Genomic DNA, 54,310 nt, shown 5'->3' with positions numbered 1-54,310 from the left:
ACGGTCATTCCGGCGCCGGTCCGGCCGGCTATGGCACGTTCGAATCGGACGATGTGGTCGATGTGATCGGCACGCTGCGCCAGCGCGGCGAAGTCGCGGGTCCGCTGTACCTGTTCGGCGTCTCTTACGGGGCGGCCACGGCGTTGTTCACTGCCGGCAAGCTGGGCGACCAGGTCACCGGTGTGGTGGCGATGGAGTCCTTTGCCAATGCCGGCGACGCGATCCGCAGCATGATTCCGCACCTGATGTCGCTGCAGCCGAGTGGCTGGAAGGCGCAGGCGGTGGCCGCGTACGGGCGCTGGCGCTACGGGGGGCAGGACATCGACCAGGTGATCGCCGCCGCCAGTCAGCGGCTGGACCTGGACCTGGACCGCGTCGATGTGGCCCGCGCACTGTCCGGCACGCAGGCCTGCGTCCTGCTGCTGCATGGCCAGGATGACCAGCATGTCCGGGTGGAGCAGGGGCGTCGGCTGGCATCATCCAGTCCGCGCGTGCACTACATCGAGATGCGCGGCGAGGACCACATCACGCTGCCGCTGCGCGTGGATCTGCTGGGCGGTGTGGTGGACGACTGGCTGGCGCACGACGACCCCGCCGGCGGTGCGTGCCCGGCGCCCGCACTGCCGGGCGCGGCGGATCGCCTGGTGATGCAGGCGGTGCGGGTGCAGGCGATGTCGCGCGGATGAGCGTCGCGCGCCGGGTTGCGGGGAGACGGCCAAAAAAAAACAGCAGCCGAGGGCTGCCGTTCTTGTCGATGCAATGGTGCGCCCGGAGAGATTCGAACTCCCGACCGCCTGGTTCGTAGCCAGGTACTCTATCCAACTGAGCTACGGGCGCATTTGCATTGTCTGATTGTAGTGCTGCACGCGATGCAGTGGTGCGCCCGGAGAGATTCGAACTCCCGACCGCCTGGTTCGTAGCCAGGTACTCTATCCAACTGAGCTACGGGCGCATGTGCATCGCGTTTTGTACTGCTGCTGCCAACGGCGGCGTTGTCAGCCTGTTGATGGTGCGCCCGGAGAGATTCGAACTCCCGACCGCCTGGTTCGTAGCCAGGTACTCTATCCAACTGAGCTACGGGCGCGTCAACAGGAGCGGAATTATGCGGATCGACGTCGCATTCGTCAACGCTTTTGTGAAGGTCTTCATTCAAATGAATGAAAAAGTGTGTCGGCAACGGCCTCCGGCGCCTTCATCCAGGCGAAGTGGTCGGCGCGTGCGCCCAGCGTGGCGGCGGACAGCACGGTCAGCGTCGATCGTACCTGCGGCAGCTTGGCCAGCAGGCCCTGCATCGACGTTGCCGGTGCCAGCCAGTCGTCGGCCATGATCACCGCCGTCGCCTGGCCGCGGACCTCGCGCATGGCGAGGTCGAGGTCCTGCGCGATGCCCTCGCCGCAGTAGTGGTTGCTCAGGCCCACGCGTGCCCAGTCGCGGATCAGGCCGCGCGCTTCGGTGCCGCCAAATCCCACGCGGCGTCCGTGCAGCACGCCCTGGCGCTGGGCCAGCCACGGCAGGAAGCGGTAGATCAGTGGCAAGGTCCAGCCGCGCGGCGCGGGGAAGGTGCGCCAGTATGGCGTGCCGCTGGCGACCAGCCAGAACCGGGCGACGACGTCCGGGTTGAGTCCGGCGAACGCGCAGGCAAGCTGGCCGCCGAGGCTGTGGCCGCCAATGATCAACGGCGCGCTGCCCTGGGCCTGCACCTGCGCCAGGCTGGCCGGCAGGTCGCGCTGGAGGATCTCGCGGTAGCCCCAGTCCTGCGTGCGCGATGGACGCAGGCTGCTGCTGCCGTTGCCGCGCCACTCATGCAGGTGCACGGCAAGGCCGCGCGCGGCGAGCGCCTCGGCCAGCGGCAGGTAGTGGCGTGCCGCCACGCCCAGTGCCGGCAGCCACAGCAGGCGCGCCTGCGGCGTGGCCGGGCGGCGCACCAGCAGGTCGGTACGATGGCCATCGTCGGACTGCACGGGCAGGGTCAGCGCATCGATCATGCAGGACGCGCCGCGCCGAAGTGATCGATCACCAGCACCTCGCTGCGGCCGGGGTAGTACCCGCTCTGCAGGCCGCGGGCCACGTAGTCGATGGCGGCCTCGCAGGCGTTCGGCACTGACAGCCCCTGGCACAACTGCGCGGCGATCGCCGACGCCAGCGTGCAGCCGGTGCCGTGGGCATCGACCGGCAGGCGCGCGTGGATGAAGTCATCGCGGGTGACGCCATCGAAGTAGCGGTCGATCACGCGTGCGCCCTCGTCAAGATGACCGCCCTTGAGCAGAACGGCGCCCGCGCCGAGCGCCAGCAGCGCACCGGCGGCATCTTCGGCATCGTCGGCGGTGACAATGCGACGCCCGAGCAGCAGTTCGGCCTCCGGGATGTTGGGCGTCAGCAGCGTGGCCAATGGGATCAGGCGGGTGCGCATGGCGTGCAGCGCGCTCTCCTCCAGCAGCCTGGCGCCGCTGGTGGCCACCATCACCGGGTCGAGCACCACGTGCGGCGGGCGGTGTGTTTCCAGTGCGTCGGCAACCCGCCCGATCACCTCGGCGTTGGCCAGCATGCCCAGCTTCACCGCGTGGATTTCGAAATCGGCGAAGCAGGCATCGATCTGCGCCTGCAGGAACTCCAGCGGGGGCACGTGGACGGCAGTGACGCCGCGGGTGTTCTGCGCGGTCAGCGCGGCGATCACCGACAGGCCGTGCACGCGATGGGCGGCAAAGGCCTTCAGGTCGGCCTGGATGCCTGCGCCGCCCCCGGAATCGGAACCGGCGATGGTCAGGGCGGAAACGGGAGTGGATGGGCTCATGCGCTGATTGTGCAGTGTTTGCGGCAGCGGTGCTGGCGCGCGCTCAGGGCCGTTGCAGGCGTCGCCATTGTGCGTGCAGCACGTAACCCAGGCCGGTGCCGCCGGTCAGCAGTGCCGGGGCGAGCAGAGCGTCGTAACCAACCCGCAGGAACAGCCAGGCGCCGAGGATGCCGCCGGCGAGGAAACCGCTGACGATCAGTCCGCTGAGGGTCAGGCGACGGATCGGCAGTGGCAGGCCGCGCAGCAGATGTCCCAGCCCGATCCCGAGGTCGGTGAACATGCCGCTGAGATGGGTGGTGCGCACCACGGCGCCGCTGAAGGTCGTGGCCATCGCGTTCTGCAGGCCACAGGCCATCGCGGCGGCGAGCGCACCCCAGATCTGCTGCTGCTTGAACAGCGGAATGGCGATCAGCAGCAGCAGCGATTCCAGCGTCAGCACCACCCCGTAGCGGCGGCCGAGCTGCAGGGCGCTGTCCTGCACGATCATGCCGCTGAGCATGGCCCCCAGGCAGAACGCAATGAGCAGGCCCCACAGGTGCCCGACCACACGCCAGTCGCCCTGTGCCAGGGCCATGCCGAGCTGGCTGGTGGTGCCGGTCATGTGGCTGACCGCCTGGTGCTCGAACCCGAGGAAGCCGACCACGTTGACCATGCCGGCCACACAGGACAGCGCGATCGCGCCGACCCATACCCACGTGGGCAGCCGGATGCTCATCGGCCGTGGACGGCGTTGATCACGGGATGCTCAGCGGCCCGCAGGGGGGCCGTTGAACTGCACATCGGAGAACTGGCCGCTGGCCGGATCGAACACCGCGCCCCAGAACTGCGCACCGCCATCGCAGACGCGGATCGCCTCGCGCGCCGGATCGATGTCGCTGCCGTCGGGCAGGTGGAAAGCGTTGAGGTAGATCAGCTGGCGCCCATCGCGTTCGATGCCGACGTACTGGCGATCGAAATCGCCGGCCCTGGGCACCTGCGCCTCCAGCGAAGGCAAGGCGGCTTCAAGCTGCTCGACCTGCTGCCGGCTCGGCGCCCAGTAGCCGGTGACCCGCCCCGGCTCGCGGCCGGGGCTGGTGCGCGAGCAGGTATCCAGCACCTGGGCGGCGATCACCGGGCGGGTGACCACCCAGGACTGGCCGGCCTTGACTGCGGTCGGGATGGTGCTGCCGGGGCGCGTGTTGGACGGCGTGCACGCTGCCGCCAGCGCAGCAAGCGCCAGCGGCAGGGCGGCACGGGACAGGAAAGGGTTCACAACACCTCCGAGGCGTAGTCGGCCAGGCGCGAACGCTCGCCACGGCGCAGCGTGACATGGGCGCTGTGCGGCCAGTTCTTGAAACGGTCCACCGCGTAGGTCAGGCCCGAGGTGGTTTCGGTCAGGTACGGGGTGTCGATCTGTTCGACGTTGCCCAGGCAGACGATCTTGGTGCCGGGGCCGGCACGGGTGATCAGCGTCTTCATCTGCTTGGGGGTGAGGTTCTGCGCCTCATCCAGGATCAGGTAGCGCGACAGGAAGGTGCGTCCGCGCATGAAGTTCAGCGAGCGGATCTTGATCCGGCTGGCGATCAGGTCGTTGGTCGCCGCACGCCCCCAGGCGCCGCCTTCCTGGGTGTGGGTGAGCACCTCCAGGTTGTCGGTCAGCGCGCCCATCCACGGCGTCATCTTTTCCTCCTCGGTACCGGGCAGGAAGCCGATGTCTTCGCCGACGCTGACCGTGGCGCGGGTCATGATGATCTCGCGGTAACGCTGCTGGTCCATCGTCTGCGCCAGGCCGGCGGCGAGCGCGAGCAGGGTCTTGCCGGTGCCGGCGGTGCCCAGCAGGGTGACAAAATCGATCTCCGGATCCATCAACGCGTTGAGCGCGAAGTTCTGTTCGCGGTTGCGCGCGCTGATGCCCCAGACCGCATGGCTGCCGTGGCGGAAATCATTGACCAGCGACAGGGTGACCTTGTCGCCATCGACCTTGGCCACGCGCAGCTCGACCTCGTCGTCGCCGGGCAGGTAGGCGTACTGGTTGGGATGCCAGCTCTCATCGTCACTGGCGAGGATTTCGTAACTGGTGCGGCCCTTGTCGCTCCAGCTGCGGAGGTTGTCGGTGTGCTTCTTCCAGAAATCCTCCGGCAGCTCGGTGGCGCCGGTGTAGAGCAGGCTGAAGTCGTCCAGCGCACGGTCGTTCTCGTAGTCCTCCGACACGATGCCGGCGATGGCCGCCTTGATCCGCAGGTTGATGTCCTTGGACACGAACACCACCGGGATCTCCGGGATCTGCTCCTTCAGGGCCAGAATCGCACCGAGGATGGCGTTGTCCGGGATCACCGCGCCGAAGCTCTTGCCCGCCTCGAAATGGCTGGTCTGGAAGCGCAGCAGGCCCACGCTCTGCTTGCCGCGCAGCTGCAGGCCGTTCGGGCGCTGCAGCGGGATGCCGTCGGCGAGGTTGTCCAGGCCCGACGCCTGCACCAGCTCATTGAGGAAGCGGCTCACCTGGCGCGCATTGCGGCTCGCCTCGGTGGTGCCCTTCTTGCCGTTGTCCAGCTCTTCGATCACCTGCATCGGCAGGTAGACATCATGCTCCTCGAACTTGAACAGCGCGGTTGGATCGTGCATCAGCACGTTGGTATCCAGTACGTAGATGCGCTTGCCTCGGGTCATCGTCATTTCCTGGTGGCAGAACAGGGACAAGCCATCACGGCCTGCAGGGCAGGGTGATGGCCATTGGGGGGTGCCGGGTTGGTCACTGGGTTTTCGCGGCCTTCAGGGCTTCAAGGACGGATGCGGCGTGGCCGGCGACTTTCACCTTGCGCCACGACTGCACGATACGACTGTCGGGTGAGATGAGGAAGGTGCTGCGTTCGATGCCACGCACCTGCTTGCCGTACATGTTCTTCAGCCGGATCACGTCGAATGCGGTGCACAGCGCTTCGTCGGCATCGCTGATCAGCGGAAACGCGAATCCCTGCTTGGCGCAGAAGGTGTCGTGGGATCTGACCGAGTCGCGGGAGACGCCGAACACGCGCGCATCCAGGCGCGTGAAGTCCGGCAGCAGGGCATTGAAATCGATGCCCTCGGTGGTGCAGCCCGGCGTGCTGTCCTTGGGGTAGAAGTACAACACCAGCCACTGGCCGGCGAGTGCGGCGAGGGTGGTGTGTTCGCCGCCGGACAGGGCCAGCGGAAGCGCGAGGGTGGTGCTGTCCAGGGTGTCGCCGTCGTTCATGAGGTCCTTTCCGGATCCTGGGGTGCGTCTACTACAACTGCATGAAACACCGCGCGCTCGTGACGAACGCGCGAAGCCGTCAGAACTTCATCGGGTCCATGATCGCGTCCAGGTTGAGGTGGTCGCAGAACTCGAGGAAATCGTCGCGCAGTGCGGCGATGTGCATGTTGGCGGGCACGCCGATGGTGACCTGTGCGGAGAACATTTCCGCACCGGTCTGCATGGCGCGGTAACGCGTGCTCTGCAGGTTCTCGATGGTGATGCCCTGGCGGTCGAAGAAATCGGCCAGCTGGAACAGGATGCCAGGCTTGTCGGCGGCAATCACTTCCACGATGTAGGGCAGCAGGTTGGACTGCGCCTGCTTGGCACCGGTGCGGTACCAGACCAGCTTCAGGCCTTCCTCGCGCTCCAGGCGGGTGAGCATCGCTTCGAGCTTGGCGACCGAGTCCCACGAGCCGGTGGCCAGGGCGGTGACCGAGACATCACGGCCCACGGTGGCCAGGCGCGCGTCGACCAGGTTGCAGCCACTATCGGAGATCCGCCGGGTCACGGGCAGCAGGGGGGACTCCGGATGCGTCGTATAGGCGTTGATCAGGAGATGGTTTTCGGTCGGCGCAGGCCGCGGCGTGGTGTCGGTCAAGGTGGTTCCGGTAATGCAGGGTGAGTCTGAACGGCACCGGCGACGGCCCGTTCACCTGGGTCCAGCATACTTGCCCGCGCTTTCGACCCGCAAGTAACATGCAAAGTACATCCGGCCGGCGTTTAGCCCGGTCCGCCTCCCTCTCTCTTCAGAGCATCGTTTCCTTGTCCCTTTCCGGTCTCATCACCGCGCTGGCGACGCCTTTCCAGGCTGACGGCGCATTGGATCCCGACGGTTGGCAGCGTCTGCTGCACCTGCAACTGGAGGGTGGTGTCCGCGGTGTGGTCGTGGCCGGCTCGACCGGCGAAGCGGCCACCCTGTCCGACGACGAATACGACCTGCTGCTGCGCAGCGCGGTCAAGGCCGTGGGCGGCCGCATCCCGGTGCTGGCCGGGACCGGGTTGTCGGGAACCGCCAAAACCATCGAGCAGACCCGCCGTGCAGCCGCCAACGGCGCCACCCATGCGCTGGTGGTGACGCCGCCGTACGTGCGCCCGACCCAGGCCGGCCTGATCGCGCATTACCGTGCGGTCGCCGACCAGGGCGGCCTGCCGGTGGTGCTCTACAACGTGCCGGGGCGGACCGGTTGCGACATGTTGCCGGAGACCGTGGCCGAACTTGCCCGGCATCCGAACATCGTCGGCATCAAGGAAGCGGTGGGCGACACCGGCCGCGTCAACGCGCTGCTGGCGCTGCGTTCGCCCGACTTCGCCATTCTCAGTGGCGATGACGGTACTGCCGCGCGTTCGATCCTGTCCGGCGTCGATGGCCTGATTTCGGTGGGTTCCAACGTCCTGCCCGGTGCATACCGCCGCATGTGCGACCTTGCCGCCGCCGGCGAGCGCGAGGCGACCGAGTCGTGGGATGCACGACTGGAGCCGTTCCATGAATTCTGCGGTGTGGAATCCAATCCGATCCCGGTGAAGGACCTGCTGCGCCGGATCGGCATCGGCGACGGACTGCGTCTGCCCCTGCTGCCCTTGTCCGAAGCCCACCATGCCGCCGCCGGACATCTGGCCAGCGACATCGGCGCGCTCGAAGCACTATCCAGCCACTGATCGACAGTGGCCTGACCCAGGAGATTCATATGCGTCAATCCGTTTCCGCCATTCGCGTGCTGTCCTTCGCGATTCTGGCCACCGCTACCCTCGTGGGCACCACCGGCTGCTTCAAGCGCGGCGCAAAGGGCGACTACGCGCTGGCGCCCGAAGTGCGTCCGCTGGAAATCCCGCCGGATCTGACCGTGCCCAGCATCACCGGCGGCGCGCAGGTGCCGGCATTGGCCTCGCAGGCGGTCAAGCCGGCCCCGGCGGCGTCCGCGCAGGCGCCGGCCAACAATGCCGGCTTCACCGTGGCTGGCAGCAAGGAAGACGTGTTCGCCAGGCTCGGCACCGCCCTGGAGTCGGTTGACGGCGTGAAGATCGCCAGCAAGGCCCAGCTGCTGGGCTCCTATGACGTGGCCTACGAAGGCAGCGACTTCCTGGTGCGCGTGGTGGCCGTGGATGCCGGCGCGTACATCTCGGCCGTTGACCCGCGGGGCCTGCCGGCTACCGGCGCTGCCCCGGTCAAGCTGCTGGGTGAGCTGAAGGCCAAGCTGGCACCGTAAGGTGCCGGCCGGTGAGGCCGGGCGCTGCCCGGCTGCACCCGGCGGTGGTCGAAAACAAAAAAGGCGCCGTGGGCGCCTTTTTTCGTTACCGCTCCAGCAACTTGAGCTTGTCCGGCTTGCCGTCCCACTCGCCGGCATCGGCGGGTGGGTCCTTGCGCACGGTCAGCACCGGCCAGGCCTTGGCCAGCTCTGCATTGAGCTCCACGAACACTTCCTGCCCGGCGGGCACGTCGTCTTCGGGGAAAATGGCGTTGACCGGGCATTCCGGCTCGCAGAGGGTGCAGTCGATGCACTCGTCCGGGTCGATCACCAGGAAGTTGGGACCCTCATGGAAGCAATCCACGGGGCACACTTCCACGCAATCGGTGTGTTTGCACTTGATGCAGTTTTCGGTGACGACAAAAGGCATGGCTGGATCTGAATCCGACAGTGAGCCGGACAATTCTAGAACAGGTTGGCCGCTGGCGCGGGATTCGATCTCACTTGGGCGTGCAACCGCCCGCGCACGCGGCGCCGCTCACCAGCGGAACGGGGTGTCGGGGAGGCCGGCGATGCCGGTGTCCACGGCGAACACGCTGCCGGCGTGCGGGGCGGCGGCGAGTTCGTCGGGGCCGTAGTCCAGGCGTGAGCTGGTGACCATCAGGCGGGTCAGGTCGGGCCCGCCGAATGCCACGCAGGTCGGGTTCTTCACCGGCATCGGCAGGATCCGGTCGATGCGGCCATCGGCGCCATAGCGCACCACCCGCGAGGCGCGCCACTGCGCGTTCCAGAGACCGCCCTCCGCGTCGATGATGGCGCCATCGGGTTCCCAGTGCGGCGATTCCAGCGATGCGAAGCGGCGCGGATGGCGACAGCGGGCGCTGTCTGCGTCGTAGTCGCAGCACCACAGCTCCGGCCGCACCGAATCGCAGTAGTACAGGGTGCCGCCGTCGGCGCTGAAGCAGATCGCGTTGGGAATCACGACGCCGGGCAGGCCGAGATCGCGCAGGCCGTGGCGCGCGCTGTACTGGTAGAAGCGACCCAGCGGCGCTTGCGCCGGATCTTCGTTCATGGTGCCGAAGACCAGGTTGCCGGCGCGGTCGGTGCGGCCATCATTGCTGCGGGTGCTGGCCACCTCGGGCTGCACATCGGCCAGCCAGTGCAGGGTGGGCTCGCCATTGGCGGTGTCCAGGTCCATCCGCTGCAGGGACCCGGCCAGAGCGAGCAGCAACTGGCCATCCGCGCCCTCGGCCAGGCAGCCGGGACGGTCCGGCAGCGCCCACTGGCGACGGGCGTCGGTAGCGGGGTGGTACTGCCACAGGCGTCGTTCGCTGATGTCCACCCAGAACAGGCATTGGCGACGGGGCGACCACAGGGCGCCTTCGCCGTGGGTGCAGCGGCTGTCGACCAGCAGGGTGGGGATGTGGGGGTGGCGGGGAGCGGTATCCGTCATCGGCTCGGGGGTGGGGAGCAGGGGCCCTGCATTCTGCCATTGCAGGCAGGTGCTGCCTGGGCCGGGGGCATGCGGCGGTGCACGATTGCACCGCCGCCGGCGACCCGGCCAAGATGATGGCTGCCGGTGGACAGCAGGGGGCGGGAACAGTGTGACGGCGCAGCGTAGCGGGCGGCGGGAGGCCCGCGAGAACCGCATCACCCTGTCCGCGCCGGGCTGATCCACGTCCTTCCTTTTCCTTCCGGATGCGCCCATGTCCACTGCGTCAGCCACCCTCGCCACGCGCGGGGAGAACACCGCCTTCATTGTTCTGATCAGTTGCGTGGCCACCATCGGTGGCTTCCTGTTCGGTTTCGACAGCGGCGTGATCAACGGTACCGTCGACGGCCTCAAGCAGACCTTCCACTCCAGTGAAGCCGGGATCGGCTTCGAGGTGGCCTCGATGCTGCTGGGCTGTGCGATCGGCGCGTTCTTCGCCGGGCGGCTCGGCGACCGCCTGGGTCGGCGCGGGGTGCTGATCATCGCCGCGGCACTGTTCCTGTTCTCGGCGCTGGGGGCGGGTGCGGCACACAGCTCGCTGGTATTCATCATCGCGCGGGTGATGGGCGGCTTCGCGGTCGGCGCGGCGAGCGTGATGTCGCCGGCCTACATCGCCGAGGTGGCCTCGGCGCGGTACCGGGGCCGGCTGGCCACGGTGCAGCAGATGGCCATCATCGGTGGCCTGTTCTGCGCGTTCCTGAGCAACTACCTGCTGGCGCGGGCGGCGGGCGCCTCCACCGAGGCGCTGTGGCTGGGCCAGGCGGCCTGGCGCTGGATGTTCTGGATGCAGGTGCTGCCCTCGCTGCTGTTCCTGGCCCTGCTGATGGTGATTCCGGAGAGCCCGCGCTTCCTGGTGGTCAAGGGCCGCCGGGAAGCGGCGCTGGCGGTGCTGACCCGGCTCTACGGAGCGCAGGAGGCGCGGCTCAAGATCACCGAGATCGAAGGCTCGCTTGCCCAGGACCAGCACCGCCCGCGCTTCTCCGACCTGCTCGGCAAAACCACGGGCCGGCTGCGCCCCATTGTCTGGGTCGGGATCGGCTTGGCCGTGTTCCAGCAGCTGGTCGGCATCAACGTGGTGTTCTATTACGGCGCGGTGCTGTGGCAGGCGGTCGGCTTCTCGGAGAACGACGCGTTGCTCATCAATGTGCTGTCCGGCGGGCTCAGCATCGGCGCCTGCCTGCTCACCGTGGTGCTGATCGACCGCATCGGCCGCCGTCCGCTGTTGTGGATCGGCTCGGTGGGCATGGCGGTGTCGCTGGCGCTGATGGTGGTGGCCTTCTCCAGCGGGACGCTGATGGACGGCCGGCTGCAGCTGTCCGATGCGATGGGCAGGCTGGCGCTGGTGGCGGCCAATGCCTACGTGGTGTTCTTCAACATGTCCTGGGGCCCGGTGATGTGGGTGATGCTGGGCGAGATGTTCCCCAACCAGATCCGGGGGTCGGGCCTGGCCGTGGCCGGGGCGGCGCAGTGGACCTCGAACTTCGCCATCACCGTGACGTTCCCGATGCTGCTGGCCGGCATCGGCCTGGCCGGCGCCTACGGCATCTATACCGCCGCAGCGGTGGTGTCGATCTTCTTCGTGCTGCGCTATGTCAAGGAGACCAAGGGCAGGGAGCTGGAGCAGATGGAAGGCTGACGGGGCGGCCGGACGCCGGGCCGCCCCGTGCGGCCCAACGCAAAAACCCCGCCGGAGCGGGGTTTTTGGCTTTTCTGCGCGACGACTGGTGCTCCCTAGGGGACTCGAACCCCTGTTTTAGCCTTGAGAGGGCCACGTCCTAACCTCTAGACGAAGGGAGCAGGCTTTGTCGCGAACTGCGCAGCGCGCTAGTATATTGACCTAGATGCCATTGGGCAATCCCGAAACTTCAACCGGAAGCGCCAACATCAATTCCTCTGCTACATCACCGTTCAGCCTGCGCGTGATCCCGCGCGACCAGCACAACATCTCCCGCAAGGACATCAGCCCCAACGCCCTGCGCGTCCTGTACCGGCTGCGCGATTCCGGGTTCGGCGCCTACCTGGTGGGTGGTGCCGTGCGCGACCTGCTGGTGAACGGAAGCCCCAAGGATTTCGACGTCGCCACCGACGCCACGCCCGAGCAGGTCAAGCAGTTGTTCCGCAACTGCCGGCTGATCGGCCGCCGCTTCCGCCTGGCGCACGTGGTGTTCGGCCGCGAGATCATCGAAGTGGCCACCTTCCGCGCCAACATCGATGACGGCAGCGGCGACCGCGAGATGGAAAACGGCATGCTGGTGCGCGACAACGTGTACGGCAGCATCGAAGACGACGCCATCCGCCGCGACTTCACCTGCAACGCGCTGTACTACGCCATCGAAGACTTCTCGGTGCGCGATTACACCGGCGGCTTTGAAGACGTGCAGGCACGCCTGATGAAGCTGATCGGCGATCCCGAGCAGCGCTACCAGGAAGACCCGGTGCGCATGCTGCGCGCGGTGCGCCTGGCGGCCAAGCTCGGGTTCCAGATCGAAGACGCCACTGCCGAGCCGCTGCCGCGCCTGGCCAATCTGCTGTCCGAAGCCGCGCCGGCGCGCCTGTTCGAGGAAGTGCTGAAGCTGTTCCTGTCCGGGCACGGCGTGGCCAGCTTCGAAGGGCTGGAACGCTACGGCCTGCTGCAGGTGATGTTCCCGGAGAGCGCGGCCGCGTTGCGCAGCAACCGCAGCGGTGCGCTGCGCCGGATGGTGATCGAAGGCCTGCACAACACCGATCTGCGCGTGGCCAATGACGAGCCGGTGTCGCCGTCGTTCCTGTTCGCGCTGCTGCTGTGGCCGGCGTTCTGCCGCGCGCTGGCCACCCTGCAGAAGCAGGGCGTGGCACTGGAAGAAGCGCAGCGTCGCGCCGCCGACCGCGTGACCCTGCACCAGCTCACCACCATTGCGCTGCCGCGCCGGTTCTCGCTGCCGATGCAGGAGATCTGGCTGCTGCAGGGGCGTTTCAGCTCGCGCCAGCGCAAGCGCGTGTTCCGCACCTTGACCCACCCGCGCTTCCGCGCCGCGTTCGACTTCCTGGTCCTGCGCCAGGTAGCCTCCAGCGAGCACCAGGCCGATGTGGAGTTCTGGCGCGAGGCCCAGCAGCAGTCCGGCCACGAACTGGACTCCACGCTCGACGCGGCCCATGCCGATGCCGAGCTGGACGGGGAAGACGGTGCGCCGCGCAAGCGTCGCCGTCGCCGTCGCCGGCCCGCCGGCGGGCCTGCCGCCAGCGAGTAAGCCGTGACCCTGGCCTGTATCGGGTTGGGCGCCAACCTCGGGGACGCCGCGCAGACCCTGCGCGATGCGTTCCAGGCGCTGGCGGCGCTGCCGCACACCACGCTGCGGGCGCGCTCGCAGTTGTATGGCACGCCGGCGTGGGGCAACGTGGACCAGCCGCCCTTCGTCAATGCCGCTGCCGTGCTGGACACCGCGCTGGCCGCCCCGGTCCTGCTGGAGGCGCTGCTGGCGATCGAGCGCGACTTCGGCCGGGTCCGCGAGCCGGGCCTGCACTGGGGGCCGCGCACGCTGGACCTGGATGTGCTGCTGTACGGTGAGGAGGTCATCGACCTGCCGCAGTTGAAGGTGCCGCATCCCCATCTGCACGAACGTGCGTTCGCGTTGCTGCCGCTGGCTGAAATCGCCGGTGAGGCGCTGATTCCAGGACGTGGCCGCGTGCGGAATGCTGCAATGCAGGTGGAGGCCTGCGGGATCGCTCCAATAGGAGGATAATGCGGGGCTTATCGCCACCGGTTATCAGCTCATGAGTACCCACGCAGACAGCAAGCCCTGGACCGTCCCCGCGCTGGCGGAGGCCAAGCGCAACGGGCAGAAGCTGGTGATGTTGACCGCTTACGATGCTGGCTTCGCGCGCAGTTTCGATGCCAACGGGGTCGATCTGATCCTGATCGGCGACTCGCTGGGCATGGTGGTGCAGGGGCACGATTCGACCCTGCCGGTCACCACCGACGACATGGTCTACCACACCCGCGCCGTGGCCCGGGTGGTGCAGCGCGCGCTGGTGATCGCCGACCTGCCGTTCAGCGCGGACGCGAGCCCGGAACGTGCCTTCGAGGCCTCGGTGCGCCTGCTGCAGGCCGGTGCCGAGATGGTCAAGATCGAGGGCGCCGGCTTCAAGCTGGACGTGATCCGTTATCTGGTCGAGCGCGAGATTCCGGTCTGCTCGCACCTGGGCCTGACCCCGCAGTCGGTGCTGCGTCTGGGCGGTTACCGCGTGCAGGGGCGTGGCGATGCTGCCCGCCAGCTGGTCGAGGATGCCAAGGCCGTTGTCGAGGCGGGCGCCACCCTCATGGTGCTGGAGTGCCTGCCCACGCCGGTGGCCGCTGCGGTCACCGCGGCCGTGACGGTGCCGACCATCGGCATTGGCGCCGGCCCGGCGTGCGACGGCCAGGTGCTGGTCCTGCATGATTTCCTCGGCCTGGACAGCGGCCATCGCCGGCCCAAGTTCGTCAAGGATTTCCTGGCCGAGGGCGGTTCCATCGCCGGCGCCGTCCGTGCCTTTGCCGACGCCGTGCGCGACGGCTCCTTCCCCGACGCAGAACACGCCTACGCCTCATGATCGACACCGTCACCGAACTGTCCCGCCTGCGCGCCGTCGTCAACGGCTGGAAGCGTGAGGGCCTGCGCGTCGCGCTGGTGCCCACGATGGGCAACCTGCACGCGGGCCACTACTCGCTGGTGACGCTGGCGCGGCAGTACGCCGACCGCGTGGTTTCCAGCGTCTTCGTCAACCCGACCCAGTTCGGCCCGAACGAGGACTTCACCCGCTACCCGCGCACGCCCGAGGCCGACACATCCGGCCTGGAGCAGGCCGGCTGCGACGTGCTGTGGCTGCCCACGGTCGAATCGATGTATCCGTTCGGCGTGGCGTTGGCCGCCAGCGTCAACGTGCCCGGCATCAGCGGGCTGCTGGAAGGCGCGCACCGCCCGGGCCATTTCGACGGCGTCTGCACCGTGGTCTCGCGGCTGTTCAACCAGGTCCAGCCGGACGTGGCCGCGTTCGGCAAGAAGGACTATCAGCAGCTGGCGGTGATCCGCCAGATGGTGGAGGACCTGGCCTTCCCGATCCAGATCGTCGGTGGCGACATCGTGCGCGAGGCCGACGGCCTGGCCATGAGCTCGCGCAACCAGTACCTCAACGCTGAGCATCGCCAGGTGTCCACCACCATCCACCAGGTGCTGCTGGCCATGCGCGAAGGCTTCATCGGCGGCAAGGCACGCACCCTGATCGAGGCGGAGGCCACCGCCGCGCTGCAGGCCGCCGGCTTCCAGGTCGACTACGCCGTGGTGCGCCTGCCGGACCTGTCCGAACCGGCCGATGCCGACGATGGCACGCGGGTGGCCCTGATCGCCGCCCGCATCGGCACCACCCGGTTGATCGACAACCTGGAGTTCTGAGCCGCCGGGCGGCGGCCCGCCGGCCGCCACCCGCCGCTGCCGTCATCTGCCTGAACCGCCGGCAGCGGGCAGGGCGCACCCCCTGCCGCCTGCCGCCCGGGTGCTAGAATTTCCCTTTCCTTTACCGTTGTCGCGTGCCATGCACCTCTCCCTGCTCAAGACCAAGATCCATCGCGCCACCGTCACTCACTCCGAGCTGAACTACGAAGGTTCCATCGCCATCGATGACAACCTGCTGCAGGCCACCGGCATCCGCGAGTTTGAACAGGTGCATATCTGGGACGTCACCAACGGTGCGCGTTTCTCCACCTATGCGATCCGTGCCGAGGCCGGCAGCGGCGTGGTCTCGCTCAACGGCGGCGCGGCGCGCCACGTGCAGGTGGGCGACATCATCATCATTGCCGCCTTCGCCAGCATGAGCGAAGAAGAAGCTGACAGCTTCAAGCCGAAGTTGGTATATGTGGACGGCAAGAACCAGATCTCCCACACCAACGACACCATTCCGACCCAGGCCGCATGACACAGCACAACGGATTCGACCCGCTTCATTCCCATGCCCAGCGCCTGCGCGGCGCCAGCATCCCGTCGCTGCTTGCTGCCGAACCGGAGCGGGCACGAACGTTGGGGCTGCGGGTGGGTCCGTTGTACGTCAATTTCGCGCGGCAGAAGGTCGACCGCGCGGCGTTGGATGCGTTGCTGGACCTGGCGGCCGGATGCGATGTCGCCGGTGGCCTCCAGCGCCTGTTCCGCGGTGAAACGGTCAACGTGACCGAAGGCCGCGCGGCGCTGCATACCGCGCTGCGCGGCGACCTCAGTGGCGCACCCGTGGCGGGCGAGGCCTTCGCCACCGCCGCGCAGGTGCGGGCGCGGATGGGCGAACTGATCACGGCGCTGGAGCAGACCAACGTCACCGATATCGTCAGCGTCGGCATCGGCGGGTCGGACCTTGGTCCGCGCCTGGTCGCCGATGCGCTGCGTCCGGTGAGTGGCGCACGCTTCCGCGTGCATTTCGTATCGAACGTGGACGGCGCGGCCATGCAGCGCACGCTGGCCACGCTGGACCCGGCCACCACGGCCGGCATCCTGATTTCCAAGACCTTCGGCACCCAGGAAACCCTGCTCAACGGGCAGATCCTGCACGACTGGCTGGGCGGCAGCGATCGTCTGTACGCCGTCAGTGCCAATCCCGAACGCGCCGCCAAGGCGTTCTCGATCGCCGCCGGCCGCGTGCTGCCGATGTGGGACTGGGTGGGGGGGCGCTATTCGCTGTGGTCGGCGGTCGGCTTCCCGATCGCGCTGGCCATCGGCTTCAAGGGCTTCGAGCAGCTGCTCGACGGCGCGGCGCAGATGGACGCGCACGCGCTGAACGCACCGCTGGACCAGAACCTGCCGGTGCTGCATGCGCTGACCGATATCTGGAACCGTAATCTGCTTGGCCATGCCACCCATGCGGTGATGACCTACGACCAGCGGCTTGCGCTGCTGCCGGCCTACCTGCAGCAGCTGGTGATGGAAAGCCTGGGCAAGCGCGTGCAGCGCGACGGCAGCCCGGTCACCACCGACACCGTGCCGGTGTGGTGGGGCGGGGCGGGCACGGACGTGCAGCACAGCTTCTTCCAGGCGCTGCACCAGGGCACCAGTGTCATTCCGGCCGATTTCATCGGCTGCGTGCACAACGATGATCCCTATGTGGTCAACCACCAGGCGCTGATGGCCAACCTGCTGGCGCAGACCGAGGCGCTGGCCAATGGCCAGAGCAGCGACGACCCGCACCGCGATTACCCGGGCGGCCGCCCCAGCACCATGATCCTGCTCGACGCGCTCACCCCGCAGTCGCTGGGCGCCCTGATCGCGATGTACGAACACGCCGTGTACGTGCAGTCGCTGATCTGGAACATCAACGCCTTCGACCAGTTCGGCGTGGAGCTGGGCAAACAGCTGGCCAGCCAGCTGCTGCCGGCGCTGCAGGGCGACGCGGCCGCCATCACCGACCCGGTGACGCTGGAGCTGCTGGCCCGCCTGAAGGCCTGACCGCATCCCAACCCGTAGCGCCGACCAACGGTCGGCGCTATCTGCTGGGGTCGCGCTCGGGGCTCGGCCGCTTGGCCAGCTTGCGCTGCAGCGAACGGCGGTGCATGCCGAGCAGGCGCGCGGCGGCGGAGACGTTGCCGCCGGTTTCGTGCATGGCCTGCTGGATGTGCTCCCACTGCAGGCGACTGATCGGGGTCATCGCATCCGGTGGCTCAAGATCGCCGTCGTCGGCCGGGCCGTCGTCTTCCTCGCCCAGCGCACGCAGAATCATCGGCACTGTGGCCGGCTTGGGCAGGTAGTCGTCGGCGCCCAGCTTGATCGCCTCCACGGCGGTGGCGATGCTGGCGTAACCGGTGACCAGCAGAATGCGCATGTCCTCGCGCAACGCGCGCAGCGGCTGGATCAGCGCCAGACCGGATTCGGCGCCCAGCTTGAGATCGATCAGGGCAAAGGCCGGCGGCTGCTGACGGGCCAGCAACAGCGCCGAGGCGATGTCGCTGGCGGTGACGGTGTCCAAGCCCTTTCGCGCCAGGCTGCGCTGCAGAGTGCGCAGGTACAGTTCGTCGTCGTCGACGAGCAGGCCGTGGAGGGCCGGCGCGGTGCCGGGTACCGGAGTGTAGGGGGTCATGCGGAAGTCTCCCGGGGGGACAAGGGCAGGCGGAAGCCGACGCGGGTGCCGGCACCGTGGGCCGGACGCATCCACAGTTCGCCTTCCAGCCGCTCGATGGTGGCATGCGACAGGGCCAGGCCAACGCCCATGCCCTCGGTCTTGCCGCTGTTGAAGAGCGTGCCGGGCAGCACCGCCTGGCGCGCATCGAAACCGTGGCCGTAATCGCGGACTTCGCCGATCAGGTCCTCGCCCTGGATGCGCAGGGTGAGATCGACCTGCGGGCGCTCGGCTTTCTCACCGGCATCGGCGGCATTGTTGAGCAGCACCATCAGCAGGTGGCCGATGCCGGGATCCAGTGGCAGGTCCAGCGGGGCATCGTCATTGCGCTTGAGGGTGATGGTCGGGCGCACCAGCCGCCACTGTTCGAGTACCTGAGGCAGGGTCACCCGGTCGCGGCCGGAGCTTTCGCCCGCCGCCGGGCGGGCCAGCGCCAGCACGCGTTCGCGGCATTGCACCAGCAGCTCGCGCAGGGTCTCCACGTCGTCGCGGACCTCGCTGCTGTCGGTCTGGTCGGCGATGTCGTCGGCGAGCAGGGTCATTGTCGCCAGCGGCGTGTTGAGCTCATGCGCCACCGAGGCGGCATGCGTGGCCAGCGCGACGATGCCTTCGTTGCGCACGAAGCGCTCGCGCAGCAGCGCCAGTTCGTGCTCGCGATGGCGCAGGGCGATGGCCAGCCGGGTGGCGAACACCAGCACCACCGTGGCCGACAGCAGGAAGTTGCAGACCACGCCCCACTGGTGCATCTGCATCGCGGTGAAGTAGCCGGCCGGCAGCGGAACGCCGAACAGGCCGCTGACGGCATAGCCGATCAGACAGGCGGCGGCCACCGCCAGGGTCCAGCGCAGCGGCAGGGCGAGCGCGGCCAGGGCGATCAGAATCAGGAACAGCGAACCGAACGGATTGGCGATGCCGCCGCTCCAGCCGACCATCCAGGTCAGGACGGTGACGTCGACCAGGATGTGGCAGAACGCGGTCAGCGGCGCGGTGTCGGCGTCATGCACCCGCCATTGGGCGTAGAGATTGAACAGGGCCAGCGCCGCCACGCCGGCCCAGAGGGGGCGCTGCGACAGCTCCAGGCCCAGCACCCAGGTGGCGACAAGGATGGTGGCCGCCTGGCCGGCCACGGCCAGCCAGCGCAGACTGCACAGCGTTCGGAGGAAGGGGGCGTCGGGACCGGTCATTGCCCGCCCATCGTATGCGTTCAGCGGGCCGGCTGCCTGCGACAATCGGCCGCATCGGACGGACGGCACCGAAAATGAGTGCCGTCCAACGGCCGGCACCTACGCGCGCGCCGGGCGCGCTAAAATGCCCGGATGCACGATGCCGTTACCCGACCGACCCAACCCGCCGACACCACCGTGTGGGCCCGCCGCCAGACCCAGCCCGTCCGCATTGGCGGCGTGGTGGTCGGTGGTGGCCATCCCGTGGTGGTCCAGTCGATGACCAACACCGACACCGCCAATGTTGCCGCCAGCGTCAAGCAGGTGGCCGAGCTGTGGCGGGCCGGATCGGAAATGGTGCGGCTGACGGTCAACAACCCCGAATCGGCAGCGGCGATCCCGCGTATCGTCGAGAAGCTGCGGATGATGGGGATCGACGTCCCCCTGATCGGCGACTTCCACTACAACGGCCATCAGCTGTTGACCCAGGAACCGGCCTGCGCCGAGGCCCTGGCCAAATACCGCATCAACCCGGGCAACGTCGGCTTCGGCAAGAAGAAGGACACCCAGTTCGCCCAGTTGATCGAGTTCGCGATCCGCTACGACAAGCCGGTGCGCATCGGCGCCAACTGGGGCTCGCTGGACCAGTCGCTGGCCGCACGCCTGATGGACGAGAACAGCCAGCGCGCACAACCGTGGGATGCCGGCCGGGTGCTGCGCGAGGCGCTGATCCGTTCGGCGCTGGATTCGGCCCATACGGCCGTGGAACTGGGCCTGCCGCGTGATCGCATCGTGCTTTCGGCCAAGGTCAGCGGCGTGCAGGAACTGATCGCGGTCTATCGCGACCTGGCCCAGCGCTCGGACTTTGCCCTGCACCTGGGGCTGACCGAGGCCGGCATCGGCAGCAAGGGCATCGTCGCCTCCTCGGCGGCGCTGGCGGTGCTGCTGCAGGAAGGCATCGGCGACACCATCCGCATTTCGCTCACCCCCGAACCGGGGCAGTCGCGCACCGCCGAGGTGATCGTGGCCCAGGAGCTGCTGCAGACCACCGGCCAGCGCGCGTTCACGCCGCTGGTCACAGCCTGCCCGGGCTGCGGACGCACCACTTCCGAGTTCTTCCAGGAGCTGGCCAAGGTGGTGCAGAACCACGTGCGCGGCAAGATGCCGGAATGGAAAGTGAGCCACCCGGGCGCGGAGAACATGACCCTGGCGGTGATGGGCTGCATCGTCAACGGGCCGGGTGAATCGCGCCATGCCAACATCGGCATCTCGCTGCCGGGCACCGGTGAGAGCCCGGCCGCGCCGGTGTTCGTCGACGGCGAAAAGACGGTGACCCTGCGCGGCGACAACATCGCCCAGGACTTCGTGGCGTTGATCGACGACTACGTCGAACGGACCTATGTCCGACGTGTCGGATAAGCCCACGGTGCTGGCCGCACCGGAGCCGGCCGCCGGGTTCCGCCACTGGATGGGCCACAACGCGTGGCGCTTTGTCCTGCTGTTCGTGGGCGTCCTGCTGCCGCTGGCCGGGTTTGTCGCATTGGCCGACGAAGTGCACGAACTGGAATCGATCCATTTCGACGCGCCGCTGCTGTGGAAGATGCATGGCCTGCATTCGCCCGGCCTGGACCGCTTCTTCGTGCTGCTGTCCAAGCTGGGCTACGAGTGGTTCCTGATCCCGGCCGACGTGCTCATCGTGGCCGCGCTGCTGTGGCGACGACGCTGGCGGGAAGCCAGTTTCGTGGCGATCTGTTTCGTGGGCTCGGCGTTGTTGAACCTGGGCAGCAAGCAGTTCTTCCAGCGTGACCGCCCCAGCCTGTGGGAATCGATCGCCCCGGAGAGCACATTCAGCTTCCCGAGTGGCCACGCGATGGGCTCGATGACGCTGGCGGTCACCCTGATGCTGCTGGCCTGGGACACCCGCTGGCGCTGGCCGGTGCTGATCCTGGCCGGTACGTTCGCCCTGCTGGTGAGCGTGTCGCGGGTGTATCTGGGCGTGCATTACCCGTCCGACATCCTGGCCGGGTGGTGTGCCGCCGTGGTTTGGGTGGTAGGGTGTTTCCTGGTGATGTTCCGGCGCCGCCACCCGTGGCGGCATCGCAACTGACCCGGACACGGCACGAATCGCACCGGGGAGAGGTGCGGTGACGCGGGGAGCGTCGTTGCCGATAGGCTGAGTAAACCAGGGTTGCCTTCATTGAAAGGCAAGGGGAAGGGGCTTCCAGAAGCGGATGTGATGTCAACACCAGAATGGACGATGCAATGCGTGTTCATTCTTGTGATCGTCGTGTCCCGCCGTTAGGCTGGCCCCCGTTAGCAGCGTTTGAAGAGGTACGTGCATGACGATTCGAGTGTATCTGGTGGACGATCATGCGCTGGTGCGTACCGGCATGAAGATGATCCTCTCCAACGAGACCGACATGGACGTGGTCGGCGAGGCCGAGTCCTGCGAGGACGCGCTGCCGGAAATCCGTCAATTGCGTCCGGACGTGGTGCTGTGTGATCTGCACCTGCCTGGCGTCAGCGGCATGGAAGTCACCGAGCGCGTGGTCCGTGGCGATCACGGAACGCGGGTGGTGATCGTGTCGGTGCTGGAAGATGGCCCCATGCCCAAGCGGCTGCTTGAAGCCGGCGCGTCCGGGTACATCGGCAAGGCCTGCGATGCGCAGGAACTGCTGCGTGCCGTACGCGACGCCGCGCTGGGCCGCCGTTACCTGGGCAGCAGCATCGCCCAGAACCTGGCGCTCTCGAACGTGGAAGGCAGCCACTCGCCGTTCGATGCGCTGTCGCCGCGCGAACTGGAAGTGGCCCTGCTGCTGACCCAGGGCCTGCGCCAGGAGGACATTGCCAAGCGTCTGAGCCTCAGTGCCAAGACCGTCAATACGCACAAGGCGCGCCTGTTCGAAAAGATGGGCATCAGCGACAACATCGCCCTGGCACGCATGGCCAGCCAGTACGGCCTGGTGGACCCGGCGCGACCAATGTAATCCGCGCCGGTGTCGTCGGCGGCAGCGGGGCGATGCCCGGCCGCCGTTGCCTCACCTGGCGCGGACGCGCGCCACGATCTTCGCCGCCTGGGCCGCGCTCTCGCGCACCTTGTCCCAGTCGCCGTTGTCGATCCAGTTGCCCGGCACCATCCACGAGCCGCCGATGCAGACCACGTTCTTCTGCTCCAGATACTCTGCGGCGGTGGTTTCGGTGATGCCGCCGGTCGGGCAGAGCTTCAGGTCCGGAATCGGACCGGCCAGGCCCTTGATCATCGCCAGGCCGCCCACCGCCGAGGCCGGGAACAGCTTGCAGACGCGGAAGCCGCGTGCATACAGCGCCAGCATTTCGGTCGGCGAGGCCGCTCCCGGCACCACCGGCAACGGGGCCGCGGCAAGCGCATCGGCCATAGGCGCCGGCGTTCCCGGCGTCACCAGGAAATCCGCGCCGGCATCGATCGACTGCTGCATCTGCTCCACGGTCAACACCGTGCCCGCGCCCACCACCACGTCCGGCAGCTCGCGTTTGAGCATCGCCAGTGCCTCCATCGCAATCGGCGTGCGCAGCGTCAGCTCGATCGCCGGCAGGCCGCCTTCCAACAGCGCCGCACTGACCGCGCGTGCCTGGTCCAGGGTGTGCACGGTGACGACGGGCAGGATGCCGGCGGCGTGGAGGAGGGATTCAGCGCGTTTCTGGTGTTCGGCAATGCTCATGAAAATGTCTTCCTGTTGATCGGGTCGACCACGTGTTGGCCGGAGACCCCAAAGGCCGGCCAGAGGCCGGCGCTACCGAATTGGCCGACGCCAACAAAGCGCCGCACTGTGTCGTGAGGCGGTTGGTGAATCGCGTAACGGTCGCGAATCAGCCAGTGAGGCGCCGCCATCTGTCGAGAGGTGGCGGGTTCACGGCGTGTCCCGGAAACCCCACCGCCGCGCTCGGCGATAAACCGTCAGGCGTCCTTGGCCTCATGCGGCGCAAGCGCTGCCTCGGCGTCGTGCCCCAGCTCGTACTCCGCGTCGTAGTTCCAGATGTCGCCGTCGGCGGCAGCCGGCCCACACGAGATCGAAATCGCGCCCTGGTCGGCCGGTCCCACCAGGCGGCGGTTCATCGCGAACAGATTGCGGCCCAGATCGTGCGCTGCCGGTGCCGTGTTCGGCGCCAGCGTGCGCGCCGCCCATTCGGCCGGATCAACCAGTACGTCCAGCGTGCCTGCCTCGCCATCCATCCGGATGATGTCGCCTTCGCGCACGCGCGCCAGCGGACCGCCGCGCGATGCCTCCGGCGTCATGTGGATCGCCGCCGGGAATTTGCCCGACGCGCCGGACAGACGGCCATCGGTCACCAGCGCCACGCGCCGGCCCTGGTTCTGCAGCAGGCCCAGCAAGGGCGCCAGCGAGTGCAGCTCCGGCATGCCGTTCGCGCGCGGACCCTGGTAGCGCACCACGGCCACGAAATCATGCGGCAGCATCCCGGCCGCGTGCAGCTTGTTCAGCACCTGCGGCGCATCCACCACCACCGCCGGCGCCTCGATCGTGCGGTACTGCGGCTTCACCGCCGACAGCTTGATCAGCGAACGCCCCAGATTGCCGCGCAGCAGGCGCAGGCCACCCTGTGCCTCGAACGGGTCGGCCACCCCGCGCACCACCTCGGTGTCGGCGCTCTCGGTGATGCCATCGATCCAGGTCAGCGCGCCGTCGCGCAGGGCCGGCTCCTGCCCGTACTGGCGCATCCCGCCGACCGCCACCGTGGCCAGGTCCGCATGCATCAGCCCCGCATCCATCAGCTCGCGGAACACGAACGCCGTGCCGCCGGCCGCCGCGAAACGGTTCACGTCGGCTTCGCCGTTCGGATAGACCCGCGCCAGCAATGGAATCAGCTGCGACAGCTGGTCCATGTCGTCCCAGGTCAGCACGATCCCGGCGGCACGTGCCACGGCGATCCAGTGGATCGTGTGGTTGGTCGAGCCACCGGTCGCCATCAGCGTCACGATGGCATTGACGATCGCGCGCTCGTCGATCAGGCGGCCCAGCGGACGGAAGTCGTCGCCCAGCGCACTGATCTCCAGCGCACGCGCGCCCGCATGACGGGTCAGTGCATCGCGCAGCGGCGTATCCGGATTGACGAACGACGCACCGGGCAACTGCACGCCCATTGCTTCCAGCAGCGTCTGATTGGAATTGGCCGTGCCGTAGAACGTGCAGGTGCCTGCGCCGTGATAGGACGCCGCTTCCACTTCCAGCAGCTCCTCGCGGGTTGCCTGGCCGGCCGCGTAGCGCTCGCGGACTTCGGCCTTCTGCTTGTTCGGAATGCCCGGCGTCATCGGCCCGGCCGGCAGGAAGATCGCCGGCAGATGGCCGAAGGCCAGTGCGCCGATCAGCAGGCCCGGCACGATCTTGTCGCAGACACCGAGGTAGACGGTGGCATCGAACATGTCGTGGCTCAGCCCGATCGCGGTCGACTGTGCGATCACATCACGCGAGAACAGCGACAGTTCCATGCCGCCGCGGCCCTGGGTGACGCCATCGCACATCGCCGGCACACCACCGGCCACCTGTGCCGTGGCGCCGAGCTCGCGGGCGGTGTCGCGCAGGATGTCCGGATAACGTTCGAACGGCTGGTGCGCCGACAGCATGTCGTTGTAGGCGGTGATGATGCCCAGGTTCGGCGTCACCCCGCCGCGCAGGCGGCTCTTGTCGGTGGGGCCGCAGGCCGCGAAACCGTGGGCGAGGTTGCCGCAGCTCAGGCGCGAACGGAACGGACCGTCGCGCAGCGCGGCGTCGATGCCGGCCAGGTAGGCGGCGCGCGAGGCGGCGCTGCGCTGGACGATGCGTTCGGTGATGGCATGGAGTTTGGGATGCAGGCTCATTGGCTACCGGCTATGAGAAGGCGAACGGAATACCACCGGGGCGAGGTCAGTCGCACCAGTGCACGCGCAGCTTGGTGCCGCCGATGTCGATCGCGTTGAGAATGGGATAGAGGTGCGGATTGTTGCTGTCCAGCGCCTGGCGCAGCACGTCCAGCTTCTGCTTGCCGCGCAGCAGCAGCAGACGCTGCCGGCTCTGGCCGAGCCCGTGCGGGGTCAGGGTGATGCGCAGTGGCCACTGGTTGGCGCCCGGGCAGCCGGTGGCATCCAGCGCCGCATAGGGCAGGGTGCTGTCCACGGCGCGGGCCAGGTCGCGGGAACCGGGGAACAGCGAGGCGGTGTGGCCGTCGTTGCCCATCCCCAGCACGCTCAGACACGGCCGCTGGCTGTGCTGCGCCTGCAGGTTGGCGGTGTACACGCATTCGGCCAGCGGCTTGCCGACCCGCACCAGCGGATCGAAATGGGCGCCTTCGGCACGCGTGAGGAAGCTCTCGCGCACCAGCCAGGCATTGCTGTCGCGGTCCTGCGGGGACAGCCAGCGCTCATCGACCAGGCTGACCTCGACGCGATCCCAGTGCACGTCCAGCTCGGCCAGTGCCTGGTAGACCGGTGCTGGCGTGGTCCCGCCGGACAGCAGCATGCGCGCACGGCCGAATGCGGTGATCTCCTGGTTGAGGAGCTGTGCCATCTCTGCGGCCACGGCCTCGATCCAGGCGTCGGCGTCGCCGTGGCGGATCAGGGTGAAACGGTCCTGCGTGTCCAGCGCGGTCATGCGGCAGCTCCCTGCAGATCGCGCTCGGCGTCTGCGGCGTAGGCGGCGGCGCCGAGCAGGCCGGCGTGCGGGTGCATCACCGCCAGCGACGGCACCCGGGCCATGATCGAGGAGAAGCGTCCCTTGTGCTCGAAACGCTGGCGGAAACCGGAGTGCTGCAGTGAGTCCAGCATCTTCGGCACCAGCCCGCCGGTCAGGAACACGCCGTCCCACGCGCCCTGGATCAACACCAGGTCGCCGGCGATGGCGCCGAACACGGCGCAGAACACGTCCACAGTACGCATTGCCTGCGGATCGCCATGCAACGCGCGCGCGGTGACGTCCACCGGTTGCAGCTGACCGGGGTCGATGTCGGCCATCTCGCACACGGCGCGATGGATGTTGACCAGTCCCGGCCCGCAGATCAGGCGCTCGTTGGAGACGCGGCCGAACTGTTCGGAGAGGATTTCCAGGATGCGGATTTCTTCAGGCGTGCCCGGCGGGAAGCTGACATGGCCACCTTCGGTTTCCAGCGGATAGCAGCGGCCGTGGCGCAGGATCAACCCGCCCACGCCGAGCCCGGTGCCCGGGCCGATCACCGCATAGTTGCGCGGCTGGCCGGGCTTGCCGGGCACCCATGCGGCGCCACCGACCTGGACCACGTCCTGCGGCTGCAGCAGCGAGATCGCCATCGCCTGGGCGGCGAAGTCGTTGATCAGGTGCAGTTCGTCGAAGCCGAGCATGTGGGCGGTACGCGCACGCGAGATCACCCACGGATGATTGGTGATGCGCGCCTCATCGCCATCCACGCGGCCGGCCACGGCGAACACGCCGCGGCGCGCCTCGGCGCCGATCTGGTCCAGATAGTGGCGCGCCGCATCGCCGAGCGACGGGAAATCGGCGACCACGAACTCGCGGATGCTGTCCTGCTGCAGCGGCGCGGCCTGCGCCGTGTCGGCCAGCGCGAAACGGGCATTGGTGCCCCCGATATCGGCGACCAGCACCGGTTGTGACGCCCCGCTCATGCGCGATCCTTGCCGGCATCGGCGTCCACGTCGGCAGGCAGGAAGCCGATTGCCTCCTCCGGGCCCCACTGGCCGGCGGGGTAGGGCTGCAGCGGCAGGGCCGCGGCTTTCCAGGCATCGCTGACACTGTCGATCCAGGCCCAGGCGGCGCGCACTTCATCGTCGCGCACGAACAGCGCGTGGTTGCCGTTGAAGGCGTCCAGGAACAGCCGTTCGTAGGCGATGCGGCGGTGCAGGCCCGTGGGTACCGACAGCTCCAGCTCCAGCGGGTGCAGTTCCAGCGCGCCCCATTCCGGGCCGGCCAGGCTGCTCATCAGGCCGAGCTCGATGTTCTCCTGCGGCTGCAGCTGGAACGTAATGCGGTTGGGCGTGGCATTGCCGCGGTCCGGGCGCTCGAACAGCCAGTGCGTGACCGGCTTGAGCGTGACCACCACGCGGGTGGTGCGCTCGGCCAGGCGCTTGCCGGTGACGAGATGGAACGGCACCCCGGACCAGCGCCAGTTGTCGATGTGCGCGGTGACCCCGGCAAAGGTTTCCACGTCGCTGCCTTCAGGCGGCTGGTAGGCCTGCGCGGGCTGGCCGTTGATGGTGCCGGCGGTGTAGCGGCCGCGGACGCTGTCGCGCGCGGCGTGCGTGGCATCCAGGGGGCGCAGGGAGCGCAGCACTTTGACTTTCTCGTCGCGGATGCGGTCGGCTTCCAGCGACGCCGGCGGCTCCATCGCCACCAGGCAGAGCAACTGCAGAATGTGGCTCTGGACCATGTCGCGCAGCGCACCGGAGCGGGCGTAATACGCATCGCGGCCGTCCACGCCCTCGCTCTCGGCCACCAGGATGTGCACCGACTCGATGTAATTGCGGTTCCAGACCGCTTCCAGCAGCGTGTTGCCGAAGCGCAGCGCGATCAGGTTCTGCACTGCTGCCTTGCCCAGGTAGTGGTCCAGGCGGAACACGCGGTCTTCGTCGATCCACTGGCCGATGGTGGAGATGATCTCCTCGGCGCTGGCGCTGTCGCTGCCGATCGGCTTCTCGAGCATCAGCCGGTGCGGGGCCGCCAGCGCGCCGCCCAGGGCCAGGCCTTCGCAGGTGGAGATGTACAGGCCCGGCGGGATCGCCAGGTAGCTCACGCAGCGGCGGTTGACCAGATCGCGCACCGAGTCGGCGACGGACTGTGGGTCGCGCAGGTCTACCGAACGGTAGTCGATGCGCTGCAGCAGCGACTGGATGTCCTCCTGGCTGGCCATCGGCATGGCCTGCTGCAGGCGCGGCCGCAGGATTTCGCGGAAGGCCTCGGTGTCGTGCGGCGACAGCGCCAGCGCACGGACCTTGAAGTCTTCGGGGAGCAGGCCGTCGCCGAGCAGTCGCAGCAGCGATGGGAACAGATAACGCTGGGCCAGATCGCCTGTGGCGCCAAACAGGAAGAGGGTGTCGTGCATCGCTCGAGTTTCAGATCCGGGTGACATCGTTGTCAATCGCTTCTCGTCTATGTTCTCGGGGGTACGGGTGGGTACGTTGACCGCATGTTGCGATCGCGGCATCGTCCACCCGACGGGCCTGGCGTGACGGCCTGACGACCCGGCGCGCAGGGGAGGAAACCGCCCCGCTGGCGCCGACGTCGTTGCCGACCATCGGATAGTGCCACGTGAAAACGTTTACATGGCAGAATGCGCAGACTGTATTCGATTGCAGTGGTCGCCGTCATGCGGCACCACGCCATCGACCTGCCATCGGGAGGGCCGAGGGCAGTTCCGCATAACAGCCCGGAGTCCGGGCGGACTGGAATGGTGATATGGCAAAAGTGCAGTTGCAGGGGGTTCGCAAGGTCTACGACAACGGTCAGGTGGCCGTGCAGGGCGCGACCTTCGAGGTGGCCGATGGCGAACTGATGGTGCTGGTCGGGCCGTCCGGCTGCGGCAAGTCGACCTTGCTGCGCATGGTCGCCGGGCTGGAGGAGATCAGCGGCGGTACGCTGACCATCGGCGACCGCGTGGTCAACGATGTGGCGCCGAAGGATCGCGATATCGCAATGGTGTTCCAGAGCTATGCGTTGTATCCGCATATGACCGTGGCCGAGAACCTCGCCTTCGGCCTGAAGCTGCGCGGTCACGACAAGGCCACGATCAGCAGGCGGGTCAACGAGGCGGCGCAGACGCTGGGCCTGACCGAGATGCTCGACAAGCTGCCCAAGGCGATGTCCGGCGGCCAGCGCCAGCGCGTTGCGCTGGGTCGCGCGCTGGTGCGCGAGCCGGCGGTGTTCCTGCTGGACGAGCCGCTCTCCAATCTGGATGCCAAGCTGCGTCACAGTGTGCGTACCGAGATCGCGCAGCTGCATCGCAAGCTGGGCACGACGATGATCTACGTCACCCACGACCAGGTGGAAGCGATGACGCTGGGCCAGCGCATCGTGGTGCTCAAGGACGGCATCATCCAGCAGATCGATACGCCGATGGCGCTCTACGACCGCCCGGCCAACCTGTTTGTGGCCGGCTTCCTGGGCAGCCCGGCGATGAACGTGCTTCGCGGCACCCTGCAGCGCAATGACCGCGGCGTGGTCGTGCAGGAGGCGGCGCTGACCGCACCGCTGGGCCAGGCGTCAGTCGATGCGGGCTGGATCGGCCGGACCATCGCCGTGGGCGTGCGTCCGGAGCATCTGCAGCCGGCCGCGGCCGAGGATGCGACGGGCTTCGAGGCGACCATCGACGGCATCGAGCCGGTGGGCAACGAGATCTTCGTGAACATGACCAGTGGCGGCCAGCCGTTGGTGATGCGCGTGGCGCCGCAGGCCCTGCCGCAGGTCGGCGAGTCGATCCGCGTGGCGATCCAGCCGAAGGGGCTGCACTTCTTCGATGCGGAGACCGGCGAGCGGTTGAACCACGACGCCTGAGGCCTCAGGTGGGCGGACCAAGGGTCCGCACCCACCCCGCCTTGGCCGGTCAGCAGCACGGATGACGGGGACGCCGGCCGAGGGCCGGGTCCACGCACTTACCGCGCCAGGCCGTCCAGCAGGGGCAGCGAGGCCACTTCCACGCCGCCGATCTCCAGCGGATCGCTGGCGATCTCCAGCGGCAGCACTGCCAGCGCCAGTTCGCCAGCCACGCTGACCACGGTGCCGATCGCCGCGCCATTCTGCTGGACCTGCGCGCCGCTGGTGATGCCGGCGCCCACCCGCAGCAGCTGCAGCGCCCGCTTGGCCTTGCCGAGGAAATGCGTGCGCGCCACGATTTCCTGGCCGGGATAGCAGCCCTTCTTGACGCTGTAGCCGTTCAGTCGATCCAGGCCCAGCTGCTGTGGCGTCCACTGTTCGCGTTGATCGACGTCCAGGCGCGGCACGCCGTAGCGCAGATCGGCCTGGCGCCAGGCGAGCGCGAATGCCGGGTCATCTGCCAGCACCGTGTCGTCCAGGGCGGCGATGCGCAGTGTCCGGGGCAGGGCATCGCTGCCCACATCCAGTTCGAGCGTCTCGCCGAGCACCGCGATGGCGGCGCCGGAGGCGGCTTCCGGCGCAGTGAAGCTGCCGGCCACGCCCAGATCGGTACGCACCGTCAGTTTCACCTTGCGGCGGAACACGAAGCGCTGCAACTGCGACGCAATCGCATCGGCATCGCCGTCGGCGAGCACCAGCACCACCTGCGTCTGGTCCAGGCGGATCAGCTGAAACACAGCAATGGTGCGGCCTTTGGCGCTCAGCCAGGCGCTCCACTGCCAATGCCGCAGGGGCAGGGCAGTGACGTCGCTGGCGAACTGGGCATGCGCGAATGCGGCCGCATCGGGGCCTTCCAGGCTGAGCAGCTGGTGACCGGAGAGGGCCGGATATCCGACGAAAGCAGGGGGCAGGTTGTCAGGCACGTGAACGGGGTCTAAAATTTGTGCGTTGCGAGACCACCCATGATAGGCCAAACAACCCCCACTCCAGAATCCGACTCCCCAGCCCCGCAGGTCGAGCAGAAGCAGCCGCTTCCCGAGACCCCCGCGGTGCCCGTGGAGATTGGTGGCCGCGGCGGACTTGATCCGGTGCGGTATGGAGACTGGGAGAAAAACGGACGCTGCATCGATTTTTGATCAGCATTGAGCCAACGCGGCATTGCGCCGCCCAGCCGAGACAACGAGCCCAGCGAATGGCCGCCAGAGAACGTCCCCTTTCCCCGCACCTTCAGGTGTATCGCTGGCAGATTCAGATGGCCACCTCGATCCTGCATCGAGCCACCGGCATCTTTCTGTCTGTTGGAGCCCTGATCATTGCGGGCGGCCTGCTCGCCCTGATGATGGGCCCTGAATCCTGGAACTGCTTCACCGGCCATGCCGGCAGCTGGTACGGCAAGCTGTTCCTGTTCGCATGGACGTGGTCCTTTGCCTACCACCTGTGCAATGGCATCCGCCACATCGTGCAGGACTTCGCGATCGGCTTCTCCATTCCCGCCTTTGTGCGCAGCAGCTGGGTCTCGGTCTTCGCCAGCCTGGTGATCACCGCGCTGGTCTGGGCCTATGTGTTCGCCGGAGCCACCGCATGAACAAGTTCCGTACCCCGCTGAAGAACGTGCGTGGCCTTGGCGCTGCCAAGACCGGCACCGAGCATTTCGTGATGCAGCGCCTGACCGCCACCGCGCTGGTGGGCCTGACCATCTGGTTCCTGGTGTTCGTGCTGAGCCTGATCGGCGCCGATTACGTGACCGCCACCGAAGCGGTGTCCAAGCCGTGGAACGCGGTCCTGCTGGTCGGCTTCCTGGTCGCGATGTTCTGGCACGCCCAGCTCGGCCTGCAGGTCGTGCTGGAAGACTACATCCACAACTCGCTGCTGGCCCTGGCGCTGCAGACCACGGTGAAGTTCATCGCCGTGCTCGGCGCGATCGTCAGTGTTTTTGCGGTCGCCCGCATTGCGCTCGGCGTTGCCTGAGTCCAGGCACCAAGACAGGAATCCAGATTAGATGTCCGCTTACAAGATTACGGAACACAAGTACGACATGGTCGTGGTCGGCGCCGGCGGTGCCGGTCTGCGCGCCACGTTCGGTCTTGCCGCCAAGGGCCTGCAGACCGTCTGCCTGACCAAGGTTTTCCCGACCCGCTCGCACACCGTGGCCGCGCAGGGCGGTATTTCCGCCGCGCTGGGCAACATGGGCGAGGACGACTGGCGCTACCACTTCTTCGACACCATCAAGGGCTCGGATTGGCTGGGTGACCAGGACGCCATCGAGTACATGTGCCGCGAAGCGATTCCGGCCATCATCGAACTGGAACACTACGGTGTGCCGTTCAGCCGTACCGAAGAGGGCAAGATCTACCAGCGCCCGTTCGGTGGCATGACCACCAAGTACGGCGAAGGCCCGTCCGCGCAGCGCACCTGCGCCGCGGCCGACCGCACCGGGCACGCCATGCTGCACACGCTGTACCAGCAGTCGCTGGCGCACAACGCGCGCTTCATGATCGAGTACTTCGCGCTCGACCTGATCTTCGATGAGGAAGGTGTGTGCCGCGGCGTGCTTGCCCTGGACATGGCCGACGGCTCGCTGCACCTGTTCCGCGCCCACGGCGTGGTGCTGGCCACCGGCGGTTACGGCCGCGCGTATTTCAGCGCCACCTCGGCCCACACCTGCACCGGCGACGGCGGCGGTCTGGTCATGCGCGCCGGCCTGCCGATGCAGGACATGGAGTTCGTGCAGTTCCACCCGACCGGCATCTACGGCGCGGGCTGCCTGATCACCGAAGGCGTGCGTGGCGAAGGCGGCATCCTGCGCAACAGCAACGGCGAGCGCTTCATGGAGCGCTACGCACCGCACTACAAGGACCTGGCCTCGCGCGACGTGGTGTCGCGTTCGATGACCATCGAAATCCGCGAAGGCCGCGGCGTCGGCGAGCACAAGGACCACATCCTGCTCGACCTGACCCACCTCGGCCCGGGCGTGATCGACGACAAGCTGCCGGGCATCGCCGAAAGCGCGCGCATCTTCGCCGGCGTCGACGTGCACAAGCAGCCGATTCCGGTCATCCCGACCGTGCACTACAACATGGGTGGCATCCCGACCAACTACCACGGCGAAGTCGTGCGCAAGGTTGGCGACAACCCCGATGCCGTGGTGCCGGGCCTGTACGCCATCGGCGAAGCAGCCTGCGTGTCGGTGCACGGTGCCAACCGCCTGGGCTCCAACTCGCTGCTGGATCTGGTGGTGTTCGGGCGTGCGGTGGCCAACCGCTGCGCCGATACCATCAAGCCGGGCCAGTCGCACAAGACCCTGCCGTCGGACGCCTGCGACAAGGCGCTCGGCCTGCTGGACAAGCTGCGCTACGCCAACGGCGACACCCCGACCTCGGTCATCCGCGACCGCATGCAGCGCACCATGCAGAACGACGCGGCGGTGTTCCGTACCAGCAAGACCCTGCAGGAAGGCTGCGGCAAGATGGCCGAGATCTTCGACTCCTTCCAGGACGTCAAGGTCTCCGACCGTTCGCTGGTGTGGAACTCCGACCTGATCGAAACCTACGAGCTGAACAACCTGCTGCTCAACGCGGTGGCGACGATCAACTCGGCCGAACAGCGCAAGGAAAGCCGCGGCGCGCACGCGCATGAAGACTATCCGGACCGCGACGACGTCAACTGGCAGAAGCACACGCTGGTCAGCGTCGACGAGAAGGGCAAGTGCGAGTTCGACTACCGTCCGGTCCACATGTACACGCTGAGCAAGGACGTGGACGTGGTCCCGCCCAAGCCGCGCGTCTACTAAGCGACCTTCGGCATGACCTCCGGCCACGCAGTGCCTGCCACTTCCTCCGCCCACACGGGTGGGGTGGTGCGCGCGCTGCGGGCCGGCGGTGTCGACTTCCTCATCTTCCGTGCTAGCCGCGCCTGCATCGCAGCGCGAGCCGCCTGAGCCAACGAGAACAGCCATGGCCGAGTTTTCCCTCCCCAAGAATTCCAAGATCGGAAAGGGCAAGCACTTCCCCGCCAAGAGCGGCGCGAAGAACACCCGTACGTTCAAGATCTACCGCTGGAATCCCGACGACGACAGCAACCCGCGTACCGATACCTACGAGATCGATCTGGACGCGTGCGGCCCGATGGTTCTGGACGCGCTGATCAAGATCAAGAACGAGATTGATCCGACCCTGACCTTCCGTCGTTCGTGCCGCGAGGGCATCTGCGGTTCGTGCGCGATGAACATCGATGGCACCAACACGCTGGCCTGCACCCGCGCCATCGCTGACTGCGGCAAGGCCGAAGTGCCGATTTATCCGCTGCCGCACATGAGCGTGGTCAAGGATCTGGTGCCGGACCTGACCCACTTCTACGCGCAGTACGCGTCGATCAAGCCGTGGATCCGCACCCAGACCCCGCCGCCGCCGGATCGCGAGCGCCTGCAGTCGCCGGAAGACCGCAAGAAGCTGGACGGGCTGTACGAGTGCATTCTGTGCGCCTGCTGCTCGACCAGCTGCCCGAGCTACTGGTGGAACGGTGAGCGTTACCTGGGCCCGGCGATCCTCCTGCAGGCCTACCGCTGGATCGTCGATTCGCGCGACGAGGACACCGGGGCGCGTCTGGACGACCTGGAAGATCCGTTCAAGCTGTACCGCTGCCACACCATCATGAACTGCGCCCGGACCTGCCCGAAGGGCCTGAACCCGGCCTTGGCCATCGCCGAGATCAAGAAGCTGATGATGGCGCGCCGCGCCTGACGTAGCGCCGGGCTCAGCCCGCGGCTCCGTAGCGCCGGGCTCTGCCCGCGGCTCTGTAGCGCCGGGCTCTGCCCGGCTGAACCGAAAAGGTAAAGCCGAGCCATGCTCGGCTTTACCGTTTAAGGCCTTGTCGTTCAAGGAGCCACACCGATGGATGAAGCAACCCTGCTGAAAAAGCTGCGTTGGCGCTGCCGCCGTGGCATGCGTGAGCTGGACCAGCTGTTCGAGCGTTACCTTGACCGCGAATGGGCCGGTGCGCCGACTGCAGAGCGCGAGGTTTTCCTGTTCCTGCTGGAATGCGAGGACGATAGGCTGTGGCGGTGGTTCATGGGCTACGAGGAGTGCCCCCATGCCGAGCCGGCCGCGCTCATCGCCAGGATCCGCGCCCTGCCGGCTTGAATGGCGGCCCTCGCGCAGGCAATGCCGCGTGCAGGTCCTGCTGGCGATGCTCGTGCCCTGGGCGCTGTCGATGAGCGATCTGCCGTCGCCGCACTGGCAGTGGGTGGCCGGGACGGTCGTGATGGCGTCCCTTGTCGAAGCGGCAGGTCAGGTCCGGCGGCGTCCCCGGCACCTGCTTGTTCCGCCTGGCGAGGCGGCCGTCATGGTGGACGGCAGGCCGGTCGAGGCCTTCGTGGTGCGGTTCCGGGGACCGCTGGTCCAGCTTCGCTGGCGGCAGGGGTGGCGCCGGCACGCACTGCTGTTCTGGCCCGATACCCTGTCGGCGGCGCAGCGACGTGAACTGCGACTGGCCGTCGGCACCCGCTGCATTTCCCGTTCACGTCGCGCAATGGCACCATAGCCTGAATTGTCCGGCACACCTGCATGTTCAAACCCATACCTGTCGCAATCGGCCTGCGTTACCTGCGCGCCAAACGTCGCAACGGCTTCATCTCCTTCATCTCGATGGCGTCCATCCTTGGCATCGCGCTGGGCGTGACCGTGCTGATCACCACCCTGGCGGTGATGAGCGGCTTCCAGAAGGAGATCCGCGACCGCCTGCTGCAGATGTCCGCGCATACCACCATCACCAGCGACGGCGCGCCGATGGCCGACTGGCAGCGGTCGGTGGATCTGGCCATGAAGGACCCGCGCGTGGCCGGTGCCGCGCCGTACATCGAGATCCAGGCCATGCTGAGCGGTCCACGCGTGCAGGGCGCGATCGTGCAGGGCATCGACCCGGCGCTGGAGCCCACGGTCTCGGTCATCAATCAGAAGCTCAAGCGCGGCAGCTACGACAGCCTGACCCCCGGCAGCTACAACCTGCTGCTGGGCAGTGAACTGGCCATCTGGCTCGGCGTGGATGTCGGCGACACCGTGGTGGTGACGCTGGCCGAAGTGCAGGGCACGCCGATGGGCGCGATGCCGCGGCTGAAGCGCTTCACCGTCAGCGGCATCTTCGAGGCCGGCTACAACGAGATCGACCGCGGCGTGGCCTACGCCAACATGAGCGACCTGGAGCGTGTCCTGCGCATCGATGGCGCGACCGGCGTGCGCCTGAAGCTGCACGACATGGACAAGGCGCTGGATGTCGGCCTGGATCTGGCGCATGCGCTGCACGGGGCCTACCGGGTCAGCGACTGGACCCAGCAGAACGCCAACCTGTACCACTCGCTGCGCATGGAAAAAGTGGTGATGGGCATCCTGCTGTCGCTGATCATCGCGATGGGGGCCTTCAACCTGGTGTCCTCGCAGGTGATGCTGGTCACCGACAAGCAGGCCGACATCGCGATCCTGCGCACGCTTGGCCTGACCCCGGGCGGGGTGATGCAGGTCTTCATGGTGCAGGGCTCGCTGATCGGCATCTTCGGTACCGTGATGGGCGTGATCGGCGGCATCACCCTGACCTTGAATCTCGAACGCATCCTCGGTGCGATCGAGACGGTGTTCAACGTCAAGCTGCTGCCCGAGGACGTCTACTACATCACCGGCCTGCCCACCGACATGCAGGCGCCGGACATCATCATCATCACGGTGGTCGCACTGGTCATGAGCTTCCTGGCGACGTTGTATCCCGCGTGGCGCGCTGCCCGCACCCAGCCGGCGGAGGCCCTGCGTTATGAATGATGTGATCGGGCATGACGTGAGCGTCCGCGGCCAGGAAGTGCTCCGCGCCGAGCGCCTGGGCAAGACCTATTCCGAAGGGCGCATGCAGACCCCGGTCTTCGATGGCCTGGACCTGAGCGTCAACACCGGCGAGACGGTCGCGATCATCGGCGCCTCCGGTGCCGGCAAGAGCACCCTGCTGCATCTGCTTGGTGGCCTGGACCTGCCCACGGCGGGCGAGGTGCTGGTGGCTGGCGTGCGCATGTCGCAGCTCTCCGATGCAGCGCGCGGCAGCCTGCGCAACCGCACGCTGGGCTTCGTGTACCAGTTCCATCACCTGCTGCCCGAATTCACCGCGTTGGAGAACGTGATGATGCCGGTGCTGCTGGGCGGTGCGGACGTGGCCGATGCACAGGCGCGCGCCCGTTTGCTGCTGGAGTCGGTCGGCCTGGGCCACCGCCTGGAGCACAAGCCCAGCGAGCTGTCCGGTGGCGAGCGCCAGCGCGCCGCCGTGGCCCGCGCGCTGGTCAACCGGCCGGCCTGCGTGCTGGGCGACGAGCCCACCGGCAACCTGGACGACAAGACCGCCGCGACCGTGTTCGACCTGATGCTGGAGCTCAACCGCGCCCACCACACCAGTCTGGTGCTGGTGACCCACGACCGCAGCCTGGCACGCAAGCTGGACCGCGTGCTGGAACTGCGCGAAGGTCGCCTGCACGCCTTGTCGCACGACCAGGTCTGAGCACCCCGTCCAGGCGCTGAACTGCCGGCGGGCTGCATGCGCCGGCATCATCCCGGGGGGCGCATGATGCCTGCAGCCCACCCCGCCGGAGGTTCCATGAAAGCCCATGTTGCCGTCGCCCTGTGCCTGGCCCTGTCCGCCTGTGCGACCAGTGGTCGCCTGACGTCCGAGCAGAAGCTGTCGCTGTACCGCGCCCATGCGGCACCGCCGCAGCAGGACATGCCGCTGTATGGCGGCATCAATGGCTGGACCGAACTGGGCGACAGTGCGCTGGCGGTATGGACGCGCCCGAGCGAGGCCTATCTGCTCGAGCTGACCGGCCCGTGCCAGGGCCTGGACTACGCGCTGGAGATCGCGCTGACCAGCCGCACCGGACGGGTGTCATCGCGCTTCGACAAGGTCCTGGTCCGCGACCCGACCTCGGGCCCGATGAACATGCCGTGCTTCATCCGCAGCATCCAGAAACTGGACATCAAGGCGCTGCGCGCGTCCGAACAGGACATGCGCCAGGCGAAGCTGCAGGAGCGGGAGCCGTAAGGCGAACCGCGACCTGCCGTGCAGGTGCCGGCCACTGGCCGGCACAGCGGCCTCACGCCTCCGGCGCGACGTAACCGGCCGGCTTTTCTGCGCCGCCGGAGAACAGGTACTTGACCAGCTCTTCTTCCAGGAACGCGCGGTGCCTGGGATCGCGCGGCGACAGCCGGTTCTCGTTGATCAGCATCGTCTGGTGCGCCAGCCATGCGGCCCACGCGCTCTTGCCGATGTGATTGAAGATGCGCTGGCCGAGATCGCCGGGATAGGGCACGAAGTCCAGGCCGTCGGTGTCGCGTTGTTCGTACTTGCAGAAAACGGTGCGGGGCATGGGCTTACTCGGAAACGGGTGGGGAGGACGCGCGTCGCATTGTACGGCGCTTGGGCGAGGCGGGCGGCGCGCCGGTGTCGAGCAGCTTGCGGATCGGTGCGGGCAGGCCGAGCGTGGGCAGGTCCACTGGAGCGACCCAGCGCAGGCCCGGGACATCGGCGCGCAGGCCGTCCACCTGGCAGGACAGCACCTGCAGGTGCAGGCGGTAATGGCTGAAGGTGTGTTCCAGCACCGGCAGCGCCTCCGCGTCGTCCAGCGAGCCGTGCAGGTGCGCGTCGAACCAGTCCTGCAGCGCGCTGCCATGCTCGGCCTGGGGCAGCGTCCACAACTGCGCCCAGATGCCGGTATCCGGCCGCTTCTGCAGCAGCACGCGGCCGCGGCCATCGCGCAGCAGCAGGGCCACGGCCTCGCGCTCGGGCAGTGCCTTGCCTGGTTTGGGCGTGGGCAACCGGTCGGTGCGGCCTTCACGGCGCGCCACGCAATCGTCCTGCAACGGGCAGATCACACAGGCGGGACGGCTGCGGGTGCATACGGTAGCGCCCAGATCCATCTGCGCCTGCGTGTAGTCGGCCATGCGACCGTCGGGAACGTGCTGTACGTGCGCCTCTGCCAGCCCCCAGAGCACCTTCTCCACGGCGGGCAGACCGGGAAAGCCGTCGATGCCGTGATAGCGGGTGAGCACGCGTTTGACGTTGCCGTCGAGGATCGCATGGCGATCGTTCCAGGCCTGGCTGAGGATTGCAGCGGCGGTACTGCGGCCGATGCCGGGCAGGGCGTGCAGCGCGTCGAGATCGCGCGGCAGCTCGCCATCGTGATCGGCCACGCAGCGTTGCGCGGCGGCATGCAGGTTGCGCGCACGCGCGTAGTAGCCAAGCCCGGCCCACCGTGCCATCACGGCGTCGTTGCTGGCTGCGGCCAGCGCGGGCAGGGTGGGGAAGACCTGCAGGAACGCCAGAAAGTACGGAATGACCGTACTGACCTGGGTCTGCTGCAGCATGATCTCCGACAGCCACACCCGGTACGGCGAGCGCGGGTGCTGCCACGGCAGGTCATGCCGGCCGTGGCCGTCGAACCACGGCAGCAGGCGGCCGACGAAGGCGTCGCCGCGCCCGTCCACGCCGGGCATCAGCCGCCCAGAGCCTCGGGCAGCAGCGCGTCGACGAACGCTTCCGGATCGAACACGCGCAGATCTTCCGGGCGCTCGCCGATGCCGGCGAAGCGGATCGGAATGCCGAACTCACGGGCCAGCGCGAACACCACGCCCCCCTTGGCGGTGCCATCCAGCTTGGTCACCACCAGGCCGGTGACGTTGACCGCCGCGTGGAACTGGCGCAGCTGGGAGAGGGCGTTCTGCCCGGTGGTGCCGTCGATCACCATCAGCACCTCGTGCGGCGCGGCCGGATCGATCTTGCCCAGCACGCGGCGGATCTTGCCCAGCTCGTTCATCAGGCCGGACTGGGTATGCAGGCGGCCGGCGGTGTCGGCAATCAGTACCTCTGTGCCGCGTGCCTTGCCGGCCTGCAGCGCATCGAAGGCGACCGATGCCGCATCGGCATTCTGGCCCTGGGCCACCACGGCCACGCCGTTGCGCTCGCCCCAGGCCTGCAGCTGGGCCACGGCGGCGGCGCGGAAGGTGTCGCCGGCGGCCAGCATCAGACTGTGGCCGTCGTCCTTGAAGCGCTTGGCCAGCTTGCCGATGGTGGTGGTCTTGCCCACCCCGTTGACGCCGACGGTGAGCACCACGAAGGGCTTGGCGGTGCGGTCGATGACCAGTGGTCTGGCGACCGGCTGCAGGATCGCGATCAGCTCGCTGCGAAGAGCGGCCAGCAATGCCTTGGCGTCGGCGAACTCTCGCGCCTTCATGCGCTTGCGCAGGCCCTCGACCAGCGCGGTGGTGGCGCCAACGCCGACATCGGCGGTGATCAGGGCGGTTTCCAGCTCGTCGAGCAGGTCGTCGTCGAGCTTGGGATTGCGCGAGAACAGGCCGCCGAAGCTGCGGGCGATGACGCTGTTGCGCAGGCGGTCGCGCCAGCCGAGCTTGCCGGGAGCGGCCGGAGCGGTGGTATCGCCGGGCTCGAGGATGTCGGCGGCCGGGGCGGCGGCCGCCACGGGCAGTTCGGTCGGCTGAGCGGCTTCCTGCACGATGTCGGTGGCGACCAGGACCGGCGGGGTCACCTGCACGACGGGTGCAGGGTCGGTCGGGCGCTGGCCGGCGGGCGGCACTACCGGTGTGGTCGGTTCCGGGGGCGTGGCGGCCCGGGCGACCGGTGCGGTCGATGCCGGAGGCGCGGTGGGCGGGGCTGCCGGGGCGGTCGATTCCACGGGCGCGGTGGGCGGGACGACCGGCGCGGGCGGTTGGGCCGGCGGCGCGGCAGCATCAGCCGCCTGCGGGAACGCGGCGGCCAGCTCTTCAGCCGAGTAGTGCTGGGTCTTGGGCGCGTCCTGTGGGGCGTCCTGGGGCTTTTTGCGACGGAAGAAACTGAGCATTGGATTCGGCGCTGAAATCAGAGGGATATGCTACCACTCGGGCCTGTCAGCCCCGAGTGCACTCAAGTGCGCGGCCCGGCGGCCGCTATCGACGGTGGAGGGCCGCACGGGGCGGTCCGGGGTGCATCCGGGTGGGCAATATTCTGGCAATCGCGGGCAGCGGCATGCGTGCGGCCCAGCAGGGCGTACAGGTGGCCGCGCACAACGTGGCCAGCCTGGACGCGCCCGACGCGACGCGTCTGCAGGTGCTGCGGGGCGCTGCGCCTGCCGGCGGGGTGCAGTCCGTCGTGGGCACCACGCCCCAGGACCCGACGGCCCCGTTGACCGACCTGCTGGCCGCCCGCAACGAGGTGCTGGCATTCACGGCCAATGCCGCCGTGATCCGGCGCTCCGATGGCATGCTTGGCGCATTGCTGGACGCAACCGCCTAACCGTGGGTCGCCACCGTTGGCCGGCACGACCGGGTCATGTGACTTTCCTGGAGCCCGTCGTGGCAGGACGATGCCGACCTGCGGCCGGCATCGTCGGGTGCCGCGGTCTTACGCGGACAGTTCGAGCAGGAGCTTGTTGAGCCGGCGCACGTAGGCGGCCGGGTCCTTCAGCGTGTCGCCGGCTGCCAGGGCGGCCTGGTCGAACAGCACGCGGCTGAGGTCGTCGAAGCGTGCCGCGTCGGCTTCCTGGTCGAGCTTGCCGATCAGCGGGTGGCCGGGGTTGAACTCGAACACGGGCTTGCTGTCCGGCACCTTCTGGCCGCTGGCTTCCAGGATCTGGCGCATCTGCAGGCCCAGGTCCTGTTCGCCGATGGCCAGGATCGCCGGGGAGTCGGTGAGGCGGTGCGAGACGCGCACGTCGGCCACGTCCTCGCCGAGCGCGGTCTTGAGCCGCTCGACCAGGGCCTGCTTGTCCTTGGCGGCTTCTTCCTGGGCCTGCTTGTCTTCCGCCGACTCCAACGCGCCGAGGTCGAGGTCGCCGCGTGCGACGTCAACGAACGACTTGCCGTCGAAGTCGGTCAGGTAGCCCATCAGCCACTCGTCGATGCGGTCGGTGAGCAGCAGTACTTCGATGCCCTTCTTGCGGAACACTTCCAGATGCGGGCTGTCCTTGACCTGGGTATGGCTGTCGCCGGTCAGGAAGTAGATCTTGTCCTGGCCTTCGATCATGCGGCCGACGTAGTCGGCCAGGGACACGCTCTGCTCGCCGCTGGCGTCATGGGTGGAAGCGAAGCGCAGCAGGCCGGCCACCTTTTCGCGGTTGCCGTAGTCTTCGGCGGGGCCTTCCTTGAGGACCTGGCCGAACTGCTTCCAGAAGCCGGCATAGACGTCCGGCGAGTCCTTGGCGAGCTTGTCGAGCATGTCCAGCGAGCGCTTGGTGAGCGCGGCCTTCATCGAGTCGATGACCGGGCCGGACTGCAGGATTTCGCGCGAGACGTTCAGCGACAGGTCGTTGGAATCCACCACGCCCTTGATGAAGCGCAGGTACAGCGGCAGGAACTGCTCGGCCTGGTCCATCACGAACACGCGCTGCACGTAGAGCTTCAGGCCCTTGGGCGCATCGCGGTGGTAGAGGTCGAACGGCGCGTGGCCGGGCACGTACAGCAACGAGGTGTACTCGAGCTTGCCTTCGACCTTGTTGTGGCTCCACGCCAGCGGGTCCTGGTGGTCGTGCGCGGCGTGCTTGTAGAACTCGCGGTACTCGGCGTCGGTGATCTCGTTGCGCGGACGGGTCCACAGCGCGCTGGCGCGGTTGACGGTTTCCCACTCGGGCTCGGCCGGTGCATCGTCGCCGTGGGCGTTCTTGACCATCTGGATCGGCAGGCCGATGTGGTCGGAGTACTTCTTGATGATGCCGCGCAGGCGCCAGCCATCGGCGAAGTCGAACTGGTCGTCCTTCAGGTGCAGCACGATGCGGGTGCCGCGCTCGGGCTTGTCGATGCTCTCGACGTCGAACTCGCCTTCGCCTCGCGAGGACCAGTGCACGCCTTCGCTGGCGGGCAGGCCGGCGCGGCGCGAGTAGACGTCGACCTGGTCGGCGACGATGAAGGCGCTGTAGAAGCCGACGCCGAACTGGCCGATCAGCTGGGAGTCCTTCTTCTGGTCGCCGGAGAGCTGGCGCAGGAAGTCGCCCGTGCCGGACTTGGCGATGGTGCCAAGGTGCGCGATGGCCTCGTCACGGCTCATGCCGATGCCGTTGTCGTCGATGGTCAGGGTGTGGGCATCGGCATCGAAGCTGACGCGGATGCGCAGGTCGCTGTCGTTCTCAAGAAGGGCCGGCTGGGTCAGCGCTTCGAAGCGCAGTTTGTCCGAGGCGTCGGCAGCGTTGGAGATCAGCTCGCGAAGGAAGATTTCCTTGTTGGAGTACAGCGAGTGGATCATCAGCTGCAGCAGCTGCTTGACTTCGGTCTGGAAGCCCAGGGTTTCTTTTTGGGTCTGCACGGTCATGAGTGGCGATGCTCCTTGGACGATGCCGCGCCCTGCGCGGCGGCTGGCTCAAGGGGTAGGGGCGGCGGGGTGGGTTTTCAAGAGCGTGCGGATACCCGCCGTTTGTATCCTTCCTGGCTCGGGGGCGATGCAGGTCGCGGTTGCAGCCGGCCACTCGGAGGTCCTGATCAGGGGCCTTTTTCCACGGGAGGAGGGCTTGCACGCGACACTGCCCGTCTGTCGATCAGATGTCTGCATTGAATCCGGTGCGGTCATTGGCTGGGCGAATGGCGGGAGGGTCGGGCGGCGGTGCCATCCGCCGTCTCCGGTGCATGAAACGCGCCCGACGGGGATCAGCGCTTAGAATGTCGGCCCGCTCCCCGTTGCCCCTGTGCCATGACCCGTGCCGCACCGTTTTCCCTGCCGACCCGTCCAGCCAGGCGCCGGGCATGACGCCGCGTCAGCCCGCAGCACCGGCGGTGGGGCAGGTGCGCATCATCGGCGGCAAGTGGCGTGGGACGAAGCTGCCCGTGCCACTGTCGCCGGGCCTGCGGCCAAGCAGCGACCGGGTCCGCGAGACGCTGTTCAACTGGCTGATGCCGCGGTTGGGCGGGGCGCGGGTGCTGGACCTGTTTGCCGGCAGCGGCGCGCTGGGACTGGAGGCGGTGTCGCGCGGGGCGGCGCACGCCACCTTGGTGGAGAAAGACGGGGGGCTGTCCCGGCAGCTGCGCGAGTCGGTGACCCGGCTGGGCGCGCAGGGGCTGGTGGAGGTCGTCCAGGCCGACGCCCTGCAGTGGCTGCGTCAGCCGGCCGGGGCGCTGGCCGATATCGCCTTCGTCGACCCGCCGTTTGCCGCCGGGCTGTGGGACGCGGTGATCGCCGGACTGCCGGCGCACCTGGCCCCCGATGCCTGGCTGTACGTGGAGTCGCCGGCCGGTCAGGCGCCACGATTGCCGGCGCCGTGGCTGCTGCACCGCGAGGGGAGCACCCGGGAGGTCCGTTTCGCCCTGTACCGCCGCGCCGCTGCTACACTTTCACCAGATCACAACGTGTAGCTGCCGTATGACCGTGGCCAACCGCCGCATTGCCGTGTACCCGGGCACCTTCGATCCGATCACCAACGGTCACATCGACCTGGTGAACCGGGCCGCGCCGCTGTTCGAAAAGGTGGTGGTGGGTGTGGCGCAGAGCCCGTCAAAGGGGCCGACGCTGCCGCTGGAGCTGCGGGTGTCGCTGGCGCGTGAGGCGCTGGCCCACCACCGCAACGTGGAAGTGCGCGGTTTTGATACGTTGCTGGCGCATTTCGTGCGCTCCATGCAGGGTGGCGTGCTGCTGCGCGGCCTGCGTGCGGTGTCCGATTTCGAGTACGAATTCCAGATGGCGAGCATGAACCGCCATCTGATCCCGGAAGTCGAGACGTTGTTCCTGACCCCGGCCGAGCAGCACAGCTTCATTTCGTCTTCGCTGGTCCGCGAGATCGCCCGTCTGGGCGGCGACGTGTCCGGCTTCGTTCCCGCGTCGGTGCTGGAAGCGCTGCGCAGGGTCCGGGAAGCGAAGTCGGGCCCGACGCAATAACCGCCAGACCCATACATACCAAGAACCACCAAGGGAGGAATTCCATGAACAACACCATGCGTGCCATGCTGATCGCGTCGTTCGCGCTGGCCTTCACCGCCTGCAAGAAGGAAGAGGCTGCTCCGGTCGCCGAAGCCCAGCAGGCGCTGGTCGCCCCGGGCAAGGACGACGATGCCGGCTGGAAGAAGTACCTGCAGGCCGTGGCCGTGCAGAACATGGGCAACATCACCAACAGCCCGTTCCTGTATTACCTCGGGCCGGAATCGGACCCGCAGTTCCAGGACAAGTACGAGCGCCAGGTTGAAAGCGCCACCCAGGCCGTCGCCCGTGGCGTGCAGCCGGGCAACATGCTGGCCTTCGGTTCGTCTGCCTCGGGCAAGATGGCCGACATGATCCAGACCGTGTTCAAGGACGTGTCGCCGGACTCGATGAAGGGCGTGCGCGTCGTGTTCATCGGCCAGGCCGCCGACAACGCCCGCGTGCAGTCCATCGTGCAGCCGACCGGCGCCGAGTACATCTTCGTCGAAGCCAAGTAACCCGTGCAGTGGCGGCCGCGCCCCGCGCGCGGCCCGGGCGGCGTCCTGCGGGGCGCCGCCGATCATCGGCCGGCGCCCTGCGCTGGCCGGTTTTCTTCCGCCGGCGCGGGCGTGGAGTAACGCCATGTCGCTGAAAATCAATGAGCTCTGCGTCAACTGCGACGTCTGTGAGCCGGCCTGCCCCAATCAGGCCATCTCGATGGGTGAAACCATCTACGTGATCGACCCGGCCCGCTGCACCGAGTGCGTGGGACACTTCGACGAACCCCAGTGCGTGGTCGTCTGCCCGGTGGAATGCATCGATCCCGATCCGGACATCCCGGAAACCCAGGAAGCGCTGTTGGCCAAACTGCATGGGCTGCAGCGTGATCATCCCGAACTGTATGTCACGGAGTCCCCGTCCGAATGAACAGGCTGTCGCGTCGTTGGTTGCTGCTGGTGCTGCTGTGGGCACCGGTGGCCTGGTCTGCTGGATCCACCCCGGCGTCGTTGGCCAAGCACCCGGAGGGCGCGGCGATTGCCAGCGGGCACCATCTGGCCACCGAGGCCGGCATGGAGATCCTCGCCAAGGGCGGCAACGCGTTCGATGCCGCCGTGGCGGTGTCCTCGGTGCTGTCGGTGGTCGAGCCGATCAGTTCAGGGCTGGGCGGCGGCGGCTTCTTCCTGCTGCATGACGCGGCCACCGGCAAGGACGTGATGCTGGACGCGCGTGAGACCGCGCCGCAGTCGGCCACGCCCGAGGCGTTCCTGGACGGGAAGGGCGAGCTGGACCGCGACCGCTCGGTGAACGGCGCGTGGTCGGCCGGCATTCCCGGCCTGCCGGCGGCGCTGGTGGAGCTGTCGTCCAGGCATGGCAGGCTGCCGCTGCGCACCTCGCTGGAACCGGCGATCCGCATCGCCCGCGACGGTTTCCCGGTGTACGCACGCATGGCCAAGGGCTATGCCTCGCGCCGCGCGGTGATGGAGCGCTATCCCGGCACGCGCGAGGTGTACCTGCGCAACGGCAAGCCGATCGCCGAAGGCGATGTGTTCCGGCAGCCGGAACTGGCCGCCACCCTGGAGCGCTTGGCCGACAAGGGCTTCGACGGTTTTTACCGCGGGCAGACCGGCGCGCTGCTGCTGGCGGGCGTGAAGCAGGCCGGCGGCCGCTGGACGGCCGAGGAACTGGCCGGCTACCGGGTCAAGCAGCGCGAGCCGATCGTGTTCAAGTACCGCGACTGGACCGTCACCACCGCCGCGCCGCCCTCCTCCGGTGGCATCGCACTGGCGTCGATGCTGCAGATTCTGGAAGGCTGGGACCTGAAGACGCTCGACGAGGCCCACCGCACCCACCTGGTGGTCGAGGCCATGCGCCGCGCTTACCGCGACCGCACGTTCTTCCTCGGCGATCCGGACTTTGTGCAGATCCCGCAGAAGGTACTGACCAGCAAGGATTACGCGCAGGGGCTGCGCGCCACCATCCACCCGGAGAAGGCGACCCCGAGCGATCTGCTGTCTGGCAATCCGACCCCGCTGGAAGACGACGAGACCACCCACTTCTCGATCATCGACCGCGACGGCAACCGTGTGGGCGCCACCCAGACCGTCAACCTGCTGTATGGCTCGGGCCTGATTCCGTCCGGTACCGGCGTGCTGCTGAACAACGAGATGGACGATTTCGCGCTGAAGCCGGGCACGCCCAATGCCTTCGGAGTGATGGGGTATGCGGCCAACGCACCCAAGCCGGGCAAGCGCATGCTCAGCTCGATGACCCCGACCTTCATGGAATCGGCGGACAAGGTGGTGGTACTCGGCACGCCGGGCGGCAGCCGCATCATCACGATGGTGCTGCTGGGCATCCTCGGCTACGACGCCGGGCTGGACGCCCAGCAGGTCGCGGCGTTGCCGCGCTACCATCACCAGTGGCTGCCCGACGTGATCGAGGCCGAGAGCGGTGCCTTCGACGATGCCACCCTCCGGCAGCTCCAGGCGATGGGCCACAAGGTCGATCTGCCCGGCGACAGCGCGGCCGGCGGCCGTGGCTCCAGCCACGTCTGGGGCAACCTGCAGACCGTGGAATGGAACCGGCGCAGCAACGTGCTCAGTGGCGGCAGCGATCCGCGCAATCCGGTGGGCAGCGCCGCGGTTTCACCGGCACGCTGATCCACACCACCGATGAAAAGCCCCGTCCTGTGGACGGGGTTTTTCGTTCGCGCCGGATCGGGTTGACTAGCGAATATTTAACGGCGACGGCACGATACTTTCCGCATGAAACTCTGGTCCATTCGCGGCAATTCACAGAAGCTCGACGGCGGCGCGATGTTCGGCAACGCGCCGCGCGCCGTATGGGAAAAATGGGCGGCACCGGACAAGCTCAATCGCATCGAGCTGGCCTGTCGCGCGCTGCTGGCGAGCCCGCTGGCCGGCAAGACGGTGCTGTTTGAAACCGGCATCGGCGCGTTCTTCGAACCCCGGCTGCGCGACCGCTACGGCGTGCAGGAATCCAGCCACGTGCTGATCGAATCGCTGCGCGAAGCCGGCTTCGAACATGAAGACGTGGATGTCGTGGTGCTCAGCCACCTGCATTTCGACCATGCAGGCGGGCTGCTGGCGCCGTGGAGCGAAGGGCGCGCGCCGGAACTGCTGTTCCCCAACGCCACGTTCCTGGTCGGTGCCGGACACTGGGAGCGCGCGTTGCATCCGCACCCGCGCGACCGCGCCAGTTTCATTCCAGAGCTGCCAGGCCTGCTGCAGGCCAGCGGCCGCCTGGAGATCGTCGACGGCCCCTATTCACAGGCGCTTGGCGAAAGCGTGCGTTTCACCTTCAGCGATGGCCATACGCCGGGGCTGATGCTGGCCGAGATCGTGGGACCCGAGCAGGTGGACGGGCAGGCGCGGGGCGGTGTGGTGTTCTGCGCAGACCTGATTCCCGGCCGTTCCTGGGTGCATGTGCCGATCACGATGGGCTACGACCGCAATGCCGAGCTGCTGATCGACGAGAAGCGCAGCTTCCTGGAGGACAAACTGGCGCGCAACGTGCACCTGTTCTTCACCCACGACCCGCAGTGCGCGCTGGCCCAGGTCACGCGCGATGAGAAGGGCCGCTTCGGCACCGCCCACGAGCAGGGCGAGCTCAAGGCGCGTGCGCTGGCGTAAGCCACACGGGAGCCGCCTGCCGGCATCGTGCCGCATCGCGTGTGTTTGACCGACGTCGTCGTAGAGCCGGCCTCTGGCCGGCTATCGCGCGCAGTGCAGGCGTGTTGATGTCCGGTGCGAACAGCAGCCGAGCAACGGTCGGCTCTGCCGGGGCGCAGGGGTGGGAGACAGGCCCCCCGCTGCCTGCGGTCAATGCGCTTTCAGGCAACTGCTCATGAAGGTCCTGCGGGCGTCGCCGGCCAGCTTCCTGGCGGCGGCATCGGCATTGCAGGTCTTCATGCGTTCCTGCGGCGTGGTGGCCGGGGCGGCGGGGCCGCTCAGGCAGGCCTTCTGCGCGGTTTTGTAGTCCTCGCCGGTCTTGCCCTTGTTCTTGGCCGAACAGTCGGCCATGCGCTGCTGCTGGGGCGTGGCGGCGGCGGCGATCACCGGACTGCCGAGCAACAGCAGGCAGGCGAGCAGGGGGAGGGTCTTCATCGCAGGCTCCACGCACGGGTTGAGATGCGCGCAGCGTCCGCCCCGGGGGGCATAGGCGGTGTGAAGCGCCAGCACGTGGAAACCACGGCCGGCGCGGTGCGTCGGATCAGCCGGCGACGCGGGTACCGAAGATGCGGTCGCCCGCATCGCCCAGGCCCGGCAGGATGTAGCCTTTCTCGTTGAGCTGGGCATCGATGGCGGCGGTAAAGATCTCGACGTCCGGATGCACGGCCTGCACGGCGGCGATGCCTTCCGGTGCGGCGACCAGGAAGATGCCCTTGATGCGGCGGGCGCCGGCGCGCTTGAGCATGTCGATCGTGGCGATCAGGGTGCCGCCGGTGGCCAGCATCGGGTCCAGGATCAGCGCGTCGCGCTCTTCGAGGCGGCCGGTCAGGCGTTCGAAGTAGGGCACCGGCTGCAGGGTTTCCTCATCGCGCTGCAGGCCGACCACGCTGACGCGCGCCGCCGGGATCAGCGACAGCACGCCGCTGAGCATGCCCAGCCCGGCGCGCAGGATCGGCACCACGGTGATTTTGGCGCCGGCGATGCGCTGCACCGTCACCGGGCCGGCCCAACCGGCCATCGTGTGGGCTTCGGTCTCCAGGTCGGCGGTGGCCTCGTAGGCGAGCAGGCCGCCGAGCTCGTTGGCCAGTTCGCGGAAGTCCTTGGTGCTCAGGGAGGCATCGCGCATCAGGCCGATCTTGTGCTGCACCAGCGGATGGCGCACTTCGACGATTTTCATGGGACAGGGGCTGAAAAAGAGGGGAGGCGCCTAGTGTGCCGCAACCCCACCCAAAGCCCAACGACCAGCGCCCGGACGTGCGCGCTGCCCCCGGTGTCATGCCCATGCAACCTGCCGGACATACCGTGCTGACCCAATCTTTACACCGTTGGGGATAGCTGTGCAGAAGAAGTCACCGTTGGGGCTGGCCATCAGCCTGTCGTTGCTGGTCATGGCCAGTCCGTCCGCTTTCGCCGCCGATACGGCAGTCGCGACCGCGGCCGCCGGCGCCGAGGCGATCGATCTGGATCGCATTGAAGTCCGGCCGCAGCTGGAGTCGCAGACCCGCGCGGTCGACCTCAAGCGCAGCAGCGACGCCATCGAAGATGCCGTCTCCTCCGACGCGATGGGGGTGTACCCGGACAAGAATGTGGCCGAGTCGCTGCAGCGCCTGCCGGGCGTGAGCGTGACCCGCGACCAGGGCGAGGGGCGCTTCGTGGTCATCCGTGGCCTGGACGCGGCGCTGAACAGCGTCAGCGTCGATGGCATCGCCATCGGCACCCCGGAAGATTCCAGCCGCGCCGCGCCGCTGGACGTGATTCCCTCCGACTCGACCGAGCGCCTGCGCGTGGTCAAGTCGCCCACCCCGGACATGCCCGGCGATGCCATCGGCGGCGCGATCCTGGTCGAGTCGGCGTCGGCTTTCGACCGTGAAGGACGCAGCCTGCGCGGCAAGGTCGAAGCCAGCCACCAGCAGCTCTCCGGCAACACCAGCCCCAAGGCGGCCATCAACTACAGCGAAGTGTTCGGCGACACCCTGGGCGTCGCGCTGGGCGTGAACTACCAGAACCGCACGTTCGAGTCGGACAACACCGAGGTCGAGTACGGCACGTTCGACGGCGGCGCCGATGACGATCTGTTCGCCAACAGCCTGCAGCAGCGCAAGTACGAGATCGAGCGCAAGCGCATCGGCGCCAACCTCAACTTCGACTGGCGCCCCGACGACGACAACCGCTACTACCTGCGCACGCTGTACAGCCAGTTCGACGATGCCGAGACCCGCCAGCGCACCCTTTTCAATTTCGGTGATGGCGAGGTGACCGCGCGCGGCAACAACCAGTACACCATCGACGAACTCCCGGCCGATGCGATCCAGAAGCGCATGCGCTACCGCACCAAGAAGGAAAACACCTTCGCCGCCAGCCTCGGCGGCGAGAACCGGCTGACGGGCGCGGTGGTGGACTACAAGGTCGGCTACACGCGCACCGAAGAGCGCGTCAACGACGAGATGGAAGCGCGCTTCAAGTACAACGGCGACGACCTGACCGCCACCGTGGACCAGAACAGTGGCATTCCGCGCTACACGCTCAGCGATGCCGGTTGGATCAGCAACGCCAACTACGACTTCGACCGCGTGGTGCTGTCACCCAAGCAGGTCAACGACCAGGAGCGCAGCGCGCAGATCAACGTGCGTTTCGACGGTGATGCGTCCAGCTACAAGGTCGGGCTGCTTGGCCGCTGGCGCGACCGTGACGTGAACGTGGACGAGCGCGAGCTGCGCGTCGGCCCGAAGATCGCGCTGTCGGACTGGACCGCCGCCACCCCCGATCACCGTGGCGGCAACCTGGGCCAGGGCATGAGTTCGGATGCGATCCGTCGCTACTGGGCGCAGTCCGGCGGTCAGTACAGCGCACGTCCGCAGGACGCAGGCGGCAATGCGATGGCCTCGCTGGAAGAGGACTACACCGCCAGTGAAGACATCTTCGCCAGCTATGCGATGGGCACCTGGGATATCGGCGCGCTGCGCATCATCGGCGGCGTGCGCGTGGAGAACACCCGGTTCGCGGCCACCGGCAACAGCGTGGACGTGGCCAGCAATGGCCGCAGCTACACAGTCACCCCGTTGAACGTCAGCCGCAGCTACACCAGCGTGCTGCCTGGCCTGCACCTGCGCTACGACGCCGGCAGCGACTGGGTGCTGCGTGCGGCCGCCAACAAGACCGTGTCGCGCCCGTCATTCGGCGACATTGCCCCGCGCGTGGGCCTGAACCGGGGCGATGAGGAAGTGCGACTGGGCAACCCGCAGCTGGACCCGTACGAATCCAGGAACCTGGACCTGTCGATGGAGAAGTACATCGGCAGCACCGGCATCGTATCGCTGGGGCTGTTCCACAAGTCGATCGACGGCTACATCGTCAGCACGCTCAGCAACAACGACCCGGCCTACCCGGGCTATGAAGTGACCCGGGTGATCAACGGCGACAAGGCCACCGTCCGCGGCGCCGAGTTCAATTGGCAGCAGCAGCTCGCCTTCCTGCCGTCCGGCTGGGACGGCCTGCTGGTGGGCGCCAGTGGCACCTGGCTGGACACCGACTTCGACCCCGGCCTGGCCGGCCGCGAGCGCGACGACTTCATGCTGCCGCGCGCCTCCAGGCACGTGTACAGCGCCCATGTCGGCTACGAGAAAGCGGGCTTCAGCACCCGCGTGGCGGCGGTCTACCGCAGCGAATACCTGGATACCCTCGGCGACAGCCGCGCCTACGACATCCATGTGGCGCCCAACACCCAGCTCGACTTCAGCCTGGACTACAAGATCACCGCGAACGTGAGCCTGTATCTGGAAGCGCAGAACCTGCTGGACAAGCCGCTGGAGCTCTATCAGGGCGTACGCTCGCGGACGCTGCAGAATGAAGAATACGGGCGCACCTACGCGCTCGGCCTGAAGGTGGCCCTGTGATGCGTACGACCCACACGCTTGGCCTGCTCGGCCTGGCACTGCTGACCGCCTGCGGCCAGCAGCCCGCACCCGCCGCGTCGGCGCCGGCGGCCGCTGCCGATGCCGCACGCAACATCGCCACAGTTGCCGAAGCCTTCGTCACGCCCATGACCCCGGCCGACAACATCGATTCGCCCGCCAGCTGGACCACGCCGGACGGCCAGCGCTGGCTGATCGCCACCGCCAAGGCCACCGACAAGCTGGTGGTCTACGACGGCCAGACCGGCACGCATCTGCGCGATGTCGGCAGTACGGGTACCGGCTTGGGGCAGTTCGTGCGGCCCAATGGCATCGCGGTGGTCGACGACCTGGTGCTGATCGTGGAGCGCGACAACCACCGCGTGCAGGTGCTGCGGCTGCCGGACTTCGCCCCGCTGGGCGTGTTCGCCGCCGACGACCTGCGCAAGCCATACGGCCTGTGGGTGAACAAGCGCGAGGGCGGCTACGACGTATACGTCACCGATTCCTACGATGCCGGTGAGGATGCCCAAGGCAACGACGTGCTGCCGCCGCTGGCCGAGCTGGACAAGCGCGTGCGCCGCTACGCCATGACGGTGCAGGGCGACAAGGCGCAGGGCACGCTCGTCTCGAGCATCGGCGACACCAGCGAGGCCGGTGCGCTGCGCGTGGTCGAGTCGATCTGGGGCGACCCGGCCAATGACCGTCTGCTGATCGCCGAAGAGGACGAAACCTACGCCAGCGAGTTCAAGGTATACACATTGGCGGGCAGGTTCACCGGCACCACCTTCGGCCGCGACGCCTTCAAGGCGCAGGCCGAGGGCGTGATGCTGCGGACCTGCGGCAAGGACGGCTGGTGGATCACCACCGAGCAGGGCAAGCAGCGCAGCGTGTTCCATCTGTTCGACCGCCACACCTTCAAGCATGTGGGCGCCTTCCAGGGCAATACGGTGGCCAACACCGACGGCATCTGGCTCGATCCGCATGCGTCGCCGCGCTTCCCCGACGGCGTGCTGTATGCCGTGCACGACGACCAGGGCGTGGTGGCCTTCGACTGGGCCAGCGTGGCCCGGCAGTTGTCGCTGCCGCTGGAGTGCGCGCCATGACCCGCGGCTGCCTCGGCGCTGCCGCGCTGGCGTTGTCTCTGCTGCTGGCCGGCCCGGTAGTCGCGAAACAGGCCGACAGCATCGCCGAACCGAACACCCAGGTACCGGTCGGCAATCGCCACTACGCGGCGACCGGCTTCCCTGACCGTATCGTGGCCTCGCCGGCGCAGGACGCCGCGCGCGGCGTCGGCGTGTCGTGGCGGACCGATACGACGGTCAATGCGCCGGTGCTGGAGTGGGTGCTGGCGGGCGATTCGCCGGACGTCGGCACGCCTGTCCGCGTGGTCGCTGCCACCCGCGCGCTGGACACCGAGAACGGTCCCGCCCACTACCACCGCGCCGACATGAGCGGCCTTGCACCGGACACGCTGTATCTGTGGCGGGTGCAGGGGCAGGGGACCTGGAGTGCCTGGAACCAGCTGCGCACCGCCGGCACCGCGCAGCAACCGCTGACGCTGCTGTACTTCGGCGACACCCAGAACAAGAACCTCAGCCATGTTTCGCGGGTGCTGCGTGCCGGGCTGAAAGCCGCGCCGGACGCCCGCCTGAGCCTGTTCGCCGGTGACCTGGTCAGCGGCGGCGACGGCCAGGACGACAGCGAATGGGGTGAATGGTTCGCCGCTGCCGGCTGGCTGCCGCAGGAAACGGCCGTGGCGCCGGCGATCGGCAACCACGAGTACGTCGAGGAGTTCGAGGACACCCCGCAGGAGCGCCGCGTGCTCGGCAGGCATTGGCCGGTCACTTTCGCGCTGCCGCGCAATGGCGTGGCCGCTGCCGACACCAGTACCTACTGGTTCGACTACCAGGGCGTGCGCATCGCGGTGCTCGACGGCACCTCGGCGCTGGATCTGGGCAGCGCCGCCGCACAGGCGGCGTGGCTGGACAAGGTGTTGGCCGACAACCCGCACCCGTGGAGCATCGTGCTGCTGCACCAGCCGTTCTACTCCCCACGCGAAGGGCGCGAGAACGCCGAGCTGCGCGACGTGCTGCTCCCGGTGGTGCGCCGCCACCGCGTCGATCTGGTGCTGCAGGGCCACGACCACACCTACGGGCGTCGCGGCGAAGGCGACGCCGCCACGCCGCAGTTCGTGGTCACCGTGGCAGGCCCGAAGCAGTACCGGTTGTCGGCGCAGGCCCGTGCCACTATGGCGCCGGTGGGTGAGGACACCCAGTTGTTCCAGGTGCTGAAGATCGATCCCCAGCACCTGCGCTA

The 54,310-nt window shown here is 67.8% G+C and carries 57 protein-coding genes and 4 tRNA genes (2 of these 61 running past the window's edge); 34 read left to right on the top strand and 27 right to left on the bottom strand.

The features are described from left to right. Positions 1 to 686, top strand: the 3' portion of a protein-coding gene (locus tag ACPEH1_RS03075) for an alpha/beta hydrolase (protein WP_423715210.1). 460 nt of this gene lie to the left of the window's left edge; only the last 686 of its 1,146 coding nucleotides appear in the window; its start codon lies off the left edge, out of view; its stop codon occupies positions 684 to 686. Between the two features lie 74 nt (positions 687 to 760). On the opposite strand, the gene ACPEH1_RS03070 is transcribed toward ACPEH1_RS03075, so the two are convergent. The 10 genes from ACPEH1_RS03070 to ACPEH1_RS03025 all read right to left on the bottom strand — a co-directional run bounded on the left by ACPEH1_RS03070 (position 761) and on the right by ACPEH1_RS03025 (position 6,639). Beyond that, positions 761 to 837, bottom strand: a tRNA-Arg gene (locus tag ACPEH1_RS03070). 38 nt (positions 838 to 875) lie between these two features. Beyond that, positions 876 to 952: transfer RNA gene (locus tag ACPEH1_RS03065), tRNA-Arg, on the bottom strand. A 55-nt stretch (positions 953 to 1,007) separates the two neighbouring features. Continuing rightward, positions 1,008 to 1,084: transfer RNA gene (locus tag ACPEH1_RS03060), tRNA-Arg, on the bottom strand. A 61-nt stretch (positions 1,085 to 1,145) separates the two neighbouring features. Further along, positions 1,146 to 1,985: an alpha/beta fold hydrolase gene (locus ACPEH1_RS03055; RefSeq protein WP_423715209.1), complete on the bottom strand. Its 840-nt coding sequence runs from the start codon at positions 1,983 to 1,985 to the stop codon at positions 1,146 to 1,148. Further along, positions 1,982 to 2,791, bottom strand: a complete 810-nt coding sequence (gene thiD, locus ACPEH1_RS03050) for a bifunctional hydroxymethylpyrimidine kinase/phosphomethylpyrimidine kinase (protein ID WP_017356708.1) — start codon at positions 2,789 to 2,791, stop codon at positions 1,982 to 1,984. Before thiD ends, ACPEH1_RS03055 begins: the two co-directional genes overlap by 4 nt. Positions 2,792 to 2,834: 43 nt before the next feature. Next, on the bottom strand, positions 2,835 to 3,506 hold the full coding sequence (locus tag ACPEH1_RS03045) for a YoaK family protein (protein ID WP_017356707.1): 672 nt from the start codon (positions 3,504 to 3,506) through the stop codon (positions 2,835 to 2,837). A 30-nt stretch (positions 3,507 to 3,536) separates the two neighbouring features. Next, positions 3,537 to 4,043: a hypothetical protein gene (locus ACPEH1_RS03040; RefSeq protein ID WP_423715207.1), complete on the bottom strand. Its 507-nt coding sequence runs from the start codon at positions 4,041 to 4,043 to the stop codon at positions 3,537 to 3,539. Further along, positions 4,040 to 5,437 carry a PhoH family protein gene (locus tag ACPEH1_RS03035; protein WP_153164272.1) on the bottom strand — a complete coding sequence of 466 codons (1,398 nt, stop codon included), beginning with the start codon at positions 5,435 to 5,437 and terminating at the stop codon, positions 4,040 to 4,042. The genes ACPEH1_RS03040 and ACPEH1_RS03035 overlap by 4 nt, the downstream gene beginning before the upstream one ends. An 82-nt stretch (positions 5,438 to 5,519) precedes the next feature. After that, positions 5,520 to 5,999 (bottom strand): peroxiredoxin, encoded by a 480-nt coding sequence (locus ACPEH1_RS03030; protein ID WP_017356704.1) that lies wholly within the window; start codon positions 5,997 to 5,999, stop codon positions 5,520 to 5,522. A gap of 79 nt (positions 6,000 to 6,078) precedes the next feature. After that, on the bottom strand, positions 6,079 to 6,639 hold the full coding sequence (locus tag ACPEH1_RS03025) for a glycine cleavage system protein R (protein WP_017356703.1): 561 nt from the start codon (positions 6,637 to 6,639) through the stop codon (positions 6,079 to 6,081). 164 nt (positions 6,640 to 6,803) lie between these two features. On the opposite strand from ACPEH1_RS03025, the gene dapA reads away from it, so the two are divergent. Together dapA and ACPEH1_RS03015 are read left to right on the top strand one after the other, a co-directional pair. Beyond that, on the top strand, positions 6,804 to 7,697 hold the full coding sequence (gene dapA / locus ACPEH1_RS03020; RefSeq protein ID WP_017356702.1) for a 4-hydroxy-tetrahydrodipicolinate synthase: 894 nt from the start codon (positions 6,804 to 6,806) through the stop codon (positions 7,695 to 7,697). A gap of 29 nt (positions 7,698 to 7,726) precedes the next feature. Next, positions 7,727 to 8,245 carry a hypothetical protein gene (locus tag ACPEH1_RS03015; RefSeq protein WP_423715205.1) on the top strand — a complete coding sequence of 173 codons (519 nt, stop codon included), beginning with the start codon at positions 7,727 to 7,729 and terminating at the stop codon, positions 8,243 to 8,245. Between the two features lie 85 nt (positions 8,246 to 8,330). On the opposite strand, the gene fdxA is transcribed toward ACPEH1_RS03015, so the two are convergent. Continuing rightward, positions 8,331 to 8,654, bottom strand: a complete 324-nt coding sequence (gene fdxA / locus ACPEH1_RS03010; RefSeq protein ID WP_017356700.1) for a ferredoxin FdxA — start codon at positions 8,652 to 8,654, stop codon at positions 8,331 to 8,333. Between the two features lie 108 nt (positions 8,655 to 8,762). After that, on the bottom strand, positions 8,763 to 9,698 hold the full coding sequence (locus tag ACPEH1_RS03005) for an SMP-30/gluconolactonase/LRE family protein (protein WP_423715220.1): 936 nt from the start codon (positions 9,696 to 9,698) through the stop codon (positions 8,763 to 8,765). 232 nt (positions 9,699 to 9,930) lie between these two features. On the opposite strand from ACPEH1_RS03005, the gene ACPEH1_RS03000 reads away from it, so the two are divergent. Continuing rightward, positions 9,931 to 11,352: a sugar porter family MFS transporter gene (locus ACPEH1_RS03000; protein WP_136005841.1), complete on the top strand. Its 1,422-nt coding sequence runs from the start codon at positions 9,931 to 9,933 to the stop codon at positions 11,350 to 11,352. 86 nt (positions 11,353 to 11,438) lie between these two features. On the opposite strand, the gene ACPEH1_RS02995 is transcribed toward ACPEH1_RS03000, so the two are convergent. Next, a tRNA-Glu gene (locus tag ACPEH1_RS02995) sits at positions 11,439 to 11,513 on the bottom strand. 50 nt (positions 11,514 to 11,563) lie between these two features. Between ACPEH1_RS02995 and pcnB the strand changes: the two genes are divergently transcribed. The 6 genes from pcnB (at position 11,564) to pgi (ending at position 17,152) form a co-directional block, all read left to right on the top strand. Further along, positions 11,564 to 12,943, top strand: a complete 1,380-nt coding sequence (gene pcnB, locus ACPEH1_RS02990) for a polynucleotide adenylyltransferase PcnB (protein WP_423715218.1) — start codon at positions 11,564 to 11,566, stop codon at positions 12,941 to 12,943. 3 nt (positions 12,944 to 12,946) lie between these two features. Next, on the top strand, positions 12,947 to 13,435 hold the full coding sequence (folK, locus tag ACPEH1_RS02985) for a 2-amino-4-hydroxy-6-hydroxymethyldihydropteridine diphosphokinase (protein ID WP_017355947.1): 489 nt from the start codon (positions 12,947 to 12,949) through the stop codon (positions 13,433 to 13,435). A gap of 31 nt (positions 13,436 to 13,466) precedes the next feature. Further along, positions 13,467 to 14,282: a 3-methyl-2-oxobutanoate hydroxymethyltransferase gene (gene panB / locus ACPEH1_RS02980; protein WP_423715203.1), complete on the top strand. Its 816-nt coding sequence runs from the start codon at positions 13,467 to 13,469 to the stop codon at positions 14,280 to 14,282. Then, positions 14,279 to 15,121 (top strand): pantoate--beta-alanine ligase, encoded by an 843-nt coding sequence (gene panC / locus ACPEH1_RS02975; RefSeq protein WP_017355949.1) that lies wholly within the window; start codon positions 14,279 to 14,281, stop codon positions 15,119 to 15,121. The genes panB and panC overlap by 4 nt, the downstream gene beginning before the upstream one ends. Positions 15,122 to 15,260: 139 nt before the next feature. Continuing rightward, a complete protein-coding gene (panD, locus tag ACPEH1_RS02970) occupies positions 15,261 to 15,641 on the top strand; it encodes an aspartate 1-decarboxylase (RefSeq protein WP_017355950.1) in 381 nt (126 codons plus the stop codon). Further along, positions 15,638 to 17,152 (top strand): glucose-6-phosphate isomerase, encoded by a 1,515-nt coding sequence (gene pgi / locus ACPEH1_RS02965; protein ID WP_136005846.1) that lies wholly within the window; start codon positions 15,638 to 15,640, stop codon positions 17,150 to 17,152. The genes panD and pgi overlap by 4 nt, the downstream gene beginning before the upstream one ends. Before the next feature lie 37 nt (positions 17,153 to 17,189). On the opposite strand, the gene ACPEH1_RS02960 is transcribed toward pgi, so the two are convergent. Both ACPEH1_RS02960 and ACPEH1_RS02955 read right to left on the bottom strand, forming a co-directional pair. Beyond that, positions 17,190 to 17,780 (bottom strand): response regulator transcription factor, encoded by a 591-nt coding sequence (locus ACPEH1_RS02960; RefSeq protein ID WP_017355952.1) that lies wholly within the window; start codon positions 17,778 to 17,780, stop codon positions 17,190 to 17,192. Beyond that, positions 17,777 to 19,003, bottom strand: a complete 1,227-nt coding sequence (locus tag ACPEH1_RS02955) for an ATP-binding protein (RefSeq protein WP_017355953.1) — start codon at positions 19,001 to 19,003, stop codon at positions 17,777 to 17,779. Before ACPEH1_RS02955 ends, ACPEH1_RS02960 begins: the two co-directional genes overlap by 4 nt. A gap of 132 nt (positions 19,004 to 19,135) precedes the next feature. Between ACPEH1_RS02955 and ispG the strand changes: the two genes are divergently transcribed. From ispG to ACPEH1_RS02940, 3 genes are all read left to right on the top strand, one after another. Next, positions 19,136 to 20,401 (top strand): flavodoxin-dependent (E)-4-hydroxy-3-methylbut-2-enyl-diphosphate synthase, encoded by a 1,266-nt coding sequence (gene ispG, locus ACPEH1_RS02950; protein WP_423715202.1) that lies wholly within the window; start codon positions 19,136 to 19,138, stop codon positions 20,399 to 20,401. After that, on the top strand, positions 20,382 to 21,089 hold the full coding sequence (locus tag ACPEH1_RS02945) for a phosphatase PAP2 family protein (RefSeq protein ID WP_017355955.1): 708 nt from the start codon (positions 20,382 to 20,384) through the stop codon (positions 21,087 to 21,089). Before ispG ends, ACPEH1_RS02945 begins: the two co-directional genes overlap by 20 nt. Positions 21,090 to 21,321: 232 nt before the next feature. Next, a complete protein-coding gene (locus tag ACPEH1_RS02940; RefSeq protein WP_423715201.1) occupies positions 21,322 to 21,969 on the top strand; it encodes a response regulator in 648 nt (215 codons plus the stop codon). A 51-nt stretch (positions 21,970 to 22,020) separates the two neighbouring features. Here ACPEH1_RS02940 and ACPEH1_RS02935 read toward each other — a convergent pair whose 3' ends face one another. The 5 genes from ACPEH1_RS02935 to zwf all read right to left on the bottom strand — a co-directional run bounded on the left by ACPEH1_RS02935 (position 22,021) and on the right by zwf (position 28,039). Next, positions 22,021 to 22,680, bottom strand: coding sequence for a bifunctional 4-hydroxy-2-oxoglutarate aldolase/2-dehydro-3-deoxy-phosphogluconate aldolase (locus tag ACPEH1_RS02935; protein WP_136005853.1), 660 nt, complete (start codon positions 22,678 to 22,680; stop codon positions 22,021 to 22,023). Between the two features lie 236 nt (positions 22,681 to 22,916). Next, positions 22,917 to 24,833 carry a phosphogluconate dehydratase gene (gene edd, locus ACPEH1_RS02930; protein WP_423715200.1) on the bottom strand — a complete coding sequence of 639 codons (1,917 nt, stop codon included), beginning with the start codon at positions 24,831 to 24,833 and terminating at the stop codon, positions 22,917 to 22,919. Between the two features lie 46 nt (positions 24,834 to 24,879). Beyond that, complete coding sequence (pgl, locus tag ACPEH1_RS02925; protein WP_017355959.1) at positions 24,880 to 25,602, bottom strand: 6-phosphogluconolactonase; 723 nt, start codon at positions 25,600 to 25,602, stop codon at positions 24,880 to 24,882. After that, positions 25,599 to 26,606 carry a glucokinase gene (gene glk, locus ACPEH1_RS02920; RefSeq protein ID WP_017355960.1) on the bottom strand — a complete coding sequence of 336 codons (1,008 nt, stop codon included), beginning with the start codon at positions 26,604 to 26,606 and terminating at the stop codon, positions 25,599 to 25,601. Before glk ends, pgl begins: the two co-directional genes overlap by 4 nt. Then, positions 26,603 to 28,039, bottom strand: coding sequence for a glucose-6-phosphate dehydrogenase (zwf, locus tag ACPEH1_RS02915; RefSeq protein WP_017355961.1), 1,437 nt, complete (start codon positions 28,037 to 28,039; stop codon positions 26,603 to 26,605). Before zwf ends, glk begins: the two co-directional genes overlap by 4 nt. Positions 28,040 to 28,392: 353 nt before the next feature. On the opposite strand from zwf, the gene ACPEH1_RS02910 reads away from it, so the two are divergent. Next, complete coding sequence (locus ACPEH1_RS02910) at positions 28,393 to 29,487, top strand: ABC transporter ATP-binding protein (protein WP_136005857.1); 1,095 nt, start codon at positions 28,393 to 28,395, stop codon at positions 29,485 to 29,487. A 98-nt stretch (positions 29,488 to 29,585) separates the two neighbouring features. Here the strand turns inward: ACPEH1_RS02910 and ACPEH1_RS02905 are convergent, their stop codons facing one another. After that, entirely contained in the window at positions 29,586 to 30,449 is an 864-nt protein-coding gene (locus tag ACPEH1_RS02905; RefSeq protein ID WP_423715199.1) for a YgfZ/GcvT domain-containing protein, read from the bottom strand. 39 nt (positions 30,450 to 30,488) lie between these two features. Between ACPEH1_RS02905 and ACPEH1_RS02900 the strand changes: the two genes are divergently transcribed. The 10 genes from ACPEH1_RS02900 to ACPEH1_RS02855 all read left to right on the top strand — a co-directional run bounded on the left by ACPEH1_RS02900 (position 30,489) and on the right by ACPEH1_RS02855 (position 37,587). Next, positions 30,489 to 30,662 (top strand): DUF1674 domain-containing protein, encoded by a 174-nt coding sequence (locus ACPEH1_RS02900; protein ID WP_082316384.1) that lies wholly within the window; start codon positions 30,489 to 30,491, stop codon positions 30,660 to 30,662. Positions 30,663 to 30,718: 56 nt separating this feature from the next. Beyond that, positions 30,719 to 31,111, top strand: a complete 393-nt coding sequence (gene sdhC / locus ACPEH1_RS02895) for a succinate dehydrogenase, cytochrome b556 subunit (RefSeq protein ID WP_017355964.1) — start codon at positions 30,719 to 30,721, stop codon at positions 31,109 to 31,111. Next, complete coding sequence (sdhD, locus tag ACPEH1_RS02890; protein ID WP_136005859.1) at positions 31,108 to 31,494, top strand: succinate dehydrogenase, hydrophobic membrane anchor protein; 387 nt, start codon at positions 31,108 to 31,110, stop codon at positions 31,492 to 31,494. Before sdhC ends, sdhD begins: the two co-directional genes overlap by 4 nt. A 31-nt stretch (positions 31,495 to 31,525) precedes the next feature. After that, complete coding sequence (gene sdhA / locus ACPEH1_RS02885) at positions 31,526 to 33,316, top strand: succinate dehydrogenase flavoprotein subunit (RefSeq protein WP_017355966.1); 1,791 nt, start codon at positions 31,526 to 31,528, stop codon at positions 33,314 to 33,316. Between the two features lie 163 nt (positions 33,317 to 33,479). Continuing rightward, positions 33,480 to 34,265: a succinate dehydrogenase iron-sulfur subunit gene (locus ACPEH1_RS02880; protein WP_017355967.1), complete on the top strand. Its 786-nt coding sequence runs from the start codon at positions 33,480 to 33,482 to the stop codon at positions 34,263 to 34,265. 150 nt (positions 34,266 to 34,415) lie between these two features. Continuing rightward, positions 34,416 to 34,664, top strand: coding sequence for a succinate dehydrogenase assembly factor 2 (locus ACPEH1_RS02875; RefSeq protein WP_017355968.1), 249 nt, complete (start codon positions 34,416 to 34,418; stop codon positions 34,662 to 34,664). Positions 34,665 to 34,692: 28 nt separating this feature from the next. Beyond that, positions 34,693 to 35,064 carry a hypothetical protein gene (locus tag ACPEH1_RS02870; RefSeq protein WP_423668969.1) on the top strand — a complete coding sequence of 124 codons (372 nt, stop codon included), beginning with the start codon at positions 34,693 to 34,695 and terminating at the stop codon, positions 35,062 to 35,064. Between the two features lie 23 nt (positions 35,065 to 35,087). Next, positions 35,088 to 36,329: a lipoprotein-releasing ABC transporter permease subunit gene (locus tag ACPEH1_RS02865; protein WP_017355970.1), complete on the top strand. Its 1,242-nt coding sequence runs from the start codon at positions 35,088 to 35,090 to the stop codon at positions 36,327 to 36,329. Beyond that, the gene (gene lolD, locus ACPEH1_RS02860) at positions 36,322 to 37,050 is read left to right on the top strand and encodes a lipoprotein-releasing ABC transporter ATP-binding protein LolD (protein WP_423715198.1); all 729 of its coding nucleotides are present in this window, start codon (positions 36,322 to 36,324) and stop codon (positions 37,048 to 37,050) included. Before ACPEH1_RS02865 ends, lolD begins: the two co-directional genes overlap by 8 nt. 96 nt (positions 37,051 to 37,146) lie before the next feature. Next, complete coding sequence (locus ACPEH1_RS02855; protein WP_017355972.1) at positions 37,147 to 37,587, top strand: DUF6491 family protein; 441 nt, start codon at positions 37,147 to 37,149, stop codon at positions 37,585 to 37,587. 52 nt (positions 37,588 to 37,639) lie between these two features. Here ACPEH1_RS02855 and ACPEH1_RS02850 read toward each other — a convergent pair whose 3' ends face one another. Genes ACPEH1_RS02850 through ftsY form a run of 3 tightly spaced genes read right to left on the bottom strand, consistent with a single transcriptional unit; the run spans position 37,640 to position 40,399 of the window. Beyond that, positions 37,640 to 37,912: an oxidative damage protection protein gene (locus ACPEH1_RS02850; protein WP_423715197.1), complete on the bottom strand. Its 273-nt coding sequence runs from the start codon at positions 37,910 to 37,912 to the stop codon at positions 37,640 to 37,642. A 4-nt stretch (positions 37,913 to 37,916) separates the two neighbouring features. Further along, on the bottom strand, positions 37,917 to 39,038 hold the full coding sequence (gene mutY / locus ACPEH1_RS02845; RefSeq protein WP_136005865.1) for an A/G-specific adenine glycosylase: 1,122 nt from the start codon (positions 39,036 to 39,038) through the stop codon (positions 37,917 to 37,919). Further along, positions 39,038 to 40,399: a signal recognition particle-docking protein FtsY gene (gene ftsY, locus ACPEH1_RS02840; RefSeq protein ID WP_423715196.1), complete on the bottom strand. Its 1,362-nt coding sequence runs from the start codon at positions 40,397 to 40,399 to the stop codon at positions 39,038 to 39,040. Before ftsY ends, mutY begins: the two co-directional genes overlap by 1 nt. Positions 40,400 to 40,530: 131 nt before the next feature. Between ftsY and ACPEH1_RS02835 the strand changes: the two genes are divergently transcribed. Beyond that, complete coding sequence (locus tag ACPEH1_RS02835) at positions 40,531 to 40,830, top strand: hypothetical protein (protein ID WP_153164264.1); 300 nt, start codon at positions 40,531 to 40,533, stop codon at positions 40,828 to 40,830. Positions 40,831 to 40,938: 108 nt separating this feature from the next. Here the strand turns inward: ACPEH1_RS02835 and htpG are convergent, their stop codons facing one another. Beyond that, entirely contained in the window at positions 40,939 to 42,837 is a 1,899-nt protein-coding gene (htpG, locus tag ACPEH1_RS02830) for a molecular chaperone HtpG (protein WP_423715195.1), read from the bottom strand. 428 nt (positions 42,838 to 43,265) lie between these two features. On the opposite strand from htpG, the gene rsmD reads away from it, so the two are divergent. The 6 genes from rsmD to ACPEH1_RS02800 all read left to right on the top strand — a co-directional run bounded on the left by rsmD (position 43,266) and on the right by ACPEH1_RS02800 (position 48,062). Further along, positions 43,266 to 43,871 carry a 16S rRNA (guanine(966)-N(2))-methyltransferase RsmD gene (gene rsmD / locus ACPEH1_RS02825; protein WP_017357528.1) on the top strand — a complete coding sequence of 202 codons (606 nt, stop codon included), beginning with the start codon at positions 43,266 to 43,268 and terminating at the stop codon, positions 43,869 to 43,871. Positions 43,872 to 43,878: 7 nt separating this feature from the next. Continuing rightward, positions 43,879 to 44,391: a pantetheine-phosphate adenylyltransferase gene (gene coaD, locus ACPEH1_RS02820; protein WP_017357527.1), complete on the top strand. Its 513-nt coding sequence runs from the start codon at positions 43,879 to 43,881 to the stop codon at positions 44,389 to 44,391. A 44-nt stretch (positions 44,392 to 44,435) separates the two neighbouring features. Further along, complete coding sequence (locus ACPEH1_RS02815; protein ID WP_136005870.1) at positions 44,436 to 44,927, top strand: hypothetical protein; 492 nt, start codon at positions 44,436 to 44,438, stop codon at positions 44,925 to 44,927. A gap of 124 nt (positions 44,928 to 45,051) precedes the next feature. Beyond that, a complete protein-coding gene (locus tag ACPEH1_RS02810; protein ID WP_136005873.1) occupies positions 45,052 to 45,336 on the top strand; it encodes a YfhL family 4Fe-4S dicluster ferredoxin in 285 nt (94 codons plus the stop codon). Further along, positions 45,333 to 47,069, top strand: a complete 1,737-nt coding sequence (gene ggt / locus ACPEH1_RS02805) for a gamma-glutamyltransferase (RefSeq protein ID WP_166472876.1) — start codon at positions 45,333 to 45,335, stop codon at positions 47,067 to 47,069. Before ACPEH1_RS02810 ends, ggt begins: the two co-directional genes overlap by 4 nt. 105 nt (positions 47,070 to 47,174) lie before the next feature. After that, positions 47,175 to 48,062, top strand: coding sequence for an MBL fold metallo-hydrolase (locus tag ACPEH1_RS02800; RefSeq protein WP_136005878.1), 888 nt, complete (start codon positions 47,175 to 47,177; stop codon positions 48,060 to 48,062). 189 nt (positions 48,063 to 48,251) lie between these two features. Here the strand turns inward: ACPEH1_RS02800 and ACPEH1_RS02795 are convergent, their stop codons facing one another. After that, entirely contained in the window at positions 48,252 to 48,536 is a 285-nt protein-coding gene (locus ACPEH1_RS02795; RefSeq protein ID WP_017355793.1) for a PsiF family protein, read from the bottom strand. Positions 48,537 to 48,642: 106 nt separating this feature from the next. After that, entirely contained in the window at positions 48,643 to 49,278 is a 636-nt protein-coding gene (upp, locus tag ACPEH1_RS02790) for a uracil phosphoribosyltransferase (RefSeq protein ID WP_017355792.1), read from the bottom strand. A 211-nt stretch (positions 49,279 to 49,489) separates the two neighbouring features. On the opposite strand from upp, the gene ACPEH1_RS02785 reads away from it, so the two are divergent. The 3 genes in view from ACPEH1_RS02785 to ACPEH1_RS02775 are tightly spaced (each overlapping or abutting the next) and all read left to right on the top strand, a layout consistent with a single transcriptional unit that may run on beyond the window. Beyond that, complete coding sequence (locus tag ACPEH1_RS02785; RefSeq protein ID WP_423715217.1) at positions 49,490 to 51,994, top strand: TonB-dependent receptor; 2,505 nt, start codon at positions 49,490 to 49,492, stop codon at positions 51,992 to 51,994. Further along, positions 51,994 to 53,097, top strand: a complete 1,104-nt coding sequence (locus tag ACPEH1_RS02780) for a phytase (RefSeq protein ID WP_017355790.1) — start codon at positions 51,994 to 51,996, stop codon at positions 53,095 to 53,097. The genes ACPEH1_RS02785 and ACPEH1_RS02780 overlap by 1 nt, the downstream gene beginning before the upstream one ends. After that, positions 53,094 to 54,310 carry the 5' portion of a metallophosphoesterase gene (locus ACPEH1_RS02775; RefSeq protein ID WP_423715194.1) on the top strand. It continues 163 nt past the right edge of the window, so 1,217 of the gene's 1,380 nt are visible here — the first part of the coding sequence; it begins with the start codon at positions 53,094 to 53,096; the stop codon falls past the right edge of the window. The genes ACPEH1_RS02780 and ACPEH1_RS02775 overlap by 4 nt, the downstream gene beginning before the upstream one ends.

This window comes from Stenotrophomonas sp. NPDC077421 (assembly GCF_049545505.1).
Lineage (GTDB): Bacteria > Pseudomonadota > Gammaproteobacteria > Xanthomonadales > Xanthomonadaceae > Stenotrophomonas > Stenotrophomonas nematodicola.
This window is presented reverse-complemented; position numbering and strand designations above follow the sequence as displayed.

Excerpts from the sequence above, each read along its gene's own strand:
- mutY (WP_136005865.1), bottom strand. The coding sequence starts at position 39,038 with ATGCCCGGCGTGGACGGGCGCGGCGACGCCTTCGTCGGCCGCCTGCTG.
- ACPEH1_RS02810 (WP_136005873.1), top strand. The coding sequence starts at position 45,052 with ATGTCGCTGAAAATCAATGAGCTCTGCGTCAACTGCGACGTCTGTGAG.
- ACPEH1_RS02800 (WP_136005878.1), top strand. The coding sequence starts at position 47,175 with ATGAAACTCTGGTCCATTCGCGGCAATTCACAGAAGCTCGACGGCGGC.
- panD (WP_017355950.1), top strand. The coding sequence starts at position 15,261 with ATGCACCTCTCCCTGCTCAAGACCAAGATCCATCGCGCCACCGTCACT.
- glk (WP_017355960.1), bottom strand. The coding sequence starts at position 26,606 with ATGAGCGGGGCGTCACAACCGGTGCTGGTCGCCGATATCGGGGGCACC.
- ACPEH1_RS02875 (WP_017355968.1), top strand. The coding sequence starts at position 34,416 with ATGGATGAAGCAACCCTGCTGAAAAAGCTGCGTTGGCGCTGCCGCCGT.
- ACPEH1_RS03045 (WP_017356707.1), bottom strand. The coding sequence starts at position 3,506 with ATGAGCATCCGGCTGCCCACGTGGGTATGGGTCGGCGCGATCGCGCTG.
- sdhA (WP_017355966.1), top strand. The coding sequence starts at position 31,526 with ATGTCCGCTTACAAGATTACGGAACACAAGTACGACATGGTCGTGGTC.
- rsmD (WP_017357528.1), top strand. The coding sequence starts at position 43,266 with ATGACGCCGCGTCAGCCCGCAGCACCGGCGGTGGGGCAGGTGCGCATC.
- pgl (WP_017355959.1), bottom strand. The coding sequence starts at position 25,602 with ATGACCGCGCTGGACACGCAGGACCGTTTCACCCTGATCCGCCACGGC.
- panC (WP_017355949.1), top strand. The coding sequence starts at position 14,279 with ATGATCGACACCGTCACCGAACTGTCCCGCCTGCGCGCCGTCGTCAAC.
- sdhC (WP_017355964.1), top strand. The coding sequence starts at position 30,719 with ATGGCCGCCAGAGAACGTCCCCTTTCCCCGCACCTTCAGGTGTATCGC.
- ispG (WP_423715202.1), top strand. The coding sequence starts at position 19,136 with ATGCACGATGCCGTTACCCGACCGACCCAACCCGCCGACACCACCGTG.
- ACPEH1_RS02960 (WP_017355952.1), bottom strand. The coding sequence starts at position 17,780 with ATGACCCCCTACACTCCGGTACCCGGCACCGCGCCGGCCCTCCACGGC.
- ACPEH1_RS03035 (WP_153164272.1), bottom strand. The coding sequence starts at position 5,437 with ATGACCCGAGGCAAGCGCATCTACGTACTGGATACCAACGTGCTGATG.
- ACPEH1_RS02880 (WP_017355967.1), top strand. The coding sequence starts at position 33,480 with ATGGCCGAGTTTTCCCTCCCCAAGAATTCCAAGATCGGAAAGGGCAAG.
- fdxA (WP_017356700.1), bottom strand. The coding sequence starts at position 8,654 with ATGCCTTTTGTCGTCACCGAAAACTGCATCAAGTGCAAACACACCGAT.
- ACPEH1_RS03055 (WP_423715209.1), bottom strand. The coding sequence starts at position 1,985 with ATGATCGATGCGCTGACCCTGCCCGTGCAGTCCGACGATGGCCATCGT.
- ACPEH1_RS02815 (WP_136005870.1), top strand. The coding sequence starts at position 44,436 with ATGAACAACACCATGCGTGCCATGCTGATCGCGTCGTTCGCGCTGGCC.
- ACPEH1_RS03030 (WP_017356704.1), bottom strand. The coding sequence starts at position 5,999 with ATGAACGACGGCGACACCCTGGACAGCACCACCCTCGCGCTTCCGCTG.
- ACPEH1_RS02940 (WP_423715201.1), top strand. The coding sequence starts at position 21,322 with ATGACGATTCGAGTGTATCTGGTGGACGATCATGCGCTGGTGCGTACC.
- ACPEH1_RS02780 (WP_017355790.1), top strand. The coding sequence starts at position 51,994 with ATGCGTACGACCCACACGCTTGGCCTGCTCGGCCTGGCACTGCTGACC.
- ACPEH1_RS02910 (WP_136005857.1), top strand. The coding sequence starts at position 28,393 with ATGGCAAAAGTGCAGTTGCAGGGGGTTCGCAAGGTCTACGACAACGGT.
- ACPEH1_RS02865 (WP_017355970.1), top strand. The coding sequence starts at position 35,088 with ATGTTCAAACCCATACCTGTCGCAATCGGCCTGCGTTACCTGCGCGCC.
- ACPEH1_RS02945 (WP_017355955.1), top strand. The coding sequence starts at position 20,382 with ATGTCCGACGTGTCGGATAAGCCCACGGTGCTGGCCGCACCGGAGCCG.
- thiD (WP_017356708.1), bottom strand. The coding sequence starts at position 2,791 with ATGAGCCCATCCACTCCCGTTTCCGCCCTGACCATCGCCGGTTCCGAT.
- ACPEH1_RS02955 (WP_017355953.1), bottom strand. The coding sequence starts at position 19,003 with ATGACCGGTCCCGACGCCCCCTTCCTCCGAACGCTGTGCAGTCTGCGC.
- ACPEH1_RS03015 (WP_423715205.1), top strand. The coding sequence starts at position 7,727 with ATGCGTCAATCCGTTTCCGCCATTCGCGTGCTGTCCTTCGCGATTCTG.
- htpG (WP_423715195.1), bottom strand. The coding sequence starts at position 42,837 with ATGACCGTGCAGACCCAAAAAGAAACCCTGGGCTTCCAGACCGAAGTC.
- sdhD (WP_136005859.1), top strand. The coding sequence starts at position 31,108 with ATGAACAAGTTCCGTACCCCGCTGAAGAACGTGCGTGGCCTTGGCGCT.
- ACPEH1_RS02785 (WP_423715217.1), top strand. The coding sequence starts at position 49,490 with ATGGCCAGTCCGTCCGCTTTCGCCGCCGATACGGCAGTCGCGACCGCG.
- ACPEH1_RS03000 (WP_136005841.1), top strand. The coding sequence starts at position 9,931 with ATGTCCACTGCGTCAGCCACCCTCGCCACGCGCGGGGAGAACACCGCC.
- lolD (WP_423715198.1), top strand. The coding sequence starts at position 36,322 with ATGAATGATGTGATCGGGCATGACGTGAGCGTCCGCGGCCAGGAAGTG.
- panB (WP_423715203.1), top strand. The coding sequence starts at position 13,467 with ATGAGTACCCACGCAGACAGCAAGCCCTGGACCGTCCCCGCGCTGGCG.
- edd (WP_423715200.1), bottom strand. The coding sequence starts at position 24,833 with ATGAGCCTGCATCCCAAACTCCATGCCATCACCGAACGCATCGTCCAG.
- ggt (WP_166472876.1), top strand. The coding sequence starts at position 45,333 with ATGAACAGGCTGTCGCGTCGTTGGTTGCTGCTGGTGCTGCTGTGGGCA.
- ACPEH1_RS02850 (WP_423715197.1), bottom strand. The coding sequence starts at position 37,912 with ATGCCCCGCACCGTTTTCTGCAAGTACGAACAACGCGACACCGACGGC.
- pgi (WP_136005846.1), top strand. The coding sequence starts at position 15,638 with ATGACACAGCACAACGGATTCGACCCGCTTCATTCCCATGCCCAGCGC.
- zwf (WP_017355961.1), bottom strand. The coding sequence starts at position 28,039 with ATGCACGACACCCTCTTCCTGTTTGGCGCCACAGGCGATCTGGCCCAG.
- upp (WP_017355792.1), bottom strand. The coding sequence starts at position 49,278 with ATGAAAATCGTCGAAGTGCGCCATCCGCTGGTGCAGCACAAGATCGGC.
- ACPEH1_RS02855 (WP_017355972.1), top strand. The coding sequence starts at position 37,147 with ATGAAAGCCCATGTTGCCGTCGCCCTGTGCCTGGCCCTGTCCGCCTGT.
- ACPEH1_RS02900 (WP_082316384.1), top strand. The coding sequence starts at position 30,489 with ATGATAGGCCAAACAACCCCCACTCCAGAATCCGACTCCCCAGCCCCG.
- ACPEH1_RS02795 (WP_017355793.1), bottom strand. The coding sequence starts at position 48,536 with ATGAAGACCCTCCCCCTGCTCGCCTGCCTGCTGTTGCTCGGCAGTCCG.
- ftsY (WP_423715196.1), bottom strand. The coding sequence starts at position 40,399 with ATGCTCAGTTTCTTCCGTCGCAAAAAGCCCCAGGACGCCCCACAGGAC.
- coaD (WP_017357527.1), top strand. The coding sequence starts at position 43,879 with ATGACCGTGGCCAACCGCCGCATTGCCGTGTACCCGGGCACCTTCGAT.
- ACPEH1_RS02935 (WP_136005853.1), bottom strand. The coding sequence starts at position 22,680 with ATGAGCATTGCCGAACACCAGAAACGCGCTGAATCCCTCCTCCACGCC.